General features: G+C 67.4%; 61 protein-coding genes (1 of these 61 running past the window's edge). 25 read left to right on the top strand and 36 right to left on the bottom strand.

The window, feature by feature from the left end; genetic code table 11:
• From radA to PSV00_RS02090, 4 genes are all read left to right on the top strand, one after another.
• Positions 1–800, top strand: the 3' portion of a protein-coding gene (gene radA / locus PSV00_RS02105) for a DNA repair protein RadA (RefSeq protein ID WP_300444200.1). Its footprint begins 577 nt before the window's first position; the window shows 800 of its 1,377 coding nt (coding positions 578–1,377); the start codon falls outside the window, past its left edge; it ends in the stop codon at positions 798–800.
• Between the two features lie 27 nt (positions 801–827).
• Positions 828–1,421: a CvpA family protein gene (locus PSV00_RS02100; RefSeq protein WP_300444197.1), complete on the top strand. Its 594-nt coding sequence runs from the start codon at positions 828–830 to the stop codon at positions 1,419–1,421.
• Between the two features lie 26 nt (positions 1,422–1,447).
• Positions 1,448–2,953, top strand: coding sequence for an amidophosphoribosyltransferase (gene purF / locus PSV00_RS02095; protein ID WP_300444194.1), 1,506 nt, complete (start codon positions 1,448–1,450; stop codon positions 2,951–2,953).
• Between the two features lie 101 nt (positions 2,954–3,054).
• A complete protein-coding gene (locus PSV00_RS02090) occupies positions 3,055–3,810 on the top strand; it encodes an SDR family NAD(P)-dependent oxidoreductase (protein ID WP_300444191.1) in 756 nt (251 codons plus the stop codon).
• On the opposite strand, the gene PSV00_RS02085 is transcribed toward PSV00_RS02090, so the two are convergent.
• The 10 genes from PSV00_RS02085 to PSV00_RS02040 form a co-directional block, all read right to left on the bottom strand.
• On the bottom strand, positions 3,807–4,313 hold the full coding sequence (locus tag PSV00_RS02085; protein ID WP_300444188.1) for a lysozyme inhibitor LprI family protein: 507 nt from the start codon (positions 4,311–4,313) through the stop codon (positions 3,807–3,809). The two genes, PSV00_RS02090 and PSV00_RS02085, sit on opposite strands and share 4 nt — an antisense overlap.
• Positions 4,314–4,379: 66 nt before the next feature.
• Positions 4,380–6,002 (bottom strand): ribosome biogenesis GTPase Der, encoded by a 1,623-nt coding sequence (gene der, locus PSV00_RS02080; protein ID WP_300444187.1) that lies wholly within the window; start codon positions 6,000–6,002, stop codon positions 4,380–4,382.
• Positions 6,003–6,034: 32 nt separating this feature from the next.
• Positions 6,035–7,411 carry a PQQ-like beta-propeller repeat protein gene (locus PSV00_RS02075; protein WP_300444185.1) on the bottom strand — a complete coding sequence of 459 codons (1,377 nt, stop codon included), beginning with the start codon at positions 7,409–7,411 and terminating at the stop codon, positions 6,035–6,037.
• A 23-nt stretch (positions 7,412–7,434) separates the two neighbouring features.
• Entirely contained in the window at positions 7,435–8,181 is a 747-nt protein-coding gene (locus PSV00_RS02070) for a tetratricopeptide repeat protein (RefSeq protein WP_300444184.1), read from the bottom strand.
• Positions 8,182–8,377: 196 nt separating this feature from the next.
• The gene (locus PSV00_RS02065; RefSeq protein ID WP_300444182.1) at positions 8,378–8,797 is read right to left on the bottom strand and encodes a hypothetical protein; all 420 of its coding nucleotides are present in this window, start codon (positions 8,795–8,797) and stop codon (positions 8,378–8,380) included.
• On the bottom strand, positions 8,787–9,344 hold the full coding sequence (locus PSV00_RS02060; RefSeq protein WP_300444180.1) for a sigma-70 family RNA polymerase sigma factor: 558 nt from the start codon (positions 9,342–9,344) through the stop codon (positions 8,787–8,789). The genes PSV00_RS02065 and PSV00_RS02060 overlap by 11 nt, the downstream gene beginning before the upstream one ends.
• 23 nt (positions 9,345–9,367) lie before the next feature.
• A complete protein-coding gene (locus tag PSV00_RS02055; protein WP_300444178.1) occupies positions 9,368–9,751 on the bottom strand; it encodes a DUF6249 domain-containing protein in 384 nt (127 codons plus the stop codon).
• Positions 9,752–9,862: 111 nt separating this feature from the next.
• Complete coding sequence (locus PSV00_RS02050) at positions 9,863–10,162, bottom strand: hypothetical protein (RefSeq protein ID WP_300444176.1); 300 nt, start codon at positions 10,160–10,162, stop codon at positions 9,863–9,865.
• Complete coding sequence (locus PSV00_RS02045) at positions 10,152–10,703, bottom strand: RNA polymerase sigma factor (protein ID WP_366944626.1); 552 nt, start codon at positions 10,701–10,703, stop codon at positions 10,152–10,154. The genes PSV00_RS02050 and PSV00_RS02045 overlap by 11 nt, the downstream gene beginning before the upstream one ends.
• A 33-nt stretch (positions 10,704–10,736) precedes the next feature.
• The gene (locus tag PSV00_RS02040) at positions 10,737–11,165 is read right to left on the bottom strand and encodes a hypothetical protein (RefSeq protein ID WP_300444174.1); all 429 of its coding nucleotides are present in this window, start codon (positions 11,163–11,165) and stop codon (positions 10,737–10,739) included.
• Positions 11,166–11,300: 135 nt separating this feature from the next.
• On the opposite strand from PSV00_RS02040, the gene PSV00_RS02035 reads away from it, so the two are divergent.
• Complete coding sequence (locus PSV00_RS02035) at positions 11,301–11,540, top strand: hypothetical protein (protein ID WP_300444172.1); 240 nt, start codon at positions 11,301–11,303, stop codon at positions 11,538–11,540.
• Here the strand turns inward: PSV00_RS02035 and PSV00_RS02030 are convergent.
• The 8 genes from PSV00_RS02030 to guaB all read right to left on the bottom strand — a co-directional run bounded on the left by PSV00_RS02030 (position 11,537) and on the right by guaB (position 18,736).
• On the bottom strand, positions 11,537–11,887 hold the full coding sequence (locus tag PSV00_RS02030; protein ID WP_300444290.1) for an ArsC family reductase: 351 nt from the start codon (positions 11,885–11,887) through the stop codon (positions 11,537–11,539). The two genes, PSV00_RS02035 and PSV00_RS02030, sit on opposite strands and share 4 nt — an antisense overlap.
• 17 nt (positions 11,888–11,904) lie before the next feature.
• Positions 11,905–12,990, bottom strand: a complete 1,086-nt coding sequence (locus PSV00_RS02025) for a histidine kinase dimerization/phosphoacceptor domain -containing protein (RefSeq protein WP_300444169.1) — start codon at positions 12,988–12,990, stop codon at positions 11,905–11,907.
• Positions 12,991–13,086: 96 nt separating this feature from the next.
• Positions 13,087–13,290 (bottom strand): hypothetical protein, encoded by a 204-nt coding sequence (locus PSV00_RS02020; protein ID WP_300444166.1) that lies wholly within the window; start codon positions 13,288–13,290, stop codon positions 13,087–13,089.
• 50 nt (positions 13,291–13,340) lie between these two features.
• The gene (gene guaA / locus PSV00_RS02015; protein WP_300444164.1) at positions 13,341–14,900 is read right to left on the bottom strand and encodes a glutamine-hydrolyzing GMP synthase; all 1,560 of its coding nucleotides are present in this window, start codon (positions 14,898–14,900) and stop codon (positions 13,341–13,343) included.
• Positions 14,897–15,556 carry a 5'-methylthioadenosine/S-adenosylhomocysteine nucleosidase gene (locus tag PSV00_RS02010; RefSeq protein WP_300444161.1) on the bottom strand — a complete coding sequence of 220 codons (660 nt, stop codon included), beginning with the start codon at positions 15,554–15,556 and terminating at the stop codon, positions 14,897–14,899. Before PSV00_RS02010 ends, guaA begins: the two co-directional genes overlap by 4 nt.
• Entirely contained in the window at positions 15,553–16,854 is a 1,302-nt protein-coding gene (locus PSV00_RS02005; RefSeq protein WP_300444159.1) for an RsmB/NOP family class I SAM-dependent RNA methyltransferase, read from the bottom strand. Before PSV00_RS02005 ends, PSV00_RS02010 begins: the two co-directional genes overlap by 4 nt.
• A gap of 9 nt (positions 16,855–16,863) precedes the next feature.
• Positions 16,864–17,271, bottom strand: coding sequence for an MAPEG family protein (locus PSV00_RS02000; RefSeq protein WP_300444157.1), 408 nt, complete (start codon positions 17,269–17,271; stop codon positions 16,864–16,866).
• 4 nt (positions 17,272–17,275) lie between these two features.
• On the bottom strand, positions 17,276–18,736 hold the full coding sequence (guaB, locus tag PSV00_RS01995) for an IMP dehydrogenase (protein ID WP_300444155.1): 1,461 nt from the start codon (positions 18,734–18,736) through the stop codon (positions 17,276–17,278).
• A gap of 130 nt (positions 18,737–18,866) precedes the next feature.
• Between guaB and PSV00_RS01990 the strand changes: the two genes are divergently transcribed.
• Complete coding sequence (locus PSV00_RS01990; RefSeq protein WP_300444153.1) at positions 18,867–19,427, top strand: DUF2061 domain-containing protein; 561 nt, start codon at positions 18,867–18,869, stop codon at positions 19,425–19,427.
• On the opposite strand, the gene PSV00_RS01985 is transcribed toward PSV00_RS01990, so the two are convergent.
• A complete protein-coding gene (locus PSV00_RS01985; RefSeq protein ID WP_300444151.1) occupies positions 19,424–20,146 on the bottom strand; it encodes an RlmE family RNA methyltransferase in 723 nt (240 codons plus the stop codon). The two genes, PSV00_RS01990 and PSV00_RS01985, sit on opposite strands and share 4 nt — an antisense overlap.
• A 66-nt stretch (positions 20,147–20,212) precedes the next feature.
• Here PSV00_RS01985 and PSV00_RS01980 point away from each other — a divergent pair, with 66 nt between their 5' ends.
• A complete protein-coding gene (locus PSV00_RS01980) occupies positions 20,213–20,662 on the top strand; it encodes a peptidylprolyl isomerase (protein WP_300444150.1) in 450 nt (149 codons plus the stop codon).
• 18 nt (positions 20,663–20,680) lie between these two features.
• Here the strand turns inward: PSV00_RS01980 and PSV00_RS01975 are convergent, their stop codons facing one another.
• From PSV00_RS01975 to PSV00_RS01965, 3 genes are all read right to left on the bottom strand, one after another.
• Positions 20,681–21,202, bottom strand: coding sequence for a hypothetical protein (locus PSV00_RS01975; RefSeq protein ID WP_300444148.1), 522 nt, complete (start codon positions 21,200–21,202; stop codon positions 20,681–20,683).
• An 8-nt stretch (positions 21,203–21,210) separates the two neighbouring features.
• Positions 21,211–21,834 (bottom strand): isoprenylcysteine carboxylmethyltransferase family protein, encoded by a 624-nt coding sequence (locus PSV00_RS01970; RefSeq protein WP_300444146.1) that lies wholly within the window; start codon positions 21,832–21,834, stop codon positions 21,211–21,213.
• Between the two features lie 63 nt (positions 21,835–21,897).
• Complete coding sequence (locus PSV00_RS01965) at positions 21,898–22,869, bottom strand: M28 family peptidase (RefSeq protein ID WP_300444144.1); 972 nt, start codon at positions 22,867–22,869, stop codon at positions 21,898–21,900.
• A 161-nt stretch (positions 22,870–23,030) separates the two neighbouring features.
• On the opposite strand from PSV00_RS01965, the gene ligA reads away from it, so the two are divergent.
• Positions 23,031–25,370, top strand: coding sequence for an NAD-dependent DNA ligase LigA (ligA, locus tag PSV00_RS01960; protein ID WP_300444143.1), 2,340 nt, complete (start codon positions 23,031–23,033; stop codon positions 25,368–25,370).
• Between the two features lie 132 nt (positions 25,371–25,502).
• On the opposite strand, the gene PSV00_RS01955 is transcribed toward ligA, so the two are convergent.
• The 4 genes from PSV00_RS01955 to PSV00_RS01940 all read right to left on the bottom strand — a co-directional run bounded on the left by PSV00_RS01955 (position 25,503) and on the right by PSV00_RS01940 (position 29,795).
• A complete protein-coding gene (locus PSV00_RS01955; RefSeq protein ID WP_300444141.1) occupies positions 25,503–26,492 on the bottom strand; it encodes an aldo/keto reductase in 990 nt (329 codons plus the stop codon).
• A gap of 61 nt (positions 26,493–26,553) precedes the next feature.
• The gene (locus tag PSV00_RS01950; RefSeq protein ID WP_300444139.1) at positions 26,554–28,359 is read right to left on the bottom strand and encodes an aminopeptidase P family protein; all 1,806 of its coding nucleotides are present in this window, start codon (positions 28,357–28,359) and stop codon (positions 26,554–26,556) included.
• Positions 28,360–28,408: 49 nt separating this feature from the next.
• A complete protein-coding gene (locus tag PSV00_RS01945) occupies positions 28,409–28,870 on the bottom strand; it encodes a hypothetical protein (RefSeq protein ID WP_300444137.1) in 462 nt (153 codons plus the stop codon).
• Positions 28,871–28,925: 55 nt separating this feature from the next.
• The gene (locus PSV00_RS01940; RefSeq protein WP_300444136.1) at positions 28,926–29,795 is read right to left on the bottom strand and encodes a 50S ribosomal protein L11 methyltransferase; all 870 of its coding nucleotides are present in this window, start codon (positions 29,793–29,795) and stop codon (positions 28,926–28,928) included.
• 244 nt (positions 29,796–30,039) lie between these two features.
• Here PSV00_RS01940 and PSV00_RS01935 point away from each other — a divergent pair, with 244 nt between their 5' ends.
• Positions 30,040–30,438 (top strand): hypothetical protein, encoded by a 399-nt coding sequence (locus tag PSV00_RS01935; RefSeq protein ID WP_300444134.1) that lies wholly within the window; start codon positions 30,040–30,042, stop codon positions 30,436–30,438.
• Between the two features lie 83 nt (positions 30,439–30,521).
• Here the strand turns inward: PSV00_RS01935 and PSV00_RS01930 are convergent, their stop codons facing one another.
• The 3 genes from PSV00_RS01930 to PSV00_RS01920 all read right to left on the bottom strand — a co-directional run bounded on the left by PSV00_RS01930 (position 30,522) and on the right by PSV00_RS01920 (position 32,303).
• Positions 30,522–30,734 (bottom strand): DUF3126 family protein, encoded by a 213-nt coding sequence (locus PSV00_RS01930; RefSeq protein ID WP_300444133.1) that lies wholly within the window; start codon positions 30,732–30,734, stop codon positions 30,522–30,524.
• Between the two features lie 74 nt (positions 30,735–30,808).
• The gene (cysE, locus tag PSV00_RS01925) at positions 30,809–31,630 is read right to left on the bottom strand and encodes a serine O-acetyltransferase (protein ID WP_300444131.1); all 822 of its coding nucleotides are present in this window, start codon (positions 31,628–31,630) and stop codon (positions 30,809–30,811) included.
• Between the two features lie 22 nt (positions 31,631–31,652).
• The gene (locus PSV00_RS01920; protein WP_300444128.1) at positions 31,653–32,303 is read right to left on the bottom strand and encodes an NUDIX hydrolase; all 651 of its coding nucleotides are present in this window, start codon (positions 32,301–32,303) and stop codon (positions 31,653–31,655) included.
• 45 nt (positions 32,304–32,348) lie between these two features.
• On the opposite strand from PSV00_RS01920, the gene PSV00_RS01915 reads away from it, so the two are divergent.
• The 6 genes from PSV00_RS01915 (at position 32,349) to PSV00_RS01890 (ending at position 40,383) form a co-directional block, all read left to right on the top strand.
• The gene (locus PSV00_RS01915) at positions 32,349–32,951 is read left to right on the top strand and encodes a nitroreductase (protein ID WP_300444125.1); all 603 of its coding nucleotides are present in this window, start codon (positions 32,349–32,351) and stop codon (positions 32,949–32,951) included.
• A 116-nt stretch (positions 32,952–33,067) separates the two neighbouring features.
• Positions 33,068–34,660, top strand: a complete 1,593-nt coding sequence (locus tag PSV00_RS01910; RefSeq protein ID WP_300444122.1) for a DUF4173 domain-containing protein — start codon at positions 33,068–33,070, stop codon at positions 34,658–34,660.
• Between the two features lie 2 nt (positions 34,661–34,662).
• Positions 34,663–35,373, top strand: a complete 711-nt coding sequence (locus PSV00_RS01905; protein ID WP_300444120.1) for a response regulator transcription factor — start codon at positions 34,663–34,665, stop codon at positions 35,371–35,373.
• Positions 35,370–36,980 (top strand): HAMP domain-containing sensor histidine kinase, encoded by a 1,611-nt coding sequence (locus PSV00_RS01900; protein ID WP_300444118.1) that lies wholly within the window; start codon positions 35,370–35,372, stop codon positions 36,978–36,980. Before PSV00_RS01905 ends, PSV00_RS01900 begins: the two co-directional genes overlap by 4 nt.
• 232 nt (positions 36,981–37,212) lie before the next feature.
• Positions 37,213–39,699: an ATP-binding protein gene (locus PSV00_RS01895; protein ID WP_300444115.1), complete on the top strand. Its 2,487-nt coding sequence runs from the start codon at positions 37,213–37,215 to the stop codon at positions 39,697–39,699.
• A 507-nt stretch (positions 39,700–40,206) separates the two neighbouring features.
• Positions 40,207–40,383: a hypothetical protein gene (locus PSV00_RS01890; protein WP_300444113.1), complete on the top strand. Its 177-nt coding sequence runs from the start codon at positions 40,207–40,209 to the stop codon at positions 40,381–40,383.
• A 61-nt stretch (positions 40,384–40,444) separates the two neighbouring features.
• Here the strand turns inward: PSV00_RS01890 and queF are convergent, their stop codons facing one another.
• Both queF and PSV00_RS01880 read right to left on the bottom strand, forming a co-directional pair.
• Positions 40,445–40,906, bottom strand: a complete 462-nt coding sequence (queF, locus tag PSV00_RS01885) for a preQ(1) synthase (RefSeq protein WP_300444111.1) — start codon at positions 40,904–40,906, stop codon at positions 40,445–40,447.
• A 106-nt stretch (positions 40,907–41,012) separates the two neighbouring features.
• Positions 41,013–41,348 carry a GIY-YIG nuclease family protein gene (locus tag PSV00_RS01880; RefSeq protein WP_300444109.1) on the bottom strand — a complete coding sequence of 112 codons (336 nt, stop codon included), beginning with the start codon at positions 41,346–41,348 and terminating at the stop codon, positions 41,013–41,015.
• A gap of 267 nt (positions 41,349–41,615) precedes the next feature.
• Here PSV00_RS01880 and PSV00_RS01875 point away from each other — a divergent pair, with 267 nt between their 5' ends.
• The 6 genes from PSV00_RS01875 (at position 41,616) to PSV00_RS01850 (ending at position 44,829) form a co-directional block, all read left to right on the top strand.
• The gene (locus PSV00_RS01875) at positions 41,616–42,542 is read left to right on the top strand and encodes a nitronate monooxygenase (RefSeq protein ID WP_300444107.1); all 927 of its coding nucleotides are present in this window, start codon (positions 41,616–41,618) and stop codon (positions 42,540–42,542) included.
• A gap of 32 nt (positions 42,543–42,574) precedes the next feature.
• On the top strand, positions 42,575–43,267 hold the full coding sequence (locus PSV00_RS01870) for a TorF family putative porin (RefSeq protein WP_300444105.1): 693 nt from the start codon (positions 42,575–42,577) through the stop codon (positions 43,265–43,267).
• A 41-nt stretch (positions 43,268–43,308) separates the two neighbouring features.
• Positions 43,309–43,557, top strand: a complete 249-nt coding sequence (locus PSV00_RS01865; protein WP_300444103.1) for a hypothetical protein — start codon at positions 43,309–43,311, stop codon at positions 43,555–43,557.
• A 175-nt stretch (positions 43,558–43,732) separates the two neighbouring features.
• Entirely contained in the window at positions 43,733–43,945 is a 213-nt protein-coding gene (locus PSV00_RS01860; protein WP_300444100.1) for a cold-shock protein, read from the top strand.
• A gap of 268 nt (positions 43,946–44,213) precedes the next feature.
• Entirely contained in the window at positions 44,214–44,426 is a 213-nt protein-coding gene (locus PSV00_RS01855) for a cold-shock protein (RefSeq protein ID WP_300444097.1), read from the top strand.
• Between the two features lie 91 nt (positions 44,427–44,517).
• Positions 44,518–44,829: a hypothetical protein gene (locus PSV00_RS01850; protein ID WP_300444096.1), complete on the top strand. Its 312-nt coding sequence runs from the start codon at positions 44,518–44,520 to the stop codon at positions 44,827–44,829.
• Positions 44,830–45,062: 233 nt separating this feature from the next.
• On the opposite strand, the gene PSV00_RS01845 is transcribed toward PSV00_RS01850, so the two are convergent.
• The gene (locus PSV00_RS01845) at positions 45,063–46,223 is read right to left on the bottom strand and encodes a cystathionine gamma-synthase (RefSeq protein WP_300444095.1); all 1,161 of its coding nucleotides are present in this window, start codon (positions 46,221–46,223) and stop codon (positions 45,063–45,065) included.
• Between the two features lie 4 nt (positions 46,224–46,227).
• Positions 46,228–47,631: a pyridoxal-phosphate dependent enzyme gene (locus PSV00_RS01840; protein ID WP_300444092.1), complete on the bottom strand. Its 1,404-nt coding sequence runs from the start codon at positions 47,629–47,631 to the stop codon at positions 46,228–46,230.
• 107 nt (positions 47,632–47,738) lie between these two features.
• On the opposite strand from PSV00_RS01840, the gene rnr reads away from it, so the two are divergent.
• The 3 genes from rnr (at position 47,739) to PSV00_RS01825 (ending at position 51,816) form a co-directional block, all read left to right on the top strand.
• Positions 47,739–50,054 (top strand): ribonuclease R, encoded by a 2,316-nt coding sequence (gene rnr, locus PSV00_RS01835; protein ID WP_300444091.1) that lies wholly within the window; start codon positions 47,739–47,741, stop codon positions 50,052–50,054.
• A gap of 87 nt (positions 50,055–50,141) precedes the next feature.
• Positions 50,142–51,122 (top strand): DUF4424 family protein, encoded by a 981-nt coding sequence (locus PSV00_RS01830; protein WP_300444089.1) that lies wholly within the window; start codon positions 50,142–50,144, stop codon positions 51,120–51,122.
• A complete protein-coding gene (locus PSV00_RS01825) occupies positions 51,106–51,816 on the top strand; it encodes an NUDIX domain-containing protein (RefSeq protein ID WP_300444087.1) in 711 nt (236 codons plus the stop codon). The genes PSV00_RS01830 and PSV00_RS01825 overlap by 17 nt, the downstream gene beginning before the upstream one ends.
• Before the next feature lie 9 nt (positions 51,817–51,825).
• Here the strand turns inward: PSV00_RS01825 and PSV00_RS01820 are convergent, their stop codons facing one another.
• Positions 51,826–52,392, bottom strand: coding sequence for a hypothetical protein (locus PSV00_RS01820; RefSeq protein ID WP_300444073.1), 567 nt, complete (start codon positions 52,390–52,392; stop codon positions 51,826–51,828).
• A gap of 125 nt (positions 52,393–52,517) precedes the next feature.
• On the opposite strand from PSV00_RS01820, the gene rpmG reads away from it, so the two are divergent.
• A complete protein-coding gene (rpmG, locus tag PSV00_RS01815) occupies positions 52,518–52,685 on the top strand; it encodes a 50S ribosomal protein L33 (protein ID WP_055830646.1) in 168 nt (55 codons plus the stop codon).
• 108 nt (positions 52,686–52,793) lie between these two features.
• Here the strand turns inward: rpmG and PSV00_RS01810 are convergent, their stop codons facing one another.
• Entirely contained in the window at positions 52,794–54,158 is a 1,365-nt protein-coding gene (locus PSV00_RS01810) for a PleD family two-component system response regulator (protein ID WP_300444071.1), read from the bottom strand.
• A complete protein-coding gene (locus tag PSV00_RS01805; RefSeq protein ID WP_300444069.1) occupies positions 54,155–54,544 on the bottom strand; it encodes a response regulator in 390 nt (129 codons plus the stop codon). The genes PSV00_RS01810 and PSV00_RS01805 overlap by 4 nt, the downstream gene beginning before the upstream one ends.
• Positions 54,545–54,586: the final 42 nt, after the last annotated feature.

The following is a 54,586-nucleotide window of genomic DNA, read 5'->3' as shown; positions in this document are numbered from 1 at the left end:
GCGCCTGCGCCGGGGAGATGGTGCGGCTGGCCAAGTCGCACGGCGTCGCCGTGGTGCTGGTGGGTCATGTGACCAAGGACGGTCAGGTCGCCGGACCACGCGTGGTCGAACATATGGTCGACGCCGTGCTGAGCTTCGAGGGCGAGCGCGGCTATCCGTTCCGCATCCTGCGCGCCGGCAAGAACCGATTTGGGGCCACCGACGAGATCGGGGTGTTCGAGATGGGTGACACCGGACTGCGCGAGGTCAGCAATCCGTCGGCCCTGTTCCTGGGCGAGGGCAAGGACCGCGCCCCCGGGGCCGCCGTCTTCGCCGGGATCGAGGGCTCGCGGCCTGTGCTGGTCGAGATGCAGGCCCTGGTGTCGAAATCGGCCTATGGCACGCCGCGCCGGGCGGTGGTCGGCTGGGACACCGGGCGACTGGCCATGGTGCTGGCCGTGCTGGAGGCGCGCTGCGGCTTCGGCTTCGGGGACCAGGACATCTATCTGAACGTCGCCGGGGGTCTGCGGATCAACGAACCCGCCGCCGATCTCGCGGCGGCCGCGGCCCTGATCTCCTCGGCCACCGACAAGCCCCTGCCCCAGGGCTGTGTCGTGTTCGGTGAAATCAGCCTGTCGGGTGAGGTTCGGGCGGTCGGCCGGGCCGAGGCGCGCTTGCGCGAGGCGCGCAAACTGGGCTTCGACAACGCCCTGACCCCGCCTCTGACGGTCAAGGGCGGCGGGGTGGCGGTGACCTCGGTGACGCGATTGACGGAAGCGGTCGATCGAATCTCGCAAAACCGCTATGAAGGTCTTCAGTAACCCCCCACCCGAGGATCGACCGACCGCGTGACCGGCTTTGACGCTCTCGCCCTACTCGTGATCCTCGCCTCGGCCGCGGCCGGATGGGTGCGTGGGGCGACGCGCGAAATCATCACCCTGCTGAGCTTCGTGCTGGCGGCCTTCCTGGCCCTGGTGGCCCTGCCCTTCACCACCCCGATCGGCCGCTCCCTGATCGATCCCGACTGGGCCGGCGCGATCGCCGCGGCCATCGCCTCCTTCCTGCTGGTCTATTTCGGCATCCGCATCTTCGGCTCGGCCCTGTCGAAACGGGCCCAGGCCCATCCGCAGCTGGGCGGGCTCGATCGTTTCCTCGGCGTCTTCGTCGGTGCGGCCCGGTCGCTGGTGCTGCTGGGGGCGATTCATCTGGTCGTCGTCGCCGCCATGCCGGGCGAGGCGACCCCGCGCTGGCTGACCCAGGCCATGCTGTATCCGGTCAGCGCCGGGGCCGCGCGCGTGATCCAGATCGTCCTGCCCGGCATCGGGCGCGGGGCTGACGCCCTGACCCCGGTGATCAATTCCTCCGTTCATGAGGGGTTTTCCGCCTCCCAAGCCTTGCCCCCGCCCCAAACAGGGCATACCCCGCGCGGCACCGCCCCCTAGCCGCTTCCCGGACCATCGGAGCCACGATGCGCCACCAGATTGCCGATCCCGTCGTCCATCGCGACCACCATCGCGATCCGGATGATGATCGCCCGCGTCTTGAGTGCGGTGTCTGTGGCGTCTGGGGTGCCGAACCCGACGGTGCCGCCGCCATCGTCGCCCTGGGCCTGCACGCCCTGCAGCATCGCGGCCAGGAAGCCTGCGGCATCGCCAGCGTGCACGAGGAACATTTCCATACCGAACGCCATCAGGGCCTGGTCGGCGACGCCTTTGGTGGCACCGACCTGCCGAAACGGATGCCGGGCACGGCGGCTGTGGGCCACACCCGGTATTCGACCGCGGGCGGATCCTTCCTGCGCAATATCCAGCCGATGTTCGCCGATCTCGACTCCGGCGGAATCGCCCTCGGTCACAACGGCAACCTGACCAATTTCCTGTTCCTGCGGAACCAGCTGGTCTCGGAAGGATCGATCTTCCAGTCGACCTCGGACTCCGAGGTGATCCTGCATCTGATCGCCCGCTCCCGTAAGGCGCGGATCGTCGACCGTTTCATCGATGCCCTGGCCCGGATCGAGGGCGGCTATGCCCTCGTCGCCCAGACCAGCAAGAAGATGATCGGGGCCCGCGACGCCCTGGGCATCCGCCCTCTGGTGCTGGGCAAGATCGGCGAGGCCTGGGTGCTGGCGTCGGAGACCTGCGCTCTGGACACCATCGGGGCCACCTTCGTGCGTGACGTCGAGCACGGCGAGGTCGTGGTCATCGACAAGGACGGCCTGCGCTCGCTCAAGCCCTTCCCGGCCCGCGCCGCCCGGCCCTGCCTGTTTGAGTATGTCTATTTCTCGCGGCCCGACAGCATCGTGAACGGCCGTTCGGTGTACGGCGTGCGCAAGCGGATGGGCGAAGGCCTGGCGCGCGAGCACGCGGTCGAGGCCGATGTCGTGGTGCCGGTGCCCGACTCCGGCGTGCCGGCGGCCCTGGGCTATGCCCGTGAAAGCGGCATCCCCTATGAGATGGGCATCATCCGCAGCCACTATCTGGGCCGCACCTTCATCCAGCCCAGCCAGGGGGCCCGTCAGAAGGGGGTGCGCATGAAGCACAGCCCCAACCGCTCGGTGCTGGAGGGCAAGCGGGTCGTGCTGATCGACGATTCGATCGTGCGCGGCACCACCTCGGTCAAACTGGTCCGGGCCGTGCGGGCCGCCGGGGCGACCGAGGTGCATCTGCGATCGGCCAGCCCGCCGATCCTGTATCCGGACTTCTATGGCATCGACATGCCCGAGCGGGACCAGCTGATCGCCGCCAACATGACGCTGGAGGAGATGCGGGCCCACCTGGAGGTCGACTCCCTGGGCTTCCTGTCGGTCGACGGCCTGTACAATGCGATGGGGGCCGGCCCGCGCGACGCGGACAATCCGCAGTTCACCGACCACTATTTCACCGGCGACTATCCGACCCGCCTGCTGGATCGCGAAATCGAACAGGGCGGCCGCGACGTCACCTATCGCCAGCTGTCGCTGCTGGTGACCGCCTAGGACGAAACCGGTCAGGGCGCGCCCGCGTGTCCTGACCCGGATCTTCGCGCCATATGGACGCGAGGTCTTTGCCCGGACACGGGCGCGCGCTATCAGGCCCCATGTCTGCTGATCTCCCCCTGAAAGACCGTATCGCCCTCGTCGTCGGGGCCTCGCGCGGCATCGGCTATGAAGCCGCCCTGGCCCTGGCGAAGGCCGGAGCCCATGTCGTGGCCACCGCCCGCACCGAGGGCGGGCTGGAAGAGCTGGATGACGCCATCTATACCGCCACCGGCAAGCACGCGACCCTGGTGCCGTTCGACCTCGTCGACGGCGGGGCCATCGACCGGCTGGGCGGGGCCATCTTCGAACGGTTCGGCAGGCTGGACATCTGGGTCCAGGCGGCCGCGACCATGGGAGCCTCGGGCCTGACCCCGGTCAGCCACGCCGACCCCCGCGTCTGGGCCAAGGTCGAGAAAACCAATTTCACCGCCATCTATCGTCTGATCCGTTCGCTGGAGCCGCTGCTGCGCGTCTCGGACGCCGGACGGGCCATTTATCTGACCACCAGCGTCGCCGCCGCGCCCAGGGCCTTCTGGGGCATGTATGCCGCGACCAAGGCCGGGGCCGAGGCCCTGATCAAATGCTGGGCCGACGAGATTGAATCGACCCCGATCCGCGCCGCCGTCGTCGATCCGGGCCGGATGCGCACCATGCTGCGGGCCCAGGCCTATCCGGGCGAAGATCCGCAGGATGTGCCCCACCCGTCCGAGATCGGTCCGCTGATCGTCGAACTGGCCCGCGGCGACCTGACCCCGCCGCTGGAAGTCAAATTCAGGGACTGGAAGTCGGGACCGGGCGTGGCGGCCCTGGTCTAGGAACCGGCGTCGGCGGCGTCGGCTTCGTCAGCCACCGACAGGACGGGCTCGGGCAGGACCGGCGGGGTTGAATCCCAGAATGTCAGATAGTCCGACCACACCCGATGGGTCCGTTGCCGGGTCATGTCGATCTGGCAGCCCAGATAGAGGACCGTCCGGATGGTCCCGTCCTTCCACTGATCATGGATGCCGTCGCAGACGACCGTGGCATAGGCCAGCCAGGCCGCCTGGCTCTTCTCCAGGAAGGCCAGCCGCTGTGTCGGCTCGCCATAGGTTGCCGACTCCGCATCGCCTTCGGCCGCCCGGAGGCGCGCCGCGGCCAGATACCGGTCCATGCGCGCGGTCTCGCGCTCCAGATCCTGGAAGGCACAGGCGTTCATCTCGATGGTCGTCCCGTCCCTGACGCAGGCGGGATTGCCGTCATCGACAGGCTCGACCGCCGCCGCGGCGGTATGGGCCGGGCCCGCCTGCAACAGCAGGGCGATCAGCAGGGACAGACTCATGAGCGGGCTCCTCCGGGGTGCCGCCACGCTATAGTGGCAGCCCCCGGTGTCCAGCGGCACATGGCCCTACTTCTTGGGGGCGTGCTTCTGGCCGGTGCGGACGCGGCCCGAACGCGAGACCTGACGGGCACCGCCACGGGCCCCCTTCTGGATCGCGACGCTGGAGCCGGCCTTCTTGTTCGAGCTGGACTTCAGACCGGTCAGGGGCCGGGGCTTGGCCGTGCGCGTCTTCTTCTGCTCCAGCGCCTTGCCGGGCAGGTTGGACAGGGCGTCGGCGGCAGCCTCGGACTTCTTGATGCGACGCGGCGCGGTCTTGGCCGGGCCGGTGAAGCGTTCCGGACCGGATTTGGAGCCGCCCTCGCCATAGGGGTTCTCGGACCCCGCCTTGACGTTGAGGCGGATCGGGGTCCCGGGCAGGTCGAAGCTCTCGCGCAGGCTGTTGACCAGATAGCGTTTGTACTGTTCCGGCATCGAGGCGGCGCGGCTGGCCATCAACACGAAGGTCGGCGGGCGCGCCTTGATCTGGGCCATGTATTTCGGCTTGATCCGCTTGCCGTCGACGGCGGGGGGCGGATGCCTCTGGGTGGCCAGGGCCAGCCAGGTGTTGAGGTCCTTGGTCTTGACCTTGACCGACCAGGTGGCGTGCGCCTTGAGGATCGCCGGCATCAGCCGCTCGACCCCGCGCCCGGAATGCGACGACAGGGCCACAAAGGGCGAACCGCGCAGCTGGGGCAGCTTGTCCTCGGCCATCTGGCTGAGCTTGGTCAGCCTGGCCTGGGGTTCCTCCTCGAGGTCCCATTTGGCGGCGACATAGACCAGGGCCCGGCCCTCGCGCTCGACCAGGTCGGCCAGCTGCAGGTCCTGGGTGTCGAAGGCATCGTCCTTGTCCATGACCAGGACCACGACCTCGGCATAGGTGATGGCGCGGATGGTGTCGGCGACCGACAGCTTCTCCAGCTTCTCGTTGACCCGGGCCTTGCGGCGCATGCCGGCCGTGTCGACCAGACGGATATTCTGGCCTTCGTACTGCCAGTCGACCGAGATGGAATCGCGGGTAATCCCGGCCTCGGGGCCGGTCAGCAGCCGGTCCTCGCCGATCAGGCGGTTCACCAGGGTCGACTTGCCGGCATTGGGCCGGCCGATGATGGCGATACGGATCGGCTTGTCAGGCTCGTCGACCTCCTCGATCCAGATGTCGGCCGAGGCCGTGACGATGGCGGCATAGAGGTCAGCCATACCCTCGCCGTGCTCGGCCGAGATCGGCACAGGCTCACCGAAGCCCAGGCCATAGGCCTCGCCGATGCCGCCGCCGCTTTCGCGGCTCTCGGACTTGTTGGCAAGCAGGATGACGGGCTTGTGCTGTTTGCGCAGCCGTTCGGCGAAGATCCGGTCCAGGGCGGTCACGCCCTCGCGGGCGTCCATCATGAACAGGATCAGGTCGCCGTCTTCCAGCGCCGCCTCGGTCTGTTCGCGCATGCGCGATTCCAGACTGTCGTCGGTGATGTCCTCATAGCCGGCGGTATCGATCAGGGTCAGATCGAAATCGCCGATATTGCCGTCGGCATAGCGACGGTCACGGGTCACGCCGGGGCGATCGTCGACCAGCGCGAGGCGCTTGCCGACAAGCCTGTTGAACAGGGTCGATTTGCCCACATTGGGGCGGCCAACAATGGCGACTTTTAATGCCATGTCGGCGTTCTAACCCAGATTGACTGCAGACGTCAGCGAATGCTGACGAGTTGACCGGCTTCGGTCAGGACGTAGAGGGCCCCGTTATAGGCCGAAGGCGAGACATAGACGGGCGCGCCGACCTTCAGGGTCGACAGCAGCGCGCCGGTCTTCGGATCGAAGGCAACGACCTCGCCCTCGGAATTGGCCAGAACCAGACGGTTGGAGGCCAGGATCGGTCCGGACCAGACGGGGCGCACCGTATGATCGAAGAAGCCGAACACGCCGCCTTCCTGACGCACCCGGCCCTCGTTGAGGTTGCGGGTCCAATAGACCAGGCCGGAATCGCGATTGACCACGGTCAGTTCGCCTTCCTTGGACACGACATAGACGACCTCGCCCACCGGCAGGGGGGCGCTGACGCCGCCGATCGGCAGGGTCCATTTCGGCGAACCGGAGCGGATGTCCATCGCGGCCAGAACGCCCGAATGGCTGACGGCATAGACCATGCCGCGGCTGATCACCGGACGGGCGGCGATGTCGCGAATCTCGGACAGGGCGCTGGTGCGGCTGGTGCGCGACAGCACCTGCTGCCACATCGACTGGCCGGTCGAGGCACGCACGGCGACAACCTCGCCCGAGGAGAAGGGCGCGATCACCGTGTCGCCGGTCACGGCCGGGCTGGCGGCGCGCATCGTGCGAGCCGGTTCCGGGATGCCGCGATAGGACCAGTCCTGCAGGCCGGTCTCGGTGTTGAAGGCATAGAGCTGGTTTTCGACGTCAACGACATAGACGCGCTGGCCCGAGACCGTCGGGGCCCCGTGGATCGGCACCTCGACGGGCGAGGTCCAGAGCACCGCGCCGGTCGCCTGGTCCAGGGCCGTCATGGTGCGATAGCCCGAGGCCACGAACACCTTGCCGCCGCCGACAGCCACGCCACCGCCGAAGCCGCCGCGCTCACGGCCGGCCGGATGCAGATTGACCCGCCAGGCCGTCGCGCCGGTACCGGCGTCCACAGCCGTCACGGTCGATTCGCCGTCGAGGACGAAAATGCGGTTATTGTCGGCCACGACCGGTGCCATGATCTCGCGGGTCTTGGACGAGCCGGCCCCGATGTCACGTTTCCAGGCGACGGTGAAATCAGCCCCGGCAATCACGTGTTCGACGAGATTTTCCGCGGTTCCGCCGGGCTGGGTCCAGGCCGTGATCGCCTGGGGGCCGGGGATGAAGAAGTCACGACCGGACAGGGAGGCGGCGGGCGTGAGCTGTTGCTCGAACTCCAGCACCGAGATGCGGGTGCCCGAGGTCGCCGTCGCCTGCGGACCCTCCTTGCCGCCCAGGCCGAACGGCAGCGAGCGACGCACGGTGCCGCAGGAGGCAACCGTCACGGCCAGACCGCACAGGAGGGCGACTTTCAGCATTCTGTTCATGGACGTCTTCCTGAAAGGCCGGATCACGGCTGGGCCGGTGCCGCCGGGCTGGTCGCCGCCGGAGCGGCGGGTGCGGCCGGAATGAGGGCCTGGGCCCGAACCGTATCGGCGAGGCTGGCGGCTGTGCCGGAATCGATGGCGGAAATGGCGACCTGGGCCCGCTGTTTGATCGGGTCCGGAACGTCGAGACCGCGTTGAAGCAGGACGAAGATCTCGCGCGCCTCGGGCAGTTTGCCGTGCTGCAGCCGGGCCATGCCGAGCGCCTCCTGGGCGAACGGTCGCAGCGGACGGCCTTCCGCGGTCAGCGGCTCAAGACGCTTTTCGACAGCCTCGAGGGAGGCGTCGGTGTCCATCACCAGCCAGGCTGCCTTGAGCGCGGCCGGGTCAGAGATAATCGGGTCGCGCGCGACCTTGGCGGCCTCGTCGAACAGGACGATGGCATCGGGCATACGCCCGGCGGTCACGGCAATGCCGGCCCGCTGCATCAGGGCCAGGGCCTTGTAGGCACCGGGGGCGACCTTGGCGGCCTCGGTGAAGGCGACGTCGGCACCGGTCGGGTTGGAGGCCTCGAGCGCCTCCATGCCACGATCATAGGCGGCCGAGGCCTTGTCGGCCTGGGTGGTCTGCCAGCTCTGCCAGCCCCACCAGGCGAGCGCGGCCACCAGGGCGAGGACGAGAATACCTCCCACCACGGGCAGCCAGGTACGGGCCAGGCGCTTGTATCGATCGGAGCGAAGCTCCTCCTCGACCTGTTCGAAGACATCAACCACTGAAACGTCGCCCCAAAACCGCTATTCGCAAACCGTCGCGACCCTAGAGGGTCGTCTCGACGCCCGCAACGCAGCGGATGCGGCGAGACCGGCTTTTTGGATGAGTAGGGCCCGACTTCGGCAGGAAAACGGCGGGATCATCACTGATCGCCGCCGCCCGTACGCCCCGCCATGTCCCGGTGGACCCGATCTCGCCCTAGATTTCCTCGGACAGCTTCATCACGCCGGCAGCCGCGACGGCAACCAGCAGGGCGGTCGTGACCCAGAACAATTCGATGCCGCCCATACCGGCCAGGGTGAAATTCCCCAGACCCATCTGGTCGATACCTGCCTGGAACAGCGACTGAACGCCGCCGCTGGCCGACTGCATCCCCTGCTCCAGCGCGCGACCGGCCACCGGGCCCTCGTTCGCCGACAGGTTCAGATTGACCGACATGGTCTCGCGCACCGCCACGACACCGCCGACCAGTCCGGCCAGCGTCAGGGCCACGGTCCGGACCCGGCTTCCACTCTGCAGTCGGGCCTCGACCCGCTGGGCGAACAGGGCGGCGTCGGCCATGACCGGGGCCTGGTTGAACAGGCGCTCAACGAAAGGATCGAATTCGTCAGCGGACATGTGTCGATCTCCCCAGGGTTTCCGGCTGCGGCTGGAGCCGCGCACGGAGTCTATCCAGACCACGTTTGACATGAGACTTCACCGTTCCAAGCGGCAGATTTAGGGCGGTCGCGATCTCGGGATGTGACAGCCCGGCACCGTGACAGAGGGAGACGCACAACCGCTCGGGTTCGCTGAGCGTCCTCAGGGCCTCGTCAAGATCCACCAGCCCGGCCTGATCGGTATCCGGCGCGGCATCGTCGATCTCGACTTCCGCGACATAGCGGGCCTCTTTCGCACGGCGCTTGATGTAGAGACGCGCCGCGATCCGCCGGACCCAGGCCGAGAACGTCCCCTCCCCCCGGAACTCCGAACAGCGTTCGAAGGCCTGGATGAAGGCGTCCTGGGCGATGTCGTCGGCCAGGGACGGCTGCGCCCCCATCCGGCGCAGCAGGGCCCGGACCGCCGAGCCGTGGCGACGCACCAGTTCACCGAACTCGCGCCGCCCGCCCGCCGCCGCAAGGGCGGCGAGCTCGACATCGTGTCGGTCGATCAGGGCCTGGGCCATGCGTTTCCCCCCTCAGCCTGCGCTCAGCCCTTGTTCTTGTTGAAGACACTCAGGACGATGAAGGCGAGGCCGATCATGGCCGGGATCGCGGCAATACCGGCGAACGGGTACAGGGCGTCCATCTCCTCGAAGCTGATGCCGTAGCCCATCAGGGCGATACCGGCGCCGACGGCCAGCAGGATGATGCCCAGTCGCAGGTCACGGGCAGCCGTGGCCGGCGGGCGGACACTGTCCTTGCTCAGGGCGTCGACCAGTTCGGGCGGCAGGGTCTGGCCCTTGTCGATGGCCGCGCGCAGCGTCTTCTGCATCTCGCGGCGTTCATTGGTCCGGTACCAACGCGGAATGATCACGATCGCCGCGACCATCAGAAACGGGGCCAGCGGAATCAGGACTTCAAATCCGGCCATAATGTATCCCTCACTCTATCGACCGAGCCTGTTGCTCCGGCCTTATGCTGACAAGAGGCAACGGCGCGGCCGTATGGATGCAATCCGCCAGGTGAAACTTTCGTAAGGTGGTCAGGCCCGGCCGAGCCGTCGGGTCAGCCATAGCGCCGCCGCCAGGGAACCGACCACCAGGGTCAGGGTCATGGCCACCGGGATCAGAGTCGGGGCCAGTTGATCCGCCGCCGCAGCAAGTGCCGGCTGCAGCCCCCACAGGACAGCCGTGGCCGCGATGAGCCATGGCACCAGGGCGACAACCGTTGCCCAGGCCCGCTGACGGGCGATCCGCCGGGCAACGTCGGCCTGAAAGCCAAGGTCCCGGGCCGGGGCCGCGTCGGCGGCGAACAGGGCATTCATTTTCTGCTCAGGCGTCATCCGGTCCTCCGAGCGCGGCGAGTAAACGGGCCCGTCCCCGCGCAATATGCGACTTGACCGTGCCCAGGGGCAAGTCGAGCGCGAGCGCCGCCTCGCCATGCGACCAGCCGTCGGCCAGACACAGGGCGACACAGGCCCGCACATCGTCCGGCAGGGCCGCCATGGCCGCCGTGAGGGCCAGCCGGTCCTCGGGCTGGACAGCAGGTGGTACCGACACGGTCTCCAGCCAGGCCCCGTCGCGCGCCGCGCCGCGCCGCAGGCCCCGCAGCCGGTCCCGGGCCTTGCGCAGGGCGATGCCGCACAGCCAGGCCCGGACCCCGGCCGGTTCCTTCAACGACCGCAGTGACTGCCAGCCGGTGACAAAGACCTCCTGGGCCAGGTCGTCGGCCTCGGCCGTGGCGGCCGAACCCGCGCCCCCCAGCATACGCCGCAGGAAGCCGCGCACCGTCGCCTGGTGCCGGTCGACCAGCCGCGCATAGGCGGCGTCCGAGCCGGCCACGGCTGCGGCGACCAGGTCGGCGTCGGTCAGGATCAGGGCCACGCCCCGTATTTCCGCGCTGTCCGGGCGCGACCGTCAGCGATCCCGATCCCGACCGCGGCGGCTGGTCAGGGCATTGATCAGCGACCAGACCGCCATCGCCCCCATCACGAAGGCGACGATCAGGAAGGCCCCGGTGCCGCCGTCCATGCCCGTGTAATAGTGGGCCGCAACAAAGCCCCCACACAGAACGACGAACAGGCCGAATGTCGACCAGGGGTTGGAGGATGAACTGCTCGTCGAGCCTGACGTGGATGTTCCCCACATATGGTCCTCGACACTGGCCGGACGGCCAAGGATATCCAGCACGGCAGCCGGCGGCTCCTGCCCCTTGTCTGCATAGTATTTGATCAGATTGAGCGCGTCCTTCTGGCGGCGGTAGCTCATCAGGCTGGAAAATCCGGCACTGACGAACCAGGCCAGCGGGAACAGCAGCCACCAGTAGGACCGGAACAGGTCTTCCATCGTCGTCTCCTCCATGCGCGTGGCGTCGATCGCCGTGCGTTCACAGGATAGTCGCCGCCGACCTTGCCACTGGATGCAGTGCCGGAACAAAATCTTCAGCCACCGCTTCAAACGGGATCGGAACCGGAGACCATCATGAGCCACGTCACCTATCGCATCGTCCAGCATGACGGCGGCTGGGCCTACCAGCTGGGCGGGACCTTCTCGGAGACCTATCCCAGCCACGACCTGGCCCGGGCCGGGGCTGTGGCCGCCTCACGCGAGCAGCGGGTACCGGACCAGACGGCGATGATCGAGTTCGAGGACAGCGCGGGCAACTGGGTCACCGAACGGGCCGACGGTCACGACCGGCCCCTGACGGACGTTACCGGCTAGGTCGCGAAGGCGGCGGCGTAGATCTCGGGCTTGAACCCGACGATACGCCGCTCGCCCAGATCGAGGACCGGCCGTTTGATCATCGACGGCTGGGCCAGCATCAGGGCGATGGCGCGATCGTCGTCCAGATCGCTGCGGTCGGCCTCGGCCAGCTTGCGAAAGGTCGTACCCGCCCGGTTCAATACCGTCTGCCAGCCATGCTCACCCACCCAGAGTGCCAGTGACGGCCGGGAGATGCCGGACTTCCTGTAATCATGAAAACTGTAGGCAACGCCGTGCTGGTCCAGCCAGACGCGGGCCTTCTTCATCGTGTCGCAGTTGGGGATGCCGTAGAGGGTCGGGATCATGGTCGCGGTACCGTCCATCACTCCGCGACCTCGGGACCGGCGGAGGCCCGGGCAAAGAAGATGGTCACGCGCATGCCCTGGTCCGGTGTTGATTCGACCTCCAGCCGGGCCCTGGCGTTCTGACGCAGGGACTGGACGATCAGCGCGCCCAGCTTGCCGCGCTTGGGCCATTCCGTGCCCTCGGGCAGGCCGACCCCGTCATCGGAAATCATCACCCGGCAACCCGTCTCATCGACCAGGCTGTGCAGGGTGATGGTGCCGCCGTCGCGACCGGTGAAGGCGTGCTTCAGGGCGTTGGTCAGCAGTTCGTTGACCACCAGACCGGCGGGCATGGCGACATTGACCGAGACCGGCCAGGTGTCGACCTGCAGGTCGAGGTGAATGCCCTCGACCGCATGGGCCTGCATCACGGCCGAGGCGATCTGGCTGAGATAGACCCCCAGATCGACGGTCTCGCCCAGCTCGTCTTTCGAGAGGGACCGATACAGCAGCGCCAGGGCCTCGATGCGGCCGGCCAGCCGGTCGAACCGCTTGCCCGTCGCGTCATCAGGAATATTGCGGGCCTCCAGCCGGATCAGGGCGGTGACCATCTGCAGATTGTTCTTCACCCGGTGCTGCAGTTCCAGCAGCAGGGTGTCCTTTTCCTGGAGCCGCATCTGCAGGTCGTCGAGGTCCGCACGTTCGCGGCCTCCGCCGGAGGCCAGCGCCACCAGCCGGAACATCGGCCGACCCTCGTCGTCATGGATGACATTGGACCAGGCGTCGATGACCACGCGTTCGCCCTGGTGAACGAGCTCGAACGCGCCGACATAGTCGTCCTTGTCGGTGATGGCGTCGCTGAGCTCACCGTCGTCGCCCGCCACGGTCGATATGGCCGTCAGCGTGTCCCAGGGCCGCCCCTGCAACTCGGCCGCCGGCTGTCCGGTCAGCCGCTCGAACTCCAGATTGGCGTAGGTGATACATTCCGAAGGATGGAGCTCCGCCACGGCCACCGCGATCGGAATATGGTCGAGGAACTGTTTGAACCGGTCGCTTTCCAGCGCATCGGCAAGGTGCGGGGTGTCAAGAATTTCGTCCGCCACCCCGGGGGCCTCATCTGTCATTTACACGCGACCTTGCCCCACTGACGTCGGGGTCTAATAGCAGACAGCAGCACCGGCCCGTCAACATCGCGACGCCCGGACGACGGGATCCCGACCCTAGCGCTGCATCCAGGGCTTGGACTTTCCGGAGGCGATACTGGCCGACTGCTCGCGCTGGAAGCGCCCGCCGCGGGGGGCCTTGGGGCGGGCGTCGATCTTCGCCTGTTTGAGTCGCAGGGCGCGCTGAACCGGGGTCTCGACCGGGACGGCATCCACGGGGTCGGTGACGGGCGTCTGGTCGCTGTCGGTGGGATCGGTCATGTCAGTGTCCTGGCGGATGGCAAAGGGATCGGTGCGCGACGGCCCCGCCCCTACTCCCACTCGATGGTGCCCGGGGGCTTGCTGGTCACGTCATAGACGACGCGATTGACGCCACGGACCTCGTTGACGATCCGGGTCGCGCATTTGCCCAGCACGGCCCAGGGGAATTCATAGAAGTCGGCGGTCATGCCGTCGGTCGAGCTGACCGCGCGCAGGGCCAGCACCTTTTCATAGGTGCGGGCGTCGCCCATCACCCCGACGGTCTTGACCGGCAGCAGCACGGCGAAGGCCTGCCAGATACTGTCGTACAGGCCGGCCTTGCGGATCTCGTCCAGATAGATGGCGTCGGCCTGCTGCAGGGTGGCCACGGCCTCGGGCGTGATCTCGCCGGGGATGCGGATGGCCAGGCCCGGCCCCGGGAACGGATGGCGGCCGACGAAGGCATCGGTCAGCCCCAGTTCGCGACCCAGCGCCCGGACCTCGTCCTTGAACAGTTCCCGCAGCGGCTCGACCAGCTTCAGCTTCATGAAGTCCGGCAGGCCGCCGACATTGTGGTGGCTCTTGATCACATGGGCCTTGCCGCTGGACGAGGACACGCTCTCGATCACGTCGGGATACAGGGTGCCCTGGGCGAGGAATTCGGCCCCGTCGATCTTGCCGGCCTCGCGGTCAAAGATCTCGATGAAGACCCGGCCGATGATCTTGCGCTTGGTCTCGGGGTCCGAAACCCCGGCCAGCTCGCCGAGGAATTCCTTCGACGCATCAACGTGGACCAGCGGGATGTTATGGTGTTCACGGAACAGGGTGGTGACCTGGGTCGCCTCGTCCTGACGCAGCAGGCCGGTGTCGACGAAGACACAGGTCAGCTGGTCGCCGATCGCCTCATGGATCAGCACGGCGGCCACCGAGGAATCGACCCCGCCCGACAGGCCGCAGACGACCCTGGCCGATCCGACCTGTTCGCGGATCTGGGCGATCTTCTCGTCGCGATAGGCAGCCATGGTCCAGTCGCCGGTCAGGCCCGCGATCCCATGGGTGAAATTCTTCAGCATCTGGTGGCCGCGCGGGGTGTGCATCACCTCGGGGTGGAACTGGACGCCGTAGAAGCGGCGCGCCTCGTCGGCGATCACCGCATAGGGCGAGCCGGCCGAGGTGGCCACGGCCGCAAACCCCTCGGGGATGGCGACGATCTTGTCGCCGTGGCTCATCCAGACGGTCTCGTCCTCGCCGACCGCGGCGAGGCCGGCCAGCAAGGGGGACTCCGTCTGCACGGTGATCTCGGCCCGGCCGAATTCGCGATGATGGCCGCCCTCGACCTTGCCGCCCAGCTGTTCGCACATCGTCATCTCGCCGTAGCAGATGCCCAGCACCGGGACTCCGGCCTCGAACACCCCCTGCGGGGCCCGGGGGCTGCCCGCCTCGTGCACGCTCTCGGGTCCGCCCGACAGGATGATGGCCGCCGGGCTCATGGCGGCCAGGGCGGCCTCCGCCTTGGCGTAGGGATGGATCTCGCAATAGACATTGGCCTCGCGCAGGCGGCGGGCGATCAGCTGGGTCACCTGGCTGCCGAAGTCGACGATCAGGACCTTCTGGTGGTTTTGCGGGGTCATGCGGGCTCCGTCTGCAGGATCGGCGAGGTCAGGGAGAAATGGTCGGGCAGCAGGTCGAGGGCCTCGGCCAGTCGCTGGTCGATCTCGGCCAGGGCGTCGGTCCAGTGTTCAAGGGCGGACAGGTCGGTGCGCCCGTCACTGACACCGCGCAGACCGATCACCGGCAGGCAGAAACGGGCGGCGGCGCGGACCACGGCGAAGGTCTCCATGTCGACCATGTCGGCGTCGATGCCGTCATAGGCGAGGCCGGAGACGACCCCGCCGCCGCTGGACAGGCGGACGGAGGCCAGGGCGGCCGGCCCTTCGGCCAGAGGCAGGATGGCGGGCAATCGCGGATAGGGCGTCTCGCCCTTCGGAAAGCCCAGGGGGCTGGCGTCCATGTCGCGATAGCTGACCTGGCTGATGCGATAGACCCGGGCGTGGTCGAGGGTGCGCGACCCGGCCGATCCCAGCGAGACGATGATGTCAGGCAGGGTTCCGGCCACCGCCAGTCCGGCCAGGGCATGGGCCGTCGCCGCGGCCGCCTCAATCGGGCCGACGCCGGTGATCAGGGGCTGGATGCGGGCCTGCAGCGCCGGGCCGTATTCGGGCGCGGCAGCCATGACACACAGGGCCGTCAGCGGACCGAAGCGGGTGAGGCTCCAGTCCGGGGTCACCTCTGGCGCTCGAACAGGGCGAAGAAGAAGCCGTCGGTCCCGGTCGAGGCCGGCGACAGGCGCAGGCGGTTGCCGCCGTCAGAGAGTTCGGCCAGGCGGGCGCGGCCGGCCGGAGTCAGGCCGGGCGCGTCGAGCAGACGGGCGATCGGCACCGGACGGAAGCCGGGGTGATCTTCCTCGAAGCCGTCCATCGTGGCCTCGTTCTCGCCGCGCAGCATCGAACAGGTGACATAGGCCAGACGGCCGCCGGGCCGCACCAGACGCACGGCCTGGGCCAGGATGCGGGTCTGAAGGGCGTTCATGCGCTCGACCTCCTCGACCTTCATCCGCCAGGCGTCCTCGGGACGGCGGCGCCAGGTCCCGGTGCCGCTGCAGGGGGCGTCGACGAAGACCAGATTGGCCTTGCCGTTCAGGTCCTCGACCCCGCCGCCGTTCTGACCCAGCAGGCGCAGGTCGGCCTCGACCCCGGCCCGGGCCAGGCGCGGACGGATGTTGTCCAGCCGCTTCTGCACCACGTCACAGCCGATCAGATTGCCCTGCCCGCCCATGGTCTGGGCCAGACCGACGGTCTTGCCGCCGCCACCGGCGCAATAGTCGACCACGGTCAGTCCGGGCGCGGCCCCGGCCAGCCAGCAGACCAACTGGCTGCCTTCATCCTGGATTTCGACCCGACCCGACTGGAAGGCATCCAGGGCCAGAACGTTCGGTGCCGGATCCGACGACAGGCGCAGGCCCCAGGTCGACCAGGGGGTGCGGGTCGGCTGCAGGCCGGCGTCGCGCAGTTCGGCGATCACGGCCTCGACCGTGGTCAGGGCCCCGTTGACGCGCAGGTCGACGGGCGCGCGGTCCATCAGGGCGTTCGCCTCCTCGAACCAGCGATCGCCAAAGGTGATCTTGAAGTCCTCGACCACGAACTCGGGCACACCGGCGGCGACCCCCTCGGGCATGTCGCCGGGCACGGCCGCCAGGCGGGCGCGTTCCTGTTTCGACAGCGGGCGCGGGCCATAGCCGTCGCCACTGTGCAGGGCCTCGATCTCTTCCAGGGTCAGGCCATCCAGCACCGACAGGGAGGCAATCACCAGCGCCCGGCCGTCCTCGCGCCCGCCCATGGTCCAGACCATCCGCGCGCGGCTGCGCAGCACGTCATAGACCCGCTCGGCCACAGCCCGGCGGTCGCCCGACCCGGCATAGCGGTTGGCCTGCCCCCAGGCCTTGAGCACGACCTCGGCCGGTGAGCGGCCCTGGGCGATGCTGTCGAGAACGGAGGCGGCGGCGGTGAGGCGTGCGGCGGGGGTCAAATCAGGCTTTCAAACAAAGAGGGCGGCGATGAGCATCACCAGGCCGACCAGGGAGGCGATCCAGGCCAGGCTGCGGATATAGGCGACGCCGAGGGCGTAGAGCGGCAGATAGAGCAGACGGCCCAACAGATAGAGATGGCTGCCGATCAGGGTCAGGCCGGTCCCGTCCCTGGCCGTCATCTGCGCCATAAGGATGGCGGCGATGAAGATCGGCAGGGTTTCGAACAGATTGGCCTGGGCCCGCAGCAGACGCCCGGCCAGCTTGCCGGGAGCCGGCGTTTCGCTGTCGCGGGGTCCGGCATTCCATTTCAGCCCCAGTTCGGCCGTGCGCGCCGAGGCGGCCAGCAGGATCTGCACCAGGGCCAGGATCAGCACCCCGGCTAGGGTCATGAATTCGGGCGTCATCTGCATGGTCATGCTCCTATCCCTGCCGGTAGTTCGGCGCTTCGCGGGTGATCATCACGTCGTGAACATGGCTCTCGCGCAGGCCGGCCCCGGTGATACGGACGAATTTGGCCCGCGCCTGGAAGTCGGCGATGGTGGCGGCCCCGACATAGCCCATGGCGGCGCGCAGCCCCCCGACCATCTGGTGCAGAACCGGACCGATCGGCCCCTTGTAGGGCGTCTGGCCCTCGATGCCCTCGGGCACCAGCTTCTGCGAGTCCTCCACTTCCTTCTGGAAATAGCGATCCGCCGAGCCGCGGGCCATGGCCCCGACCGAGCCCATGCCGCGGTAGGTCTTGTAGGTCCGGCCCTGGTACAGGAAGACCTCGCCCGGCGCTTCGTCGGTCCCGGCGAACATCGAGCCCATCATGGCCACACTGGCCCCGGCGGCGATGGCCTTGGCCAGGTCGCCGGAATATTTGATGCCGCCGTCAGCGATGATCGGCACGCCCGACTCGCGGGCGGCACGGGCCGCCTCCATGATGGCGGTCAGCTGGGGCACGCCCACACCGGCGACGATGCGGGTGGTGCAGATACTGCCCGGGCCGATACCGACCTTGATGGCGTCAGCCCCGGCGTCGATCAGGGCGCGGGCGGCCTCATAGGTGGCGACATTGCCGGCGACGACCTGGATGCGGTTCGACTCGCGCTTGACCCGTTCGACGGCGCGCGACACCTGGATCGAATGGCCGTGGGCGGTGTCGATGACGACCACGTCGACCCCGGCCTCGGCCAGGGCCATCGAGCGTTCAAACCCGGCGTCACCGACGGTCGAGGCGGCTCCGACCAGCAGTCGACCCTCCTCGTCCTTGGCGGCGTGGGGATGGGCCTGGGCCTTCTCGATGTCCTTCATCGTGATCAGGCCGGTGGCGCGATAGGCCTCGTCGACGACGATGACCCGCTCGATCTTGCGATCGCGCAGCAGGGCCCGGGCCTCGTCCCGGCCCGCGCCTTCGCGCACGGTGATCAGATCGCCGGTCGTCATCAGCTCCGCGGCCTTGCGGTTCGGATCGGTGTCGAAGCGAATGTCGCGGTTGGTCAGGATGCCGACCAGACGACCCGTGACCGGATCGACGACCGGGAAGCCGCTGATCTTGCGCCGGGCCACGATCTCGCGGACCTGACCCAGGGTCGTGTCCGGATGGATGGTCACCGGATTGATGACCATACCGCTCTCGTAGCGCTTCACTTCGCGCACCTGGTCGGCCTGTTCCTCGACCGTCAGATTGCGGTGAAGCACACCGAGGCCGCCGCTCTGCGCCATGGCAATGGCCAGCCGGCTCTCGGTCACCGTGTCCATCGCCGACGAGGTCAGCGGGATGTTCAGACTGATGTTGCGAGTCAGGCGGGTGCGGACGTCAGCCTCTGCAGGCATGACCTCCGACGGGCCGGGTTCAAGCAAAACATCGTCGAAGGTAAGCCCTTCGCGTATCTCCATGAGGAGTCTCCGTTTTGCGGGCCGCGTATAGCGGTCATGCCCCCGGAACCGCAAGGGCTCACGCGATCTATCGTTACATTAGCGGTCGATGGCTTGCGCCGTGCGGTCGCGCCCCCACATCCAGTTAAGAATGGTTCGCATAATAATCACCACTGCCCGCCGTCTCGCGCTCAAGATCGCGAGCTATGGCGTGATGCATCTGGTGGTCGCCGTGCTGGTGGCCCTGGCCATCACGCGCGACTGGCGTCTGGCCCTGGCGGTCGGGGTGGTCGAGCCGTTTTTCCAGACCATCGCCTATTCGGTCCACGACCGGGTCTGGCACCGGATCGAGCGCCGGCGGCAGCTGTCGCGGCTGGAAGAGGCGTCCGAGGCCTTTACCGCCCGTCTGGCGCTGATGGCCCCGCAGGAACAGGTTCGGGCCCACGGCCACGCCGGCCACAGCCACGCCCTGCCCCGCACGCTGAAACAGGTGGCCCTAAAGACGGTGACCTATGGGCTGATGCATTTCATGGTCGCCGTCACCGTGGCCTTCGCCCTGACCCGCGACTGGCGCATCGCCCTCGCCATCGGCACCATCGAGCCGCTGGTGCAGACCGTCTTCTTCACCCTGCATGACCGGATATGGTCGCGGATCGAGGCGCGCCGGGGCCGGTCCTCGCACGGGACACCGGACCTCTCCAGCGCCGCCTAGCGCTTGTTCATCGCCACCAGGAAGACCTCGGCACTGTCCTTCCGACTCGCTTCGGGCTTGACGTATTTGACCGTCTCGAACTCCTCGCGCAGCCGGGCCAGCACCCCGCCGCCGTCACCGCCCTGGAAATTCTTGGTCACGAAATGCCCGCCGGGCTTCAGGGTGCGAATGGCGAAATCGGCGGCGATCTCGATCAGGGCGATGATCTTCAGGTGATCGGTCTGGCGGTGGCCGACGGTATTGTGGGCCATGTCGGACAGCACCAGGTCGGGCGCGCCGCCCAGCAGTTCGATCATCTCCTCGTCCACACCCGGATGGGTGAAGTCGGCCTGCAGCAGGATCGCCCCGGGAATCGGCTCGATCATCAGCAGGTCGACGCCGACCACGGCCGCCGCGCCGCGCGCCAGGGCCACCTGGACCCAGCCGCCGGGGGCCGCGCCCAGGTCGATGACCCGGCTGCCCTTGCGGATCAGTTTGAAGCGGTCATCGATCCCGATCAGCTTGAAGGCCGCGCGGCTGCGGTAGCCCTCGGCCCGGGCGCGCACAGACCATTTGTCCGACAGCTGACGCTTGATCCATTGCTGGCTCGACATCGACTTGTCGTCGGCCGTCTTCATTTTCGTGCCCATGCTGCGACCGGCCGCGGTCCCGCCCGTAGGCAATTTCACCATGCGGCGGCGTTCGGGCGGCTTGTCGGCGGGCTTTTCGTCTTCACTCATCGTTCCCACATAGCCCCCACGACGTTTGCGGGCTATGTCCCGCGCATAATCAAATGGAGCGTGCCGATGGCCGATCAAACCCTGACCCTGACTCTCGACACTGGTGGCGTGGTCATCAAACTGCGCCCCGACCTGGCCCCCGGCCATGTCGCGCGCATTTCCGAGCTGGCCCAGGAAGGCTTTTATGACGGCGTCGTCTTCCACCGCGTGATCCCGGGCTTCATGGCCCAGGGCGGCGATCCGACCGGCACCGGCACCTCGGGTTCCAGCAAGCCGAACCTGAAGGCCGAGTTCTCGAAAGAGAAGCATGCCCGCGGCGTCTGCTCGATGGCCCGGACCTCCGATCCCAACAGCGCCAACAGCCAGTTCTTCATCTGCCTGGACGACGCCTCCTTCCTCGACGGCCAGTACACCGTCTGGGGCGAGGTCATCGAAGGCATGGATCACGTCGACGCCCTGCCCAAGGGCGAGCCGCCCCGCGCGCCGGGCAAGATCGTCAAGGCGACGGTCAGCTGATCTGAAAACGGCGGGGGCTCAGTCCCCCGCCCACCAGCGGAAGCGAACCCCGCTGATGGTCCGGCCGCCGATCTTCAGGGTGCCGGTCACGACCGCGCCCTGGTCGCCGAGATTGCGTCGGGCGGTGGCCAGGGCCTCGGGGTCGAGACGGCCGTCGAAGGCGACCTCACCCAGGTCCGGCGATCGACCCGCGAAACTGACCCGGCTGTCGGTAACCGTATAGCGGGCGGGAACGACCCGAACCCGGGTCCCGTCCCTGTCCTCGAATTCCAGTGTGACCGGGGCCAGCCCGCCGATTCGCTCGCCACCCTCCCAGGCGACGAAGGCCACGTCCTGGCCTATGAACAGATGACTCAGGGTCCAGTCGCCGGACCGGACCGGGGTCAGCGGCTGGTAATAGCCGGACTGGTCCGCACGGATGTCGTGGCTGAAGGAGGCGGAGGCCACCGGCTCCCCTGGCCGCTCGACCGGCCGGTCACAGCCGGCGACCGCCGCCAGCAGCACAACCCCGACGACTGCAAAGGACCGGATCGGAGGCATCGTTCAGCTCAGGGCAGGTGGATCAGGGTCGCCAGCCAGCCGGCGCTCTGGCTCTTCTCGATCCACTCGAACAGGGGCACGGCCAGCAGCATGACCGCACCGTCCCGCAGGGTGGTCAGGAAGAAGGTCGGGCGAATCTCGAGGGTGGCCTCGTCCTGCCAGCGCGAGAAATTGGGCCAGAAGCGCGGGGTCCGCGCCATATAGGCCTTGTAGGGCGCGCCGAATTCACCGGCCAGCCAGGCCTCTTCCCGCATCACCGTCGCGCGGAAGACAAGGTAGGTGACCACCAGAAACAGGACGGCGATGGTGACGCTGCCCGACTGGGCACCCATGCCGAAGGCCCCCATGAAACTGAAGACATAGAGGGGGTTACGGCTGATCGAATAGGGACCGCGATCGACGATCTCGGCCTTCTTGCGGCCGCCGATATAGAGGGAGCACCAGGCCCGGCCGACGATGCAGACCACGATCAACAGCAGGCCGAAGGCTTCCAGCCCTTCGTGCGCGAGGGTGTCGCCGCCGATCGAGCCGGTTACGGCCGCCAGTCCCAGCAGGCCGACAATCCCGACCAGCAGAACCGCCTTGCGAATCAACTGAACCTTTCGCAGGTCCAGACCCTTCGTCGCCATCATCGATACTTCCCCGCCACACTGCCCCCCGGATGAACCGGAATGGCCACATGTGCAACAGGGCAATTACCGATCCAGGGCGTGATCCAGCGCATGGAAGGCGGCGATCGACAGGTCGGTGGCGCTGATGAAAACCGAGGGGGTGATGCGCTCGAAGTCGTCCGTGGGCCGGTGATAGTCGGGGTGGTAGTTGACCCCGAGATACAGGAACGGGATGCCGGCGCGATAGAAGGCCGCATGGTCCGAGGCCTCGACCCAATTGTCCTCGCCGGTGTCCTGCGGCGTGTCCTTGCCGAAGGCCAGGGCCACCGCGCCGTCGGCGGGAATCGGTTCCAGAACCGGCCGCAGGGTCGGGTTCTGCCAGGTGCCTGTGACCCACAGCTTGCCGTCGGTCTCGGCCCGGGCGGTCATGTCGAAATTCAGGTTCAGGCTGATCGACTCCAGCGGCACGGGCGGGGCCTCGACGAAATGGGTGGCCCCCAGCAGGCCGCGCTCCTCACCGTCGAGGGCCACGAACAACACACTGTGTTCAGGGGGCCGCCGCTTCAGCTCGGCCGCCAGGGCCAGCATGGTGGCGACGCCCGAGGCATTGTCGTCGGCCCCGTTGAAGACCTGTCCGTCATTGACCCCGACATGGTCATAATGGGCGGTGACCACGATATAGCGACCGCCAACCCGGGTACCGGGAATCTGGCCGATGATGTTGGTGCCGTTGAAGGTCTTGATCCCCTCGCGCGTGCGGCCCCGAGCCTCGAACGGCTGCAGCCGGCCCATGCCGGGCGCGGCGACACCGAGGGCCTCCAGACGCGACACGATATAGGCGCGGGCCCGCTCACCCCCCGGCGCGCCGGTGTCGCGACCCTCCATGTCGTCAGCCGACAGGATGCGGACGTCCTCCAGCAACTGGACCTGGTCGGCAGACGGAGCCGCGACCGAAGCCGGAGCCCCCTCCCCGGTGCCGCCCATCAGCGAACAGGCGGACAACAGGGCGGCGGCCGCGAACGGCACCAGCGGACGGGAAAGGCGGGACAGACGCATGACGGCTCCGGAAGATCGTCCGTCACGCTAGCGAGCCCGGGCACCCGCGTCAGATTAACTTCCTGTCATGACCGCAATCGCTGCCGATGACTGAGTGCTGGTCTCGCGCCCCGGCGTCAGGGTGCTAGAAAGAATCTCCTTCCGGACCCCGCGCGATTCCCATGGCCCTGCCCCCCGTCGACCAGCTGACCGAAGACCAGGCCCGGGCCGAGCTGGACCGGCTGGCGACCGAGATCGCCCGTCACGACGCCCTGTATTTCACCGAGGACGCGCCGCAGATCAGCGACGCCGACTATGATGCCCTGAAGCGCCGGGCCCTGGCGATCGAGACGCGGTTCCCGGCCCTCAGCGGGACCGGCACGCCGTCGCGGACCGTCGGGGCCCCGGCCTCGACCCAGTTCGCCGAGGTGCGCCACGGCGTGCCGATGCTGTCGCTGGACAATGCCTTTGACGACGGCGAGGTCACCGATTTCGTCGCCCGGGTCCGCCGCTTTCTCAACCTGCCGGCCACCGAGCCGGTCACCTTTGTCGCCGAGCCCAAGATCGACGGCCTGTCGGCCAGCCTGCGCTATGAGCACGGCGTCCTGGTGGTCGGGGCGACCCGGGGCGACGGCCGCACCGGCGAGGATGTCACCGCCAATCTGCGCACCATCGCCGATATTCCGCAGCAACTCGCCGGCAGCGGCTGGCCCGACGTGATTGAGGTGCGCGGTGAGGTCTATGCCCCGGACGCCGACTTCGACGCCTTCAATGCCGCAGCCGAGGCGGCCGGTCGTCGCACCTATGCCAATCCCCGCAATTTCGCCGCCGGCTCGCTGCGCCAGAAGGACCCCGCCATTACGGCCCAGCGGCCGCTGCGCTTTTTCGCCTATGCCTGGGGCGAGACCTCGGCCCCGTTCGCCGCGACCCAGCATGAGGCGATGGCGCGGCTGGGCGACTGGGGCTTCGTCGTCAACGACCGCTCGCAACAGGTCAAGGACGTGGCCGGCCTGCTGGACGTCTATCGCGGGCTGGAACGCGACCGGGCGCGGCTCGGCTATGACATCGACGGCGTGGTCTACAAGGTCGACCGGCTCGACCTGCAGGCGCGACTGGGCTTCGTCGCCCGCAGCCCGCGCTGGGCCATCGCCCACAAATTCCCGGCCGAACAGGCGACCACGGTGCTGGAAGGCATCGACATCCAGGTCGGCCGCACCGGCTCGCACACCCCGGTGGCGCGGCTGCATCCGGTCACTGTCGGCGGCGTGGTCGTCCGCAACGCCACCCTGCACAATGCTGACGAGATCGCCCGCAAGGACGTGCGCATCGGCGACACCGTGACCGTGCAGCGCGCCGGCGACGTGATCCCGCAGATCGTCGGCGTGCTCGACGGCGACCGCCCCGATCGCGGACCGGCCTATGTGTTTCCGGTGACCTGCGCCTGCCCCCTGAAAACAGCCCTGGTCAAGGAGACCAATGCCTCCGGCGAGGAGAGCGTGGTGCAGCGCTGCACCGGAGAGCTGGCCTGTCCGTTCCAGCGCATCGAACACCTGAAGCATTTTGTCAGCCGCCGCGCCTTCGACATTGAAGGTCTGGGAGAAAAACACCTTATCGGCTTCGTGGAGCGCGGCTGGATCCGCGAACCGGCCGATATTTTCCTGCTGGCCCGCGACGCTGCAAAGCTCGACGTGCTGCGTACCGAGGACGGCTATGGCGAGACCAGTGTCGCCAATCTGGTCGCCGGCATCGACGCGCGACGGACCATCAGCCTGGACCGGTTCATCTATGGCCTGGGGGTGCGCGACATCGGCGAACAGACCTCACTGGTGCTGGCCCGGGCCTTCGAAAGCTGGACCGCGTTCGAGGCCGCCTGCGTCGCCGCCTCGACCGGCCTGCCCGGTGACGCCTGGGTCGCCCTGGCCGACACGCCCGGCGTCTCGGCCCGGGTGCTGACGCTGCTGGCCGAGGCCCCGTCCCGGGCCAGCGATCCGTGGCCCGACGCGCTCATGGACATGAAGATCAGCCTCGCCTTCCCCGGCCTGGCCAGCCCGGCGCGTCGCGCCCTGGCAGGGCTGGCCGATGACTGGGCTGGCCTGGCCCGACTGGCCAGTATCGCGCGCCAGGAAGGCCCCTCCCCGGCCCTGGGGATGATCGCCGGCGTGTCCGGCGTCGGCCCGGTCGCGGCCCGCGCCCTGGCCCTGTTCTTCCGCGAGCCCCACAACCGCGCCATGGTCGACGCCCTGGTGGCCGAGCTGGACCGGATCGAGGACGCGGAGAAGCCGAAGTCGGACACGCCCGTCGCCGGCAAGACCGTGGTCTTCACCGGAGCCCTGGAACGGTTCACCCGCGACGAGGCCAAGGCCCGGGCCGAATCCCTCGGGGCAAAAGTCTCGGGCTCGGTGTCGAAAAAGACCGACTATCTGGTCGCCGGCCCGGGAGCCGGATCCAAGATGGCCGATGCCATAAAGCACGGCGTGACGGTCCTGACCGAGGACGAGTGGCTGGCGCTGATTGGAACCTAGCGTCTCCTCCCGGTTCGCGAAGCGAATGGGGAGGTGGCATGGCGCGGCTTCGCGCCATGACGGAGGGGCAGGCTACCCCTCCACCGCTTCGCGGTCCCCCTCCCCGTCGCTTCGCGACAGGGAGAAGACAGATCACCGGTTCAGGGCGTTGCGGGCGGCCTCGGCATAGCGATGGCCTACAGCCGCCCCCCGCGGGAAGATCGCCTCCAGCGCGGCCAGTTCACCCGCCGTCAACACCAGGTCAGCGGCGGCGGCATTCTCTTCCAGGGTGGCGATCCGGCGCGTGCCGGGGATGGGCACCAGATGCTCGCCACGCTGCAGGACCCAGGCCAGGGCCAACTGGGCCGCCGTGGCCCCGCGTTCGGCGGCGAGGGTCTTCACCGCCTCGACCAGGTCCAGGTTCTTCTGGAAATTCTCGCCCATGAAGCGCGGGTTGGAACGCCGGAAATCGCCCTCTTCCAGATCGTCGATCGAGCGGATCGCGCCGCTGAGGAAACCCCGCCCCAGCGGACTGTAGGGCACGAAGCCGATGCCCAGCTCTTCGCAGGCGGCCAGGATCTCGTCCTCGGGATCGCGGCTCCATAGCGAATACTCGGTCTGGAGCGCGGTGATCGGATGGGTGGCGTGGGCCTTGCGCAGCGTGGCCGGCGCGGCCTCGGACAGGCCGAGGAAGCGGACCTTGCCCTCGGTGACCAGCTCGGCCATCGCCCCGACCGTCTCCTCGATCGGCGTGTCGGGATCGACCCGGTGCAGATAGTAGAGATCGACGTGATCCATGTTCAGCCGCTTGAGGCTGCCCTCGATGGCGCGACGCACATTGGCCGGCGAACCGTCGACCTTCAGCGCGGTGCGGTCGGCATTGTAGCCGATGCCGAATTTGGTGGCGACGAAGGCCTGGTCCCGCTTGCCGGCCAGGGCCTTGCCCAACTGGATCTCATTGGTGTGGGGGCCGTACATCTCGGCCGTGTCGAACAGGGTGATGCCCAGATCGAGCGCGCGGTGGATCACCGCCGTCGCCTGGGCCTCGTCCGAGCCCTGGCCGTAGAAGGCCGCCATGCCCATACAGCCCAGACCGATGGCCGAGACTTCGGGGCCCTTGGGGCCGAGCGTGCGGGTCTTCATGGGCGAACTCCTGTGGGGGCCAGCCCCACAGGTCGGTGTCAGCCCGCCCCGCCGCAAGCCCCTAGAGGGGCGCGGCCTGCACTTTCAGCCAGTCCTGCACCGCGCCCGGCAGCAGCGGCCCGACCGTGGCGAGGATTTCGCCGTGATAGGCGTCGACATAGGCGCGTTCGGCCGGGCTCAGCAGATCGACGTCGATCAGCCGCCGGTCCAGCGGGGCGAGGGTCAGCTGGCGGAAGCCATGCATCGGCCGCTCACCGCCCGGGATGGGCTCGGGCGGGGTGACGACCTGCAGGGTCTCGATGCGAATGCCCCAGTGGCCTTCCTTGTAGTAGCCGGGTTCGTTGGACAGGATCATCCCGGTCAGCAGCGGCTGGCTGTTGGCGGCCTTGGAGATGCGCTGCGGGCCTTCGTGGACGCCCAGATAGCTGCCGACGCCGTGGCCGGTGCCGTGATCATAGTCGAGGCCCGCCATCCACATCGGCAGCCGTGCCAGGGCGTCCAGCTGGTGGCCGGTGGTCCCGGCCGGGAAGCGCACCACGGCCAGGGCGATATGGCCCTTCAGCACGCGGGTGTAGCGATCGCGCTGTTCCTGGGTCGGCTCACCGATGGCCATGGTGCGGGTCACGTCGGTGGTGCCGTCCAGATACTGGCCACCGCCGTCAACCAGCAGCAACGAGCCCTTCTCGATATGGCGGATGGTGCGGGTCACCGGCTTGTAGTGCGGCAGGGCCCCGTTGGGACCGGCCCCGGCGATGGTGTCGAACGACAGGTCCTGCAGCTGGCCGGTCTCTTCGCGGAAGCCTTCCAGCGCCTCGACGATTTCACGCTCGCTGGGCAGGGTTTCGCGGGCCACCGTATCGACCCAGTGCAGGAAACGGGTCAGGGCGGCACCGTCGCGGATATGGGCCTGGCGACTGCCCTCGACCTCGACCGGATTCTTGGCGGCACGCGGCACGGCGCAGGGGTCCATGGCCCGCACCACCGTCGCCCCCGCAGCCTCCAGCCGGTCGAAATACCAGGCCGAGGACTGGGCCGGATCGATCATCACCTTGCGCCCCGACAGGGCGTCCAGCGCCGCCGGCAGGGCGTCTTCGGTCCCCAGCGTCACATCGTCGCCCAGCCAGCCGGGCAGTTCATTGGTGACCTTGCGCGGGTCGAGGAACAGCTGCGCCGTCCCGTCCGCGTTTACGATGGCCTGACCCAGCGGCAGCGGCGAACGGATCACGTCACCCCCGCGCACATTGAACAGCCAGGCGATCGAGGTCGGGGCAGTCAGGACGGTGGCCTCGGCCCCGGCCCCGGTCAGGGCCGCGCCGATGCGGGCGCGCTTGGAGGCACTGCTCTCGCCCGAATATCTGTCCTCGTGCGGGACCACCGGGGCCATCGGCTGGGCCGGGCGGTCGGCCCAGGCGACATCGATGGGGTTGGGATCGACCGGCTTCAGACTGGCCCCGGCCTTTTCGGCGGCGGCCTTCAGCGACGCCAGGGCGTCGGGGCTGTGCAGCCGCGGATCATAGCCGATCACCGACCCTTTCGGCGCGCGGGCCAGCCAGGCGGCGACGCCGTCCTCCAGCGACAGGATTTCAAACTGGTCGGGATCGACCTGGGCCTTGACCTGAACGGTGTAGCGACCGTCGGCGAAGACGGCGGCGCGATCGGTCATCACCACCCCGGCTCCGGCCGAGCCGGTGAAGCCGCTGACCCAGGCCAGCCGGTCGTTGGCGGGGGGCAGATACTCGTTCTGGTGCTCGTCCTCATGCGGGACCAGCAGGCCGTCGAGGTCCTGTTCGGCCATCTTCGCCCGGACGAGCGGCAGGTGTTTGGCCCCGAAGGACGGATCGGTGGTTTCGTCGAATGTCTGGCGCATGGCGTCGACATAGCACCTCCCTCCCCGTCTTGGGGAGGGAGGCACCGGATCAGTTTTGCGGGGCGTTCGGCGTGACCACGGCCTGGCCGGTCGACGGCGCGGGCGTGGTGACGACCACGGTGGCCGGCGGAGTCATGGCGCGGGCCTCGGCGGCGCGGGCGTCGCTGGAGGACCGCACGGCCTCGGCCTGGGCACGGGCCACGTCGGCGCGAGCGATTTCGATACTGGCCTGGGCCCCGGTGATCTGGCCCTGGACCATGGCCGCGTCCGAGGCCGCCTGGGCCTGGGTCGCGGCGGCCTGCGCCTCGAGCATACGGGCATCGGCATCACCCGGGCCGCGCCCGGCGAACAGGATCCACAGCACGGCAATCAGCACGAGACCGCCGAGCACCCCGGCGATCCACCATCCGGTGTTGGATTCACGAACGACCACGGTCTCGACCGTCTCGGTATAGACCGTGCCCGACGGCGGAACGGGGTTGATCTCGGTGTTGGGATTGATCGGCGTCATTGGCGTGTCCTCGGTTGAACTGCCGTAACCGCCGGGCCCCGCGCCGGTTCCGCCCCTAGCCCACCCGACGAAGAACCAGCGCGCTCCAGGCGTCGTGATGGATCCGACGCTCGAGGATGAATCCGCGCGACAGATAGGCGGCGCTGACGCGACGCTCCTGGGTCCGCAACAGACCTGACAGGATGGCGACCCCACCCAGTTTCAGGGCCTCCTTGATGTCCTGCGACAGGGCCACCAGCGGCGGGGCCAGGATGTTGGCGAAGACCAGATCATAGGGACCGTGCTCGCGCACCCGACGATCATTCAGGCCCGAGGCATGGACGAAGCGCGCGTCGGCTCCGTTCAGCTCGGCGTTTTCATTGGCAATCCGCACCGACGGTCCATCGATGTCAGTGCCGACGGCGATGCGGCTGCCGGTTCGGGCGGCGGCAATCGCCAGCACCCCGGTGCCGCAGCCGACGTCCAGCACCCGTTCGAACTTCTCGCGCTTCAGCAGGTCGTCGAACGCCTCGAGGCAGCCGACCGTCGTGCCGTGGTGGCCGGTACCGAAGGCGGCGCCCGCATCGATCTTGAGATTGATCCGGTTCGGCGGCACCCGTCCCTGGTCGTGCGCGCCATAGACGAAAAAGCGTCCGGCCTCGACCGGCGGCAGGCCGGACAGGGACATGGCCAGCCAGTCGGCGTCGGCCAGCTTCTCGACGATCAACGTCAGGCCGTCACGGCCGGACAGCAATTGCTTCAGCGCCTCGACCTCTTCATCGGTGGTCGGGAAGGCGTCGATCCGCCAGAGGCCGGCGTCCTCGTCTTCTTCCAGAATGGAATAGGTGACGCCTTCCAGCATCGGATCGGAATCGATCGCGACGGCAGCGGCTTCAGCGGGAGCGCGAAGACCGCGCGCGATAATTTGAATTGCGGACTCGGACATTTCTCAAACGCCGCTATCATGCCGAATCGAAACACATGCCTTCACGCATTTGCGTGTCGGCGCAAACCGAGGGGTCGGGGAGTTCATGGCCAAGTCACCGTCTAAGTCGCCTAATGCGTCCGCAAGCGCTTCCAAGCCGAAACCGGCAGCAAAGTCGAGCGCTGCGCCGAAATCAGCTGCCAAGGCGGCCCGGCCCGCCGCTCCCGCAAAGGCCCCGGTTGTCCGGGCCGCCGCCAAGCCGCCGGTGAAGACCACGGCCAAGCCGGTCGCCAGGACTGCGGCCAGGCCGGTGACCAAGGCTGCTGCAAAACCGGCCGCGAAACCCGCTGCCAAGCCGGCCGCCAAGGCCGCGACCAAGCCCGCAACCAAGGCCGTCGCCAAACCGGCTACCAAGCCGGTCGCCATGAAGCCGGCTGCCAAGGCCGTCGCCAAACCGGCAGCCAAGGCTGCACCGAAGAAGCCCGCTGCTGCCAAGCCGGCCGCCGCCCGTCCCGCACCGGCCGTCGCCAAGCCCGTCGCTGCACCGGCCCCCGCGCCGCGTCCCGCTGCGGCCCCCGCAGCCGCTGCGCCCCGGCCCGCCGCCAAGCCCCAGAGCAAGGGCTTCATCGCCGGTCTGATGGATGTGATCTTCGGCAAGCGCTGATCGTCTCGGCTTCTGAATGGAAAAAGCGCCGGAGGGGCTGTCCCCTCCGGCGCTTTTTTGTTCGGGAGCCTCGGGCGGCGGGCTCAGTCCTCGGGCAGATCCTCGGCGAGGATAGCCATTTCGAACATGAAGGAACCGTCGCCGTCCTCGTCCGCAAAGACGATGCCGATGAACTCGTCACCGACATAGACCTCGGCGGAATCATTGGGTTTGGGACGGGCCTTCAGCTTGATGCCACCGGCATTGAAGGTGCGCTTCAGATGGCTCTCGATGCGCTTGATGTCGGATTCGTTCACGGCGGGCCTCGGCAGTCAGTTCAGTGATGTCAGACGCCCCGGACCCTAGAGACTGGCACCGGAGAGGGAAAGCCTCAGATCACGAAGTCATGGGCGATATCGGCCAGGGTATGGTCCATGGTCCGGGCCGGCGTCGCATCGGTCGGACAGTTGACCAGCCGGGCCGGGACTCCGGCCACGGTGCAGCCGGCGGGAACCGGCTTCAGCACCACCGAACCCGAAGCCACCTTGGCGTAGTCGCCCACAGAAATGTTGCCGAGCACCTTGGCCCCGGCTCCCAGCAGCACGCCCTTGCCGATCTTCGGATGACGATCGCCGCGCTCGGCCCCGGTGCCGCCCAGGGTCACCCCGTGCAGCATCGACACCTCGTCGCCGACCACCGCCGTCTCGCCGATGACAATGCCGGTGCCGTGGTCGAGGAACAGCCCCGACCCCAGGGTCGCGGCCGGATGGATGTCGACCTGGAACAGTTCGGAGATGCGGCTCTGGAAATGGAAGGCCAGGGTCTCGCGCTTCTCGGTCCACAACCAGTGCGCCACGCGCCAGGCCTGCAGGGCCTGGAAGCCCTTGAAATAGAGGAAGGGCTGCAGCAGCGAATGGATGGCCGGGTCGCGCTCGGCCACAGCCTGGAGGTCGGCCTCGGCGGCGGTGACCATCGTCGGGTCGGCGGCATAGGCGGCCAGGCAGACCTCACGCACGGTCATCGCCCGCAGTTCCTCGTCGCCCAGCTTGCGGGCGATCTGGAAGCTGAGGGCACCGGCGAGATCGGCATGGGACAGGATCACCGCATTCAGCTGCGACCCCAGCTGCGGCTCGTCACGCGCCGCCGCCTCGGCCGCCGCGCGCAGCTGCGTCCAGATTTCGGGCTGTTTGGCGACGACTTCGAGTACGGGCATCAGGCTTCCTTGCGACGGTTGATCATACCCGGCCGAGCATGGTTTGCGCCAGCCGGTCCGGCAGTTGGCCTTCCCGAGCCATATGGTAGGCCCGCAGCGTGGTCGCCACCGTAAAGGCGTCGCGGATCGATCCCCGACCGATTTCGGCCAGCAATCCGGTGAAGGGCACCCGCACCGACCGGATGATTTCGGTGGGATCCGGATCGACCGGCACCGGCGTCAGGTCCCAGGCCAGCCAGGCGATGGCCCGTTCGTCGGTGACGGAGTTGCTCATCTCCAGCCGCAGCGCCTCGCACCAGTGGCCGGCCGCCAGTCCCGCCTCCTCAGCCAGTTCGCGCTGGACGCCGGCCAAAGGGTCCTCGGCATAGGGGGCACCGCCCTCGGGCATCTCCCAGGAATAGTTCATCAGGGCGAACCGCTGCTGGCCGACGAGGGTCACCGTGCCGTCGTCGTGCAGCGGCAGGACCCCGACCGACAGATTGTGCGGCCGCATGACCACATAGTCGACCTTCATTCCGGTCGGGGCGGTCGCGTCATGGCGCGTCAGCCGCAGCCAGGGCGTGTCAAAAACGGTCGTCGCCCCGGCATCGCGCCACGGCGGCGGCCGGTCGCTGCCGTCGTCCCAGGCGGGCAGCGGCCGGTCGGCATCAAAAACATCGCGGGAGTCAGCCATGGTCCGGGTATGGCGCCGGAGCCGCGTCACGACTAGCTAGACGGCATGACCGATACCGATCTTGGCACCGCCCTGCCCCTGCCCCGGCCCTCTTCCGAACTGCGCGCGCGTCTGGCCACGCGCCGTTCCGGCCCGGCCCAGAGCCTGATCGCCCCCGGACCATCGCCCGAACAGATCGACGCCATCCTGTCGCTGGGGGCCCGCACCCCCGATCACGGCAAACTGTTCCCGTGGCGGTTCGTCGTGCTGGGCCCGAAAAGCCGCGCGGACATCGCCGAACGCCTGCTGCCCATGGCCGCGCGGCAGACCCCGGCGGACAAGGCCCGCTCGGTCCTGGCCAAACTGGTCAATCCGCCCCTGTCGATCCTGGTGATCTCGACCCCGATCCCCGACCACAAGGTGCCGGTCTGGGAACAGGAACTGTCGGCCGGGGCCGTGTGCATGAACCTGGAACACGCCGCCGGTGCCCTGGGCTTCGCCGGCAGCTGGATCACCGACTGGTACAGCTATGACCCCGAGGCCGTTGCCCTGTTCGGGGTCGGCCCGGCCGAACGGATCGCCGGCTTCATCCATATCGGCAGTCTGGCAGAGGCCCCGCTGGAACGGCCGCGACCGGTCATGGCCGACAAGGTCACCCGCCTGCCCTGACGGGTCCAGGCGGAAGCCTGCACCGAAGCTGCACGGTTCCTGCGCCGATATTCCCCGACCGCCCCAACCCCGCTGGACACCGCGCGCCGACAACCGCTCCCGAAAGGGAGGCGCGCATGCTTCACACCCCCAGACCATTCCGCTCATCCTTCTGGCTGAAATTCGGCCTCGACCTGGCCGTGGTCGCCGTCGCTGACCTGCTGCTGTTCCTGCACCTGCCCGGCACCAGCCTGGGCCTGTTCGCCCTGACCATGGTCGCGGCCGTGATCATCGTGCGTCCCGGTCTGGCCCGTGACCGGCGCGCCCTGGTCGCCCTCGTCGCCGCTATCGCCTTCGGCCTGGTGCTGGTCGACCGGCCCGGCCTGCTGGCCCTGGCCCTGTTCGGCCTGGTCATCGCCGTCGCCGTCCTGTCGGCCCGGGTCAGGGCGGGCGAGACGGCCTGGGGCTGGAGCCAGCGACTGGGCATCCACGGGCTGTTCGGCCTGATCGGCCCGCTGTTCGACCTGCTGAAACTGGCCCGGCTCAAACGTCGCCGAAAGGGCCGGTCGCTGCTGGCCCTGCTGGGTCTGCTGGCCATGCCGGTGGTCGGCGGCGCGATCTTCCTGGCCCTGTTCTCGGCAGCCAATCCACTGATTTCAGACGCCCTCGACCGCATCACCCTGCCGCCGCTGTCGCCGGAGATGGTCTTGCGGGTGCTGTTCTGGCTGATGATCGCGACCGGTGTCTGGGGCGTGCTGCGGCCGCACTGGAAGCGCCCGCTGCTGGCCCTGCCGGCGCGAAAATCCAACCGCCCCTCCCCGGCCCTGACCACCTCGATCACCTGGTCCCTGATCGTCTTCAACGTCGTCTTCGCCCTGCAGAACGGGCTCGACATCGCCTTCCTGTGGAGCGGCGCGCCCCTGCCCGGCGACATGGGTCTGGCCGACTATGCCCATCGCGGGGCCTGGCCCCTGATCGTCACCACCCTGCTGGCCGGACTGTTCGTCCTCGTCGCCCTGCAGCCGGGCTCCGATACGGCGCGGCGGCCCGGCGTCCGCCTTCTGGTCATCGTCTGGGTTGCCCAGAACATGCTGCTGGTCGCGTCCAGCCTGCTGCGTACCGCTGACTATATCGAGGCCTATGCCCTGACCCGGTTCCGGATCGCGGCCATGGTCTGGATGATTCTGGTCGGTGCCGGCCTGCTGCTGATCGGCTGGCGGATGCTGCGTGACCGCTCGGCGCACTGGCTGATCAATGCCAATGTCGCCATCACCCTCGGTGTGCTCGCGGTCATCAGTGTGGTCGATCTCGGTGCCGTCGCCGCCGCCTGGAACGTGCGTCATGCCCGCGAGGTCGGCGGCCGCGGAGTCGACCTGGACCTGGGCTATCTTCACAGCCTCGGCGAACCGGCGCTGGTGTCCCTGGTCGAACTGGAACGGGCCCCCCACACCCCGGCCGGTCTGCGGGACCGCGCCGCCGCCGTGCGTCGGCAAATCGTCACCGACATCGATTGGCGGCAGAACGACTGGCACAGCTGGCGCTGGCGGACGGCCCGGCGGATGGAGCGGATTCAGGTCCTGTCCCGGGACCGGCCCCTGGCGGTACCGCTGCCGGGAGAGCGGGACTGGGCCGGTCGCCTGAAGCCGCCGCCGCCACCACCGGCACCGCCGGTCACCCTGCCCCGACCGGAACCCGCATACGCCCCGTTGACCTTGCCGGCCGGAGGCTGAACATGGCGATCATGCAATGCACGGTCCTGGTGGTCGACGACGACCCGCATATTCGCGATCTGCTGACCTTCGCCCTGCAGAAGGCCGGTCTGGCCACGCGCGAGGCCGCCGACGGCGAGGCGGCCCTGGCCGACATCGCCCGGCACCGGCCCGACCTGGTGGTGCTGGACATCAATATGCCGCGCATGGACGGGATCGAGGCCTGCCGCCGCATCCGCGCCGGGGGCGACCTGCCCATCCTGTTCCTGTCGTCGCGCGATGACGAGATCGACCGCATCCTGGGCATGGAACTGGGGGCCGACGACTATGTGACCAAGCCGTTCAGCCCGCGCGAGGTCGTGGCCCGGGTCGCGGCCATCCTGCGCCGCGTCAACCGCACCGCGCCGCCCCCCACCCCCGGTCATTTCGCCCTGGGCGGGCTGAGCCTCGACGCCGACGGCTGGCGCGCCCGCTGGCAGGAGGTCGAGGTGCCCCTGACGGTGACGGAGTTCAGCATCGTCCGCACCCTGGCCGACGCCCCGCGCCGGGTCTTCACCCGCGACGCCATCATCGACCGCGTCCACGGCCCCGGCTTCGCCATGACCGACCGCACCATCGACAGCCACGTCCGTAATCTGCGCGCCAAATTCGCCTCGGTCGGCGGGGCCGATGTGATCGAGACCCGGCCCGGCGTCGGCTATCAACTGGGCCCCTGCCTCGGCAGCGCCGGGTGATCGCACGGGCCCGTGCCTTCGTTCGCGCGCATTGGCCCGCGCTGAGGCTGCGGACCATCCTGCTGTCGGTGCTGATGTTCGCGGCCATCCTGCCCGGGCTGAGCGCCATCTTTCTGCGGGTCTATGAGAATACCCTCGTACGCCAGACCGAGGCGGAGCTGATCGCCCAGACGGCGGTCCTGTCGGCCGTGGCCGAGGCCGACTGGCCCGGAGCCCCGCAGGTCCCGTTCGACCCCGCCCGTCGCCGCGTGCCGGGCTACTACCGGCCGGAGCCGGCGACCATCGACCTCGGGTCGGATCCGGTTCTGCCGGCCCGCCCCGCCACCGTCATGCCGTCCCGACCGCCCGATCCGGCGGCCGTCGCCGTCGCCGCCCGGCTGGGACCGGTGATCGAGGAGACCAGCCGCACCACCCTGGCCTCGATCATCGTCCTCGATCGCAACGGCACGGTGGTGCGCGGCTTCGGGGAAGGCGGCAACTGGCGCGATCTGGAAGAGGTCCGAGCCGCCCTGTCGGGGCAGCCGCACACGGTCCTGCGTCGCAACGATTCCTACCACCCGCGCTATTCGATGGAATGGCTCAGCCGCGCCTCGGCCCTGCGCATCCACCACGCCCGGCCGGTGGTCGTGAACAGCCGGGTCGAAGGCGTGATCCTGACCTCCCGCTCACCCCGGGCCCTGTTCCGCGGCATCTATCAGGACCGGATCAAGATCGCGCTCGGCATCGTCGGCACCCTGGGCCTGATCGGCTTCCTGGCCGTGCTGGTGTCGCGCGGCATCGCCCGCCCGATCGAGGCCCTGAGCCGGGCCGCCCGCGACGTCGCCACCGGCGGCGGCGGCGAGGTGCCGCCCGCCCCGGCCACCGCCGCCGTGGAGATTCGCGACCTGTATGAGGATTTCGGCCGGATGGCCCGGGCGGTCGACCGCCGGTCGCGCTATCTGCGCGATTTCGCCGCCGCCGTCAGCCATGAATTCAAGACCCCGCTCGCCGGCATCCAGGGGGCGGTCGAACTGCTGCAGGACCATGACGACATGGAACCGGACCAGCGTCGCCGCTTCCTCGCCAACATCGCCGCCGACGGCCGCCGCCTGGCGTCCCTGGTCACCCGCCTGCTCGATCTCGCGAGGGCGGACATGGCGCGACCCGAAGCCGGCCTATCGGTGGATGTCGGGCCGCCGATGATGAGGGCCGTGGACGCGCGAGCGGACCGGCTGACCATCCTCAACCGGCTGGACGCGCACGAACCGCGCGTCGCCGTGCCCGCCTCCACGCTGGAGATGGTGCTGTCGACCCTGCTGGAGAACAGTCTTCAGGCCGGGGCCACGACGGTGACGATCGAGGCACGCCCGACCGCCGATGCATGGGTCCTGACCGTCACCGACGACGGGCCCGGGCTGGCTCCGGCGGACGCGCGGCGCATCTTCGAACCCTTTTTCACGACCCGGCGCGGCGAAGGCGGTGCCGGTCTGGGCCTGTCGATCGCCCGCGCCCTGCTGGCCGCGAACGGGGCGACGCTGGATCTGGTGCCGTCAGACGCCGGGGCGGTCTTCGAACTGGTCCTGCCGCTGGCGGCCCGGATCCAGCCCGACCAGGTCATGCCCCGATGAATTAGGCAGAGCGACCTGCCGAACAGCAGACGTCCGAAACATCACCCTTCGTGCGCCTTGCACATAACCGCCCTTCCCTGGAATGGGACCGGGAGTTCGCTCACTGCCAACACCGGGAGGGCCGAACCCGAGGCGATGGCGCTCATCAAATATTCTCTAGTTGATGCAATTCTGAGGGCTTGCGGGCGGTACCTGATCGTTCCTGGAGAGCTGGATGCGGGTAGATTGGTCCTTGGCGCGCAAGCTGTTGATGGTCACGCTCGCCTTGAGTGCCGGCTTCACCATCGTCGCTGCTCTCGTAACCTTTCAGATCGTCAGCAAGGGACTGACCAACGAGAAACTGACCCATCTGAGCGACTATGCAGCCGAGCGGGCGAACACTGAGAACCAGCTATTTGAAGACGCCGCCCGCTTGCAGAACCAGGCCAGCGCGGCGCTCGTCCGCCGAATGCAAGCCCTCACTCAGGCCGAAGTAGACCGTTCGTTTGAGCAGGCATTCCCCTTGCAAGCCGACGGGACGCGTCGCAGCCGTCCGCAGGATTTCGAAGGCAGCAAGTCCGCGACTGGAGAGCCGGTTTTTGGTCTGGGAGCATTCGTCGCTCGGGGCGAGCAGGTCACCGCGGACGAGCGACGACTGTTGATCGCAGCCTGGCAAGTCGTGGGGCGATTTGGCGAAGCGCAGCTCGGCTTTAACGACAACTTCTACTTTTACACGCCCGACGACCGGTTGCTCATATTTGCCCCATCACGCCCGGACCGTCTGATCTTCTATCGGGAGACCGCACCTGCCAGTTTTTCGTTCGCGAACGATGACCTCGTTCGGGTGACCTTGCCGAGCTTGAACCCCGGGCGCCGGACCCTGTGCACCGGGTTGAGGCGCCTTTTATATGTTCAATCGGGCGCAGCTCTGACCACCGGCTGCCACACGCCGGTAGATATAGACGGCCGCCACGTTGGTGCTTTTGGAACGACCCTTCAGATGGGCGGGAGACTGCTGAAAAGCGTCGGACAAGCGCCGACCGGCGGCATCAATCTGATCGTTGACGCGCGGGGCGAGCTTGTCGCGTTCCCCGGCTCTGAGACGCCCGGGACCGCATCGCCCGACGTGGTCGCCCGCTACGAGCAGGAGTACGGCTTGACCGGACTGGCTAGCCTCGTCACCGCCGCCGGCCAGGCCAGCGGGGTCGTCCGCTCGCCGAACGGCAAGGCCTATGTGGCATATGGCCGAGTATCCGCGCCGAATTGGCACCTGTTGTCCATTGTGCCAACAGCAACCATCGAGGCGGCGGCCGCCAAATCCGCGTCTTGGATATTGCTCATTGGCACCTTGGTCGCCGTTTTGCAGGGCGGCCTGTTGTACTGGTTCGCCTGTCGGTGGGTGGTCTCGCCACTCGAAGTCATCGCTTCTCATTCCAGCGCGCCCCTTCAAGGCAGACGCCAGGCCGCAGCCCTGACCCGCATGTCTGAAAGGACCGATGAATTCGGCGTGGTCGCTCGCGCCCTGGTCGCCGCCGACGCGAGAGCGGAGGATCTGGTGACATCCCTGGAGGACAAGGTCCGCGTCCGCACCGCTGAACTCGAAGCAGCCAATGAGGCCAAGTCACGGTTTCTGGCGAACATGAGCCACGAGTTGCGGACGCCGCTGAACGGCATCATCGCCACCGCAGACCTTCTACTCGCGCGGCAGCGCGGGCGCGTTGCGAATGAACTGGCGCGCCTGATTGTGTCCTCGGGCCGTGTGCTTGAACGCGTCGTCAGTGATGTTCTCGATGTATCCAAGCTGGAAGCCGGAGGCATGGTCCTCGAAGCGGCTTCGTTCGATCTGGAGACTGTGGTCGATGACGTGACGGAGCTCTTCAGGGCGGCTGCGGAGGCCAAGGGGCTTGGACTGCGGGCGACGGTTGAGATGGATGTGCGAGGCTCGTGGATCGGCGATAGCGTTCGGCTAAGTCAGATGTTGTCCAATCTCCTCGGCAACGCCGTTAAGTTCACATCCGCCGGCGAGATAACGATCTCGGCGCGTTCGTCTCATCTCGGGCTCAGAATTGAAGTCACGGACACCGGGCTGGGCTTTAACGAGGATACAGCCGCCAGACTTTTCCGCCGCTTTGAACAGGCGGACGAATCCATCACCCGCCAATTCGGTGGCACGGGCCTGGGGCTCTCGATCGTCGCGGCATTCGCCGATCTGATGGGCGGCGTCGCAGAGGCCACATCCGCGCCTGGGGTAGGCAGCAGGTTTGCTCTCGACCTTCCGCTGCTGCGCGGCGAGGCAGAAGAGCATCACGAGCGACCGGCGGCGGAGCCCATCATGCGCGACCTCAAGGGCGTGCGCGTGCTGCTGGCGGAAGACCACCCGGTGAACCAGCAGATCGTCCGGCTGATTTTGGAGCCTGCTGGCATCATGCTGACCGTCGTGGACGATGGAGCGAAGGCATTGGAATGCCTTGCGGCCGGACAGTACGACCTCGTGTTGATGGATATGCAGATGCCGGTGCTCGACGGGCTGGCGGCCACGCGCGCTTTGCGCGAGCGCGAGATAGACGGGTCGCGCACACCGGTGCTGATGCTCACCGCCAATGCCCAGAGCGAACACATCGAAGCCGGACGGGTTTCTGGAGCTGACGGGCATCTCTGCAAACCGATCCGCCCCGATGCGCTGCTGAAGGCCGTGGCCGGGGCAACCGCCCTAACGCCGTCTTTTCCAGTGGCCGCCTGACAACGACCTGCTCGACGACATCCTGCCTTCGGGTAGCACCCACGTCTGTTGCCGAGCCAGTGACGTGCACAACCTCGTCACCTTACACGGCGTCACGATCCTGGAGGCCCCAACATCACCAAACGGGTGCCGGCTCTGATCGCCCAAGAGCGGACATTCCGGAAGACCTGGTGGAGTCAGAAGCGATCGTTCGACCCGTCCACGCAGACGTCCGCCTCGGGTCGGGAGCCGACCGTCGCTTACGGGAGGCGAGCGGACATTGACGCGATCAGCGGTGCCGCTCACGCTGGCATGATGTGGCAACAGGTCCTCTTCGCCGGAGCCGCCATCGCGATGAGCGGCTGTTCAGGCGGCTGTGAGAACACCATTTTGTCCGAGGCCGGCTCCCCGAATGGCCGCCTCAGCGCAATCTTGTTCGATCGGAGTTGTGGAGCCACCACAGGGCACTCGACCCAGGTTTCGGTGCTGGGGTCGGGCGTCCGCCCAGCCACCGCTGGGAACACGTTCGTGGCCGACGCCAATCATGGGGCCGCTGAGGAGAGTGTGGGCGGCGGACCATGGGTTGAGGTCGCTTGGATCGACGATGAAAACTTGATCGTCAGATACGATGCCCAGGCACGCGTGTTCACCGGGCAGTCCGACATCGCAGGGGTCAAGGTCACCTACCAGCCGATCGAGCGCTGAATGTCCGCTATGGGTGGTGGGATCAACCGGTGGCATCGGCGATTTTGGTGAGTGCCCGCCCTCACCCCCGCCCGCGATAGGTCGGCACGCCCTGATCCGGCAGCCACAGGCCCTCGGGGGCGACGCCGGTCTGCCAGAAGACGTCGATCGGGATGCCGCCGCGCGGATACCAGTAGCCGCCGATGCGCAGCCATTTCGGTTGCAACAGGTCAGCGACCCGTTTGCCGATGGCCACGGTGCAGTCCTCGTGGAAGGCCCCGTGGTTGCGGAAACTGGTCAGATACAGTTTCAGGCTCTTGCTCTCGACCAGCCAGTCGCCCGGCGCATAGTCGATGACCAGGTGGGCGAAGTCCGGCTGGCCGGTCACCGGGCACAGGCTGGTGAACTCCGGCACGGTGAACCGCGCCAGGTACAGGGTGTCCGGATGCGGATTGGGCACCCTTTCCAGCTGGGCCGTCTCGGGGCTGACGGGCTGGACGGTGTGCTGGCCCAGTTGGGACAGGCCCGAGGTGTCAGTGGTCATGATTTCAGTCTGGAACATCGGCCGCGTCGGGCCATCGAAGGGATCGTGGGAGGGGACATACGGCGCTGACGGAAATTCTCAAAGGCCGGTGCTTGACCACGATCCGCTAGAGTGACCGGGCCGCAAGTCTCGCGATCCAGCGCCCCGCCCGCTCCCTGAGCTCAAGATCGCGCAGCGAGGGCGAGGTATCCTCCGGCAACCGGTCCAGCTGCTCAAAGCGGAAATCCGCTTCCGTCCCCGAATTCCACGCCTCCTGCAGGGACCGGTGCGGCGATGTGCCGTGCCGCAGGGCGAACCACAGGCCGTTCTTCTGGGTGTCGATATGACGGCTCCTGCCGACCCAGGTGTCCCCGGTCGCGGTCCAGATCACCGCATAGACTCCGGCGATGGTCGGGCACCGCTTGTAGGCGGCAATCAGGGCTTTGCGGTCCGGGGCCGTCATGGCGCTCTCCATTTTACCCGGGTCATATACACGGCATTATTACCCGGGTAAATCCATGACGATTCCGCCGTCCCGCGCCGGGGAAATAGCCGGTCCTATCCCCGCCCCTGCGACCGCGCTTGCCGTGTATCGGTGCCATGATCCGCCTCATGGAACCGACGGGAAGCGGACTCAGTGGACCCAGTGGACCCAGTGGACTGTGTTTTTCGGATTTGCCTTCCGCCGCGACAGCCCGCTATCCGTTGTGAAACAAAACGGGGAAACATCATGGCTATTCCGGCATCACTGCAAACCGGTCTGAAACTGCCGGTCATCGCCGCGCCGATGTTCCTGGTGTCCGGGCCCGACCTGGTGGTCGCGGCGTGCAACGCCGGGGTCATCGGCACCTTCCCGTCGCTGAACCAGCGCACCACCGAGGGCTATCGGGACTGGGTCCAGGAGATCAAGGGGCGGCTGAACCCCGACGCCGCGGCCTTCGGCGTCAACCACATCGTCCACCCGACCAATCCGCGGCTGATGGCCGACATGATGGTCTCGGTCGAGGAGAAGGTGCCGCTGATCATCACCTCCCTCGGGGCGGTGCGCGACGTGGTCGAGGCGGTGCACGGCTATGGCGGGGTGGTCTTCCACGACATCGCCAATGTCCGCCACGCCCGCAAGGCGGCCCAGGCCGGCGTGGACGGCCTGATCCTCGTCGCCAACGGGGCCGGCGGCCATGCCGGCGTGGTCAATCCGTTCGCCCTGGTCAACGAGGTGCGGTCCTTCTTCGACGGCACCATCATCCTGTCGGGCTGCCTGTCGACGGGCTCCGACGTCGCTGCCGCCCTGATGATGGGGGCCGACTTCGCCTATATGGGCACCCGCTTCATCTCGACGACCGAATCGATGGCCCAGGCCGAGTACAAGCAGATGATCGTCGACGCCGGGGCGTCCGACATCACCTACACGGCCGCCGTGTCCGGCATCCCGGCCAATTTCCTGACGCCGTCCCTGATCGCCAACGGCATCGACCCCAAATCCCTGCCCGAGCACAAGCTGGACATGGCCGACGAGGCCAAGGCCTGGAAGACCGTCTGGTCGGCGGGCCAGGGCTCGGCCGCGGTGCATGACATCATGCCGACGGCAGAGCTTGTTCGTCGGACGGCGGACGAAATGTCGTCCGCCCGTGATAAATTCGTCAAGAACTGGGGTTAGACGGCGCCTCGTTGACAACGAGGTGAATAATTATGCGTGCCCTGATGATCGCTGCCGTCGCTGCCCTGGCCCTGCCCGCTGTCGCCCATGCCCAGGAGGCCCCCGCCGCGGGTTCCTGGTCCTTCGCGGTCGGCGCGGGAACGGACAACCGCTCCAAGGACGCCTCCAAGTCTGACGGCGATGCCTATGCCTTCGGCGAGGCCCGCTGGACCAATGCCAGCGGCTTTTTCTACGCCGGCCCCTCGTTCCAGACGATCCGCAGCTCCAGCGGATCAGACCTGGAAGCCGCGGTCGACGCCGGCATCCGCCCCGAGATCGCCGGCTTCGACGTCGACCTGAACGCCAAATACAAATGGCAGGTCGACGCGATCGACGGCTATGACGCCGATTCCTGGGAGTTCACCGGCAAGATCTCGCGCTCGATCGGTCCGGCCAAGGCCCGTCTGACGGTGCAGTATTCGCCCGACAGCACCGGCTCGTCCAAGGCCTGGACCTGGGTCGAGGGCCGGGTCGGCTGGGATTTCACCAACAAACTGTCGGGCACCGCCGCCATCGGCCGCCGCGAACAGGAAAACAGCGTCGACTACACGGGCTGGAACGCCGGCATGACCTATGCAGTCACCCGCGATCTGGACTTCGACCTTCGCTACTATGACACCGACGCCAACGTCCCCGGGCCGCAATATGCGTCGGCCCTCGTGGGCGAGGTCACCTTCTCCTTCTGATAGTGCTGGTCAAATGAAGCTTGTGCCCCCACCCTAGGGGCATGAGCTTCAGACCGACGACAATCGAACGCGCCTATCAGCTGGCCGAGGGTGGCGACTGCCGTACCGTCGGCGACATCAAGCAGAAACTGCAGGCCGAAGGTCACGAGCGCGTGCAGGAGAACCTGTACGGGGCCTCCCTGACCGGTGCCCTGCGCAAGCTGTGCCAGAAACACTATGTGCCCTCCGAAGAGGACACCGCCGCCGCAGGTCCCTCGGATGACGACGATGAGGACGGCGACGAGGACTGACAGCCAGAGCCTTGCATTCGACCCAAAGGCGCGTCACAAGGCTAAACGTCGATCTCACTGCGTCACGCTCTTGCACCCCTTTGCATCCGCACCGAGGTCTAAAGCCGATCCATTCAGACCCGACAGGCCGATCAGGAGCTATTTCCTGCGGCCAATTCTAACGGAGGTCCTGAAAATGGCTACCGGCACTGTAAAATGGTTCAACTCCACCAAGGGCTATGGCTTTGTCCAACCCGATGACGGTGGCAAGGACGTATTCGTCCACATCTCGGCCGTCGAGGCCGCTGGCCTGAACGGCCTGAACGAAGGTCAGCAGATCTCCTACGAGATCGAAAGCGACCGTCGCACGGGCAAGGAATCGGCCGGTCAACTCAAGACTGTCGGCTAGATAAACCTATGAATGGCGGCTGTGTCACGGACGCAGCCGCCATTTTTGCGTCCGGATGACGCGCGCCGATCCAGGCACCGTCATCCATAAGAATTCGGGTCGTCCTTGCTATTGATGCGGACAGCGCCCACATAGAAGCTGTCGATCTCTCTGCGTAACGCTGCTGCCCTTTGCATCGCGCACCGAGGTCAAAAAGCCGATCCCATTCAGACCCGACAGGCCGCACAGGAGCTATTTCCTGCGGTCAACGCTAGCGGAGGTCCTGAAAATGGCTACCGGCACTGTAAAATGGTACAATTCCACTAAAGGCTACGGCTTCATCCAGCCGGATGACGGCGGCAAGGACGTTTTCGTGCACGTCACCGCTGTCGAGGTCTCCGAGCTGAACAGCCTCGACGAAGGCCAGAAGATCTCCTTCGAAGTCGAGCGCGACCGCAAGACGGGCAAGGAATCGGCTACGCAGCTCAAGGCTGCTGAGTAGATCAGGTATCGGCGGCCCAGGCCGCCATCCGGGCTGACGGGCCGGTGCTTCACGCGCCGGCCCTGAAGCTGTTTTTCCATGGAGTACGCCGATGACGCCTCTGTCCGAGATGATACCGGCGATGCCCGACGCCGACCTGAAGACCCTCCGCGCCAATGCGGAACGTCTGCTGGTCCGCGGCACGGCAGGCCAGATCGCTTCCGCCACTGACATCCTGCCGATGATCGAAGCCGAATTCGCGGCCCGTATCGCCGCCAAGCCGCCCGCCAAGAAGCGCGCCCCCGCCAAGAAGAAGGTTGTCGCCGCCGTCGATGGTGCCGAGCCCGTGGTCAAGGCTGCGCCCAAGAAGCGCGCCCCGGCCAAGAAGAAGATTGCCGCGGACGCTGAAACGACCGCGAGCTGAGGATTCAGGACCTGATCCCGAACCGCGATCAGGTCCTCCCCCTCCTTAGACAGCACCGGTAGACGGCGTGGGCCATCCGCCCCGCCGCCCGGTCCGAACACCCTTTCATCCAGCGTGAGCACGATCCGGCGCTGACCGCGCGCCGGTTTCAGTCGTCAGGATCAGGCGTCCCGGGCCCGGCGCGCCCGCCCGCGGACCGGCCGACGCGCGCGGCCCCTCCCCGTTCCTGTCTGCTAGGCCAGGGCCTGGTCCAGGTCAGCGATCAGGTCTTCAACGTCCTCGACACCGACCGACAGGCGGATCAGGTTTTCGGTTACGCCGCCAGCGTCCCGCAGAGCCTTGGGCACCGAGGCATGGGTCATGATGGCCGGGTGGTTGACCAGGCTTTCAACCCCGCCCAGCGACTCGGCCAGGGTGAAGACCGCGACCCGCTCCAGCACCTGACGCGTGCGCGCCAGATCGCCGTCGATGACCACCGAGACCATGCCGCCATAGCCGCGCATCTGGCGGCTGGCCAGGTCATGCTGCGGGTGGCTGATCAGGCCGGGATAGATGACCCGGGCCACGCCCTTACGCTCTTCCAGCCAGCGGGCGATGATCAGGGCGTTCTCGCAATGGGCCTTCATGCGCAGACCGAGGGTCTTCAGTCCCCGGTTTGCGAGGAAGGCATCGAACGGCCCCATCACGCCGCCGACCGAATTCTGCAGGAATTTGATCTCGGCCGCGACCTCGGGATTCCCGGCGACCAGCACGCCGCCGATAATGTCGGAGTGACCGTTCAGATATTTGGTCGCCGAATGCATGACGACATCGGCCCCGAGGCTGAGCGGCTGCTGGCACCAGGGCGTGGCGAAGGTGTTATCGACAACCAGGAGAAGACCATGGGCTTTCGCGACCTTTGACAGGGCGGCGATGTCAGCGATCTTCATCATCGGATTGGTCGGGGTCTCGACCCACAGCATCTTCGTCTTCGGCGTGATCGCGGCCTCGACGGCGGCGATGTCGCTGAGATCAACATAGGCGAAGTCCAGACCCATCGAGCGACGGCGCACCCGCTCGAACAGCCGCCAGGAGCCGCCATACAGGTCATCGCCGGTCACGACGTGCGATCCGGCATCGAGCAGTTCCAGCGCCGTCGAGGTCGCGGCCATGCCCGAGGCAAAACCGAAGCCCTGAACCCCGCCCTCGAGGTCGGCGATACAGGCCTCGAACGCCTCGCGCGTCGGGTTCTTGCCGCGGGCATATTCATAGCCCTTGTTCACGCCCGGGCTTTCCTGGGCATAGGTCGAGGTCGCGTAGATCGGCGTCATCACCGCCCCCGTCGTCGGGTCGGGACGCTGGCCGGCATGAATGGCCCGCGTCGAAAAACCCTGATGGTTCTTGATCATGGCCATGCGCTTACCGGTTCAGGCTGAGGTGGTTGATAAGGTCGGTGCGGGTGATGAGGCCGACGAAATTCTCGCCATCCAGCACCAGGGCCACGCGGTCGCGGTCGAACACGGGGATCAGGGCGTCCAGCGGCTCGGTCACCTGAACCGTGTCCAGATCCCGGGTCATGACCGTGCCGACCGGCTTTTTGAAGCGTTCCTGGCGGGTGATCTCGTCGGTGTTCATCACATGGATGATGTCGCTCTCGTCGACGATCCCGACCAGCCGGCCGTCCTGGATGATCGGCAGCTGCGAGACATCGGCCCCGCGCATGCGTTTGAACACTGTGTCCAGGGTGTCGTCGGGACCGGCCACGACCACATCGCCCCGGGCATATTTGCGATGGATCAGGTCAGACAGATTGCCCTGGATGTCCTGCTCACCGAGGCCCTGATCGGCCAGCCAGGCGTCATTGTAGACCTTGGACAGATATTTGGCCCCGGTATCGCAGACGAAGGTGACGCAGCGCTTCGGCTCGGCCTGTTCGCGACACCAGCGCAGGGCAGTGGCGATCAGCGTGCCCGAGGACGAGCCGGCCAGGATGCCTTCCTTCAGCAACAGCTCGCGGACGGTGGCGATCGCCTCGGCGTCCGGGATCGAATAGGCCTTGTCGATCAGGCTCATATCGGCGGTGTCAGGCACGAAATTCTGGCCGATCCCCTCGACCGTATAGCTGCCCTCGGGACCGGGCACGCCGTCGTTGACGATGCCGCCCAGCACGGAACCGGTCGGGTCGGCGAGGATGATCTCGGCGTTCGAACCGACGCTCTTCAGATACTGGGCAATGCCGGTGATTGTCCCGCCCGAGCCGATGCCGGCGACGAAGGCATCGACGTCATGGTCCATCTGGTCCCAGATCTCGGGACCGGTGGTCCGGAAATGGGCGGCGGTATTGGCGTCATTGGCAAACTGGTTGACGTAGAAGGCCCCCGGCAGCTGCTGGGCCAGACGCTCGGCCATGTCGGTGTAATATTCGGGATGACCGTGCGGCACGTCCGATCGCGTCAGGCGAACATCCGCCCCCATGGCCCGCAAATGCTGGATCTTTTCCTTGGACATCTTGTCCGGGATGACCAGCAGCACCTTATATCCCTTGGCCTGACCAACCAGGGTCAGGGCCAGGCCCGTATTGCCCGCCGTCGCCTCGACGATAGTGCCGCCGGGCTTGAGGAAGCCTTCCTTCTCCGCCGCGGCGATCATCGACAGGGCGATCCGGTCCTTGATCGATCCGCCCGGGTTCTGGGCCTCCAGCTTCAGGAACAGCCGGCACGGACCCGTGTCGATATTTTTGACCTCCACCATCGGCGTCAGCCCGATCAGGTCCAGCAGGGATCCGGCCGGGGCGCTGAGGACAGGTTTGGCGGACAGGGACATTCATCGACTCCGTGAGCGTTCGCGGCGGAAGCTGATCGTCAGACCCGACAAGGTCAACCCACGCAAGATTTAGCCCTTTGGGGCGAAGCACACTACATAGGTACATAATGACACAAACACCCCGCAGGCCCGCATCGGGCCTCCCCGACAAAGCCACCCTCCTCGCCTTCCTGACGGAAGCCGGTGGAGCCGAAAAAACCGATATCGCCCGCCATTTCGGCCTGAAGGGCGAGGATCGCCGCCGCCTGCGCGAGATGATCCGCGAGCTCGAGGCCGACGGCCTGCTGGGCAAGCGCGGTCGCAAGACCTTCTCGCCTGCCGGTGACCTGCCGCCCGTCGGCGTCGCCGATGTGGTCGAACGTGACGTGGACGGCGACATGTATGTCCGCCTGGTCGACGCCTCACCCGACGCGCCGCGCGCCGTGCTGGTGCCCGAGAGCGGCCCCCGAACCGCCCCCGCACCGGGCATGGGTGACCGGCTGCTGGTCAAATTTGTCAAGGGTGAGGACGGCTGGGAAGCCCGGCTGATCAAGGCGCTGGACGCCGGCACCAACCGCGTCCTCGGCGTGATCCGCAAATCCAACAAGGAAACCCGGGTCGAGCCGGTGGACCGCCGTTCCAAGGACGTGCTGGTCATCCCGCCGCTGCAGGCCGCCGACCTGCGTGACGGCGACCTGGTGTTGGCCTCGATCGAAAAGGGCGAGCAACGCTACGGACCCAAGCGCGGCAAGATCCTGGAGACCATCGGCCGCGAGGACGACCCCCGGGCCGCCTCCCTGATCGCCATCCACGCCCACGGCGTGCCGACCGGTTTCTCCGACGCGGTGGAACAGGAGGCTCTCGATCAGGCCCTGCCGACCCTCAAGGGGCGCGAGGACCTGCGCGAGATCCCGTTCATCACCATCGACCCGGCCGACGCCCGGGACCACGATGACGCGGTCTATGCGCATAAGGATGAGGACGCGAAGAATCCCGGCGGCTGGATCGTCTGGGTCGCCATCGCCGACGTCGCCGCCTATGTGCGGCCCGACACCTCGCTGGACCGCGAGGCCCGGGCCAAGGGCAATTCGACCTATTTCCCCGACCGGGTCGAGCCGATGCTGCCCGAGACCCTGTCCAACGGCCTGTGCTCCCTCAAGGAGGGCGAGAACCGCGCCTGCCTGGCCGTGCGGATGACCTTCGACAAGGACGGCCGCAAGACCGGCCACCGCTTCGTGCGCGGCCTGATGCGGTCCCACGCCAAATTGTCCTACGAACAGGCGCAGGAGGCCATTGACGGCCATCCCGGCGACGCCACCGGCCCGATCATGGACGCGATCCTGTATCCGCTGTGGAACGCCTATCACACCATGCTCAAGGGCCGGCTTAAGCGCAGCCCGCTGGCGATCCAGAGCCCGGAGCGGCGCATCATCATGGCCCCGGACGGCAACATCGCCGCCATCGAGCCGCGCAAATCACTGGAGGCCCATCGGCTGATCGAGGAGATGATGATCCAGGCCAATGTCTGCGCCGCCGAGACGCTGGAGCAGAAGCGGACACCGCTGATCTACCGCATCCACGACACGCCCAGCCAGGAGAAGACCTTCAACCTGGCCGACTTCCTGCAGACCATCGGCAAGCCGTGGAACAAGGGCGAGGCCCCGACCACCAAACGGCTGAACAAGCTGCTGGACGAGACCCGCGACACGCCGCACGCCGAGGTGGTCAACGAGGTGGTGCTGCGCAGCCAGATGCAGGCCATCTACAGCCCCGACAATATCGGCCATTTCGGCCTGAACCTTGATCGCTACGCCCATTTCACCTCGCCGATCCGGCGCTATTCCGACCTGATCGTGCACCGGGGCCTGATCCGCGCCCTGGGACTGGGCAAGGACGGGCTGACCGACCGCGAGGTGGCCGAACTGCCCGCCATCGCCGAACAGGTGACCACGACCGAGCGTCGCTCGATGGCCGCCGAGCGCGACGCCATGGACCGCTATATCGCCGCCTTCCTCGAGGACCGCGTCGGTGCCACCTTCCCCGGCCGAATCACCGGCGTCACCCGTTTCGGCCTGTTCGTGCGGCTGGACGAGACCGGGGCCGACGGCCTGTGCCCGGTCTCGTCGCTGGGCAATGAGTATTTCCACCACGACGACCGCGCCCACGCCCTGGTCGGCGAACGCAGCGGCCAGCGCTGGACCCTGGGCCGGCAGGTCGAGGTCAGGCTGCGCGAAGCCACGCCGATCACCGGCGGCCTGCTGTTCGAGATGCTCAGCGATCCGGCCGCGCGCGACCCCGATGCCCCGGCACCGCGCTATGGCGTGCGGGCCCGCGATCGCGGCCCCGGGGGCAACGGTCCGCCCAAGCGCGGCAGCAAGCGTCCCGGCGGTCCCAAGCCGCCGTCCGGCGGTCTGAAGGGCGTACGCAAGGGCAAGCGACGTTGAGACCAACGCCAGACAGCGCCATGAACTGACAGGTTTTGGTCGGGGCCACACCTCGGCTATCATCGGTTCTCCACCGGGAGGATGCCGATGAAACGTCTCACCACCGTGCTGGCCTGCGCCGCCGTCCTGCTGATGTCCTTGCCCGCCTCGGCCAACGACAGCGTGGCCTCGATGGGGGCGGGGGGACTGGTCCTGCAGCGCACCGAGGGCATCACCATGGTGTCCGAGGACCTGTTCGTGTCCGCCCGGGAGGTCCGGGTCACCTATCGATTCCTGAACCACACGACTGAGGGGATCTCGACCATCGTCGCCTTCCCGATGCCGGACATCGCGCCCGGCTATACCGGCGACGTGGGTGGACGACTGGACGATCCGGCCCACATCGTCCCCTTCATCACCTGGGTCGACGATCGCGCCGTCTGGACCGACGTCGAATATCGGGCCGTGGTTGACGGGGTCGACATCACCGACCGCCTGCGCGCCCTGAACCTGCCGCTGCCTCCCCATGGCCAGGACAGCTGGGACGCGGTCAATGCCCTGCCCGACTCCGTCCGCCGGACCCTGACCGACGAGGGCATCCTCGATTCCGGTCGCAAGCCGGACGGTACGCTGGACTGGAGCATGCCGAACTGGACCCTGAAGACGACCCACTACTGGACCCAGTGGTTCCCGCCGGGCGAGCCGATCGAGATCACCCACCTGTACGCGCCGGCGATCGGCGGCACGGTGATGACCATGGTCGGTCGTGCCGATAGCCCGATGGACGAGTATCGCGAGACCTATTGCCTGGACGAGACCGTGATTGACGCCGCCAGACGCGCCCAGGCCAACGGCCGGGCCTTCAGCGAAACCTGGCTGGACTATATCCTGACGACCGGGGCCAACTGGTCAGGCCCGATCGGTGATTTCCGCCTGGTGGTGGACAAGGGTTCGACCGACAATCTGGTCAGCTTCTGCGGCGACGGCGTACGTCGGATCGGCCCCACCACGTTCGAGGTGCGGCATGCCAACTACACCCCCACGCGCGATCTCAACGTGCTAATCCTGCAGGGTGACCGTTCCGACTAAACCCTTCGACGCCGCCCAGGATCTCGCCGACGCGCCCCGCACGGGTCATCGCCAGAAGCCCAAGGACGCCGCGACCCTGATCCTGCTGCGCGGCGACCGGCATCCGGAGGTGCTGATGGGCCGGCGCGCGCCCGGTCATGTCTTCATGGCCTCCAAATGGGTGTTTCCCGGCGGCCGGATCGAGCGGTCGGATTTCACGGCCGCCGACGCGGGCGACCTGGCCCCTGACGCCCTGCGCCTGTTGACCCGCGAAACCGACGCCCGCCGGGCCCGGGCCCTGGCCATGGCGGCCGTCCGCGAGACCTTCGAGGAGACGGGGCTGATCCTGGGGCACCCGGCCCCGTCGGCCTCGGTGGCCGGCCCGTGGCGCGAGTACCGGGCGGCCGGGGCCCTGCCCGACCTGTCGGTCCTGACCTATGTGGCCCGGGCCATCACCCCGCCCGGCCGGACACGGCGGTTTGACGCCCGCTTCTTCCTCGCCCCGGTGGAGGCCCTGCTGCACCCGGAGCCGACGGCAGGATCAGGCGAGCTGGACGAGATCGCCTGGCTGCCGCTGGCCGCGGCACGGACGCTGGACCTGCCCGCCATCACCCGGTTCGTGCTGGACGAGATCGCCGAACGCCGCGGCGGTGCCGATCGGCCTCGCCCGTTCGTGCGCATGGTGCGTGGCCGCCACGTCGTCAGCCACGACTGAGCCGCCGCCTCAGTCCGTGAGCGGGACTGTCAGGTCGAATTCGACCCGGAAATGCCGGTTGGCCCGGCGCAGCTCATAGGCGAACGCCTGGCCCGGCTCGATCTCCATGGCCCAGACATTGGTCGTCGAAACCGACGCATCGCCGGCGTTGAACAGGTCGATCGAAAACTGGTCGACCGGGAACTCCTGACGTCCGGCCGTGCCGGCATTCACCGTGTCCCCACCGTACCAGTGCAGCCCGTCCGGCTGCCCCTGCGGATCGCGATGGTCATGCTTCAGCGTCAGACCCTGGCCCGTGCGGGTGATGACCCAGGTGCGCGACCGGTCGTCGCCAATCCGGAATGGAATGCGAATCTCCCGGGCCGAACAATCCTGAACCTGCATCCGCATCGGCTGACCGGCCAGATCGGCGTCGGCGGCGTCGGTCGTTACCAGATGACCGGCGAAACTCTGGCCGCACAGGTCCGTCAGACGGGCAAAGAAGGCGTCCTGGGGCTCGGCGGCGGGGGGCAGGCCGGCACAGGACGACAGGATCAGGGCGATGGCTGTCACAGCGATTGCGGGGGCATGGGTCATGTCGCTACCCTAGCCTTTGCCGGAGCCCACTCAAACCACCAACCGCACGGTTGACTTCGCGGCCTTCCCGAGTATGTTCCGCGCCTCTCATTTCAGCGGCTTTCGCCGTCGCAAAGGTAATTACGATGGCCAAACCGGCTTCAATCAAGATCCGCCTGAACTCCTCGGCCGACACCGGCTTCTTCTATGTCACCAAGAAGAACGCCCGGACCATGACCGAGAAAATGGTCGTCAAGAAATACGACCCCGTCGTGCGCAAGCACGTCGAGTTCAAGGAAGGCAAGATCAAGTAGGACCACGCCAGGGCGGCCGTCGCGTCGCCCGGTCCCAAGATCTGCAGTCACACGAAAACGCCCGGTCGCAGGACCGGGCGTTTTTCTGTTTGTGCGCGATCATAGCGGTCAGGCGGCGCGGGCAATGACCCGGTTGCGGCCGCGGGCCTTGGCCTCATAGACCCCCTCGTCGGCCCTCTTGATCAGGGCCTCGGGTGTGTCGCCGGCCCCGAGGGTCGCAGCCACGCCGACGGAGATGGTGATGGTCAGATGTTCCTCGCCGTCCATGATGCGAAACGGAGCGGTCGCCACATCGCGCCGGATTCGCTCGGCGATCATCACCGCATCTTCCAGGCTGGTTCCCGGCATCACCACGACGAACTCCTCGCCGCCGTAACGGCACGGCAGGTCGATGGCCCGGACGTTGGTGGCCAGACGCACCGCGAACTCGCGCAGCACCTCATCCCCGGCGTCGTGGCCGAACCCGTCGTTGACGGCCTTGAAGTGGTCGATGTCGAGCACCAGGACCGCAACGGTGTCGCCCCCCTGCCCGGCCCGGTTGACCATCGCCTGGAGCTGGCCCGCCATGTAGCGGCGGTTGTGCAGGCCGGTCAGGGAGTCGGTTACCGCCATTTCCAGGCTGTAGTCGAGCTTCTGACGCAGGAAGTCCGTGTAGCGTTTGCGTCGGATCTGGGTTCGCGCCCGCGCGGCCAGTTCCTCGGGATCGACCGGCTTGGCCAGAATGTCGTTCACCCCCAGCTCCAGCGCCTTGACCAGGCGCGGCCGGTCGGCGGGGTCGACCACGGCCAGGATCGGCGCGCGGCGCGACACCTCCTTCGACCGGATCTGGGCGACCAGCCGCAGACCGTCGAAGCCGGCGCTCGAGACATTGACGATGATCAGGTCGATCGGCCCCTGGGCGGCGATCAGGGCATTGTCAGGATCCTGCTCGATCACCGGACGATGGTCGGCGGCCAGCTGGTCGGCGATTCGTTTAGCCTGGGCCTGGTTGTCGTCAACGATCAGCACCCGGCCACCGGAGCCGCGCAGCCGTCCGGCCCCGTCGGTGTCGACCCCCATGCGCCGACCGCTTTCCTCGCGTTCGCGCAACTCGTCCATCACGGCCTTGAGCCGCACCAGCGACCGGACGCGGGCAAACAGCACAACATCGTCGATCGGCTTGGTGACGAAATCATCAGCCCCGGCATCGAGGCCCCGGATCTTGTCCTCGCGCCCGTCCAGCGCCGTAACCAGCACAACGGGAATGTGGCGGGTGACCGGATCGGCCTTCAGTCGTCGGCAGGTCTCGAACCCGTCCATCCCCGGCATCATTACGTCCAGCAGGATGATGTCGGGCCGTTCGCTGGCGGCGATCTCCAGGGCCGTGGCCCCGTCGTTGCAGCTCATGACGTCATAGTATTCGAGCGTAAGCTTGGCCTCGAGGAGCCTGACGTTGATGTCAACGTCGTCGACGACCAGGATCCTCGCGGTCATACGGGCACAGCCGGCTTGGCGTCACCAAGATGCAGCCGGATCACGTCGAGGAAATGCATCACCGAGATCGGCTTGGAAATATAGGCCTCACAGCCCCCTTGGCGAATGCGCTCCTCATCGCCCTTCATGGCGAAGGCGGTGACGGCAATGACGGGGATGTGCGCCAGTTCCTCGTCGTCCTTCAGCCATTTGGTGACTTCCAGCCCTGAAATTTCGGGCAGCTGGATATCCATCAGGATCAGGTCTGGATGGTGTTCGCGCGCGAGCGCCAGGGCCGACAGGCCCTCGCGGGTCTGCAGCGTTTCGTAGCCCTGGGAATCAAGCAGATCATGAAAGAGTTTCATGTTCAGCTCGTTATCCTCGACGATGAGGACTTTCTTGGACATCTTCACCCGGTCTGTTGCCTCATCGCCTGCGCGGTTGCGCTG

Source organism: Brevundimonas sp. (assembly GCF_029945885.1).
Taxonomy (GTDB): Bacteria; Pseudomonadota; Alphaproteobacteria; order Caulobacterales; family Caulobacteraceae; genus Brevundimonas.
This window is presented reverse-complemented; position numbering and strand designations above follow the sequence as displayed.

Coding starts and splice junctions, on each gene's coding strand:
- purF (WP_300444194.1), top strand. CDS start 1,448: ATGCGCCACCAGATTGCCGATCCCGTCGTCCATCGCGACCACCATCGC.
- PSV00_RS02090 (WP_300444191.1), top strand. CDS start 3,055: ATGTCTGCTGATCTCCCCCTGAAAGACCGTATCGCCCTCGTCGTCGGG.
- PSV00_RS02085 (WP_300444188.1), bottom strand. CDS start 4,313: ATGAGTCTGTCCCTGCTGATCGCCCTGCTGTTGCAGGCGGGCCCGGCC.
- der (WP_300444187.1), bottom strand. CDS start 6,002: ATGGCATTAAAAGTCGCCATTGTTGGCCGCCCCAATGTGGGCAAATCG.
- PSV00_RS02075 (WP_300444185.1), bottom strand. CDS start 7,411: ATGAACAGAATGCTGAAAGTCGCCCTCCTGTGCGGTCTGGCCGTGACG.
- PSV00_RS02065 (WP_300444182.1), bottom strand. CDS start 8,797: ATGTCCGCTGACGAATTCGATCCTTTCGTTGAGCGCCTGTTCAACCAG.
- PSV00_RS02060 (WP_300444180.1), bottom strand. CDS start 9,344: ATGGCCCAGGCCCTGATCGACCGACACGATGTCGAGCTCGCCGCCCTT.
- PSV00_RS02055 (WP_300444178.1), bottom strand. CDS start 9,751: ATGGCCGGATTTGAAGTCCTGATTCCGCTGGCCCCGTTTCTGATGGTC.
- PSV00_RS02050 (WP_300444176.1), bottom strand. CDS start 10,162: ATGACGCCTGAGCAGAAAATGAATGCCCTGTTCGCCGCCGACGCGGCC.
- PSV00_RS02040 (WP_300444174.1), bottom strand. CDS start 11,165: ATGGAAGACCTGTTCCGGTCCTACTGGTGGCTGCTGTTCCCGCTGGCC.
- PSV00_RS02035 (WP_300444172.1), top strand. CDS start 11,301: ATGAGCCACGTCACCTATCGCATCGTCCAGCATGACGGCGGCTGGGCC.
- PSV00_RS02030 (WP_300444290.1), bottom strand. CDS start 11,887: ATGATCCCGACCCTCTACGGCATCCCCAACTGCGACACGATGAAGAAG.
- PSV00_RS02025 (WP_300444169.1), bottom strand. CDS start 12,990: ATGACAGATGAGGCCCCCGGGGTGGCGGACGAAATTCTTGACACCCCG.
- PSV00_RS02020 (WP_300444166.1), bottom strand. CDS start 13,290: ATGACCGATCCCACCGACAGCGACCAGACGCCCGTCACCGACCCCGTG.
- guaA (WP_300444164.1), bottom strand. CDS start 14,900: ATGACCCCGCAAAACCACCAGAAGGTCCTGATCGTCGACTTCGGCAGC.
- PSV00_RS02000 (WP_300444157.1), bottom strand. CDS start 17,271: ATGACCATGCAGATGACGCCCGAATTCATGACCCTAGCCGGGGTGCTG.
- guaB (WP_300444155.1), bottom strand. CDS start 18,736: ATGGAGATACGCGAAGGGCTTACCTTCGACGATGTTTTGCTTGAACCC.
- PSV00_RS01990 (WP_300444153.1), top strand. CDS start 18,867: ATGGTTCGCATAATAATCACCACTGCCCGCCGTCTCGCGCTCAAGATC.
- PSV00_RS01985 (WP_300444151.1), bottom strand. CDS start 20,146: ATGAGTGAAGACGAAAAGCCCGCCGACAAGCCGCCCGAACGCCGCCGC.
- PSV00_RS01980 (WP_300444150.1), top strand. CDS start 20,213: ATGGCCGATCAAACCCTGACCCTGACTCTCGACACTGGTGGCGTGGTC.
- PSV00_RS01975 (WP_300444148.1), bottom strand. CDS start 21,202: ATGCCTCCGATCCGGTCCTTTGCAGTCGTCGGGGTTGTGCTGCTGGCG.
- PSV00_RS01970 (WP_300444146.1), bottom strand. CDS start 21,834: ATGATGGCGACGAAGGGTCTGGACCTGCGAAAGGTTCAGTTGATTCGC.
- PSV00_RS01965 (WP_300444144.1), bottom strand. CDS start 22,869: ATGCGTCTGTCCCGCCTTTCCCGTCCGCTGGTGCCGTTCGCGGCCGCC.
- ligA (WP_300444143.1), top strand. CDS start 23,031: ATGGCCCTGCCCCCCGTCGACCAGCTGACCGAAGACCAGGCCCGGGCC.
- PSV00_RS01955 (WP_300444141.1), bottom strand. CDS start 26,492: ATGAAGACCCGCACGCTCGGCCCCAAGGGCCCCGAAGTCTCGGCCATC.
- PSV00_RS01950 (WP_300444139.1), bottom strand. CDS start 28,359: ATGCGCCAGACATTCGACGAAACCACCGATCCGTCCTTCGGGGCCAAA.
- PSV00_RS01945 (WP_300444137.1), bottom strand. CDS start 28,870: ATGACGCCGATCAATCCCAACACCGAGATCAACCCCGTTCCGCCGTCG.
- PSV00_RS01940 (WP_300444136.1), bottom strand. CDS start 29,795: ATGTCCGAGTCCGCAATTCAAATTATCGCGCGCGGTCTTCGCGCTCCC.
- cysE (WP_300444131.1), bottom strand. CDS start 31,630: ATGCCCGTACTCGAAGTCGTCGCCAAACAGCCCGAAATCTGGACGCAG.
- PSV00_RS01920 (WP_300444128.1), bottom strand. CDS start 32,303: ATGGCTGACTCCCGCGATGTTTTTGATGCCGACCGGCCGCTGCCCGCC.
- PSV00_RS01915 (WP_300444125.1), top strand. CDS start 32,349: ATGACCGATACCGATCTTGGCACCGCCCTGCCCCTGCCCCGGCCCTCT.
- PSV00_RS01910 (WP_300444122.1), top strand. CDS start 33,068: ATGCTTCACACCCCCAGACCATTCCGCTCATCCTTCTGGCTGAAATTC.
- PSV00_RS01905 (WP_300444120.1), top strand. CDS start 34,663: ATGGCGATCATGCAATGCACGGTCCTGGTGGTCGACGACGACCCGCAT.
- queF (WP_300444111.1), bottom strand. CDS start 40,906: ATGACCACTGACACCTCGGGCCTGTCCCAACTGGGCCAGCACACCGTC.
- PSV00_RS01880 (WP_300444109.1), bottom strand. CDS start 41,348: ATGACGGCCCCGGACCGCAAAGCCCTGATTGCCGCCTACAAGCGGTGC.
- PSV00_RS01875 (WP_300444107.1), top strand. CDS start 41,616: ATGGCTATTCCGGCATCACTGCAAACCGGTCTGAAACTGCCGGTCATC.
- PSV00_RS01870 (WP_300444105.1), top strand. CDS start 42,575: ATGCGTGCCCTGATGATCGCTGCCGTCGCTGCCCTGGCCCTGCCCGCT.
- PSV00_RS01865 (WP_300444103.1), top strand. CDS start 43,309: ATGAGCTTCAGACCGACGACAATCGAACGCGCCTATCAGCTGGCCGAG.
- PSV00_RS01860 (WP_300444100.1), top strand. CDS start 43,733: ATGGCTACCGGCACTGTAAAATGGTTCAACTCCACCAAGGGCTATGGC.
- PSV00_RS01855 (WP_300444097.1), top strand. CDS start 44,214: ATGGCTACCGGCACTGTAAAATGGTACAATTCCACTAAAGGCTACGGC.
- PSV00_RS01850 (WP_300444096.1), top strand. CDS start 44,518: ATGACGCCTCTGTCCGAGATGATACCGGCGATGCCCGACGCCGACCTG.
- PSV00_RS01845 (WP_300444095.1), bottom strand. CDS start 46,223: ATGGCCATGATCAAGAACCATCAGGGTTTTTCGACGCGGGCCATTCAT.
- PSV00_RS01840 (WP_300444092.1), bottom strand. CDS start 47,631: ATGTCCCTGTCCGCCAAACCTGTCCTCAGCGCCCCGGCCGGATCCCTG.
- rnr (WP_300444091.1), top strand. CDS start 47,739: ATGACACAAACACCCCGCAGGCCCGCATCGGGCCTCCCCGACAAAGCC.
- PSV00_RS01830 (WP_300444089.1), top strand. CDS start 50,142: ATGAAACGTCTCACCACCGTGCTGGCCTGCGCCGCCGTCCTGCTGATG.
- PSV00_RS01820 (WP_300444073.1), bottom strand. CDS start 52,392: ATGACCCATGCCCCCGCAATCGCTGTGACAGCCATCGCCCTGATCCTG.
- rpmG (WP_055830646.1), top strand. CDS start 52,518: ATGGCCAAACCGGCTTCAATCAAGATCCGCCTGAACTCCTCGGCCGAC.
- PSV00_RS01810 (WP_300444071.1), bottom strand. CDS start 54,158: ATGACCGCGAGGATCCTGGTCGTCGACGACGTTGACATCAACGTCAGG.
- PSV00_RS01805 (WP_300444069.1), bottom strand. CDS start 54,544: ATGTCCAAGAAAGTCCTCATCGTCGAGGATAACGAGCTGAACATGAAA.